45 protein-coding genes and 1 pseudogene (1 of these 46 only partly in view) are annotated in these 57,671 nt (G+C 46.5%); 29 read left to right on the forward strand and 17 right to left on the reverse strand.

The window, feature by feature from the left end; translation table 11 throughout:
* Nucleotides 1-5 precede the first annotated feature (5 nt).
* The 9 genes from QUB10_RS00675 to hppD all read left to right on the forward strand — a co-directional run bounded on the left by QUB10_RS00675 (nt 6) and on the right by hppD (nt 11,115).
* Nucleotides 6-1,178, forward strand: a complete 1,173-nt coding sequence (locus tag QUB10_RS00675) for an NYN domain-containing protein (RefSeq protein ID WP_333198564.1) — start codon at nt 6-8, stop codon at nt 1,176-1,178.
* Nucleotides 1,179-1,425: 247 nt separating this feature from the next.
* Complete coding sequence (pstS, locus tag QUB10_RS00680) at nt 1,426-2,454, forward strand: phosphate ABC transporter substrate-binding protein PstS (protein WP_333198566.1); 1,029 nt, start codon at nt 1,426-1,428, stop codon at nt 2,452-2,454.
* A gap of 253 nt (nt 2,455-2,707) precedes the next feature.
* Nucleotides 2,708-3,658 carry a phosphate ABC transporter permease subunit PstC gene (gene pstC, locus QUB10_RS00685; RefSeq protein WP_333198568.1) on the forward strand — a complete coding sequence of 317 codons (951 nt, stop codon included), beginning with the start codon at nt 2,708-2,710 and terminating at the stop codon, nt 3,656-3,658.
* 82 nt (nt 3,659-3,740) lie between these two features.
* The gene (pstA, locus tag QUB10_RS00690; RefSeq protein ID WP_333198570.1) at nt 3,741-4,721 is read left to right on the forward strand and encodes a phosphate ABC transporter permease PstA; all 981 of its coding nucleotides are present in this window, start codon (nt 3,741-3,743) and stop codon (nt 4,719-4,721) included.
* Nucleotides 4,722-4,777: 56 nt separating this feature from the next.
* Entirely contained in the window at nt 4,778-5,629 is an 852-nt protein-coding gene (gene pstB / locus QUB10_RS00695) for a phosphate ABC transporter ATP-binding protein PstB (protein WP_333198572.1), read from the forward strand.
* Between the two features lie 167 nt (nt 5,630-5,796).
* A complete protein-coding gene (locus QUB10_RS00700; protein ID WP_333198574.1) occupies nt 5,797-7,068 on the forward strand; it encodes an APC family permease in 1,272 nt (423 codons plus the stop codon).
* Between the two features lie 42 nt (nt 7,069-7,110).
* Complete coding sequence (locus QUB10_RS00705; RefSeq protein ID WP_333198576.1) at nt 7,111-8,520, forward strand: NYN domain-containing protein; 1,410 nt, start codon at nt 7,111-7,113, stop codon at nt 8,518-8,520.
* Nucleotides 8,521-8,937: 417 nt separating this feature from the next.
* A complete protein-coding gene (locus QUB10_RS00710) occupies nt 8,938-9,645 on the forward strand; it encodes an SDR family oxidoreductase (RefSeq protein WP_333198578.1) in 708 nt (235 codons plus the stop codon).
* A gap of 408 nt (nt 9,646-10,053) precedes the next feature.
* Nucleotides 10,054-11,115 carry a 4-hydroxyphenylpyruvate dioxygenase gene (gene hppD / locus QUB10_RS00715; RefSeq protein WP_333198580.1) on the forward strand — a complete coding sequence of 354 codons (1,062 nt, stop codon included), beginning with the start codon at nt 10,054-10,056 and terminating at the stop codon, nt 11,113-11,115.
* A 20-nt stretch (nt 11,116-11,135) separates the two neighbouring features.
* Here the strand turns inward: hppD and QUB10_RS00720 are convergent, their stop codons facing one another.
* Both QUB10_RS00720 and QUB10_RS00725 read right to left on the reverse strand, forming a co-directional pair.
* Complete coding sequence (locus QUB10_RS00720; RefSeq protein WP_333198581.1) at nt 11,136-11,669, reverse strand: GNAT family N-acetyltransferase; 534 nt, start codon at nt 11,667-11,669, stop codon at nt 11,136-11,138.
* Complete coding sequence (locus tag QUB10_RS00725; RefSeq protein ID WP_333198584.1) at nt 11,650-13,779, reverse strand: diguanylate cyclase domain-containing protein; 2,130 nt, start codon at nt 13,777-13,779, stop codon at nt 11,650-11,652. The genes QUB10_RS00720 and QUB10_RS00725 overlap by 20 nt, the downstream gene beginning before the upstream one ends.
* 742 nt (nt 13,780-14,521) lie before the next feature.
* Here QUB10_RS00725 and QUB10_RS00730 point away from each other — a divergent pair.
* Complete coding sequence (locus QUB10_RS00730; protein ID WP_333198586.1) at nt 14,522-15,208, forward strand: HAD family hydrolase; 687 nt, start codon at nt 14,522-14,524, stop codon at nt 15,206-15,208.
* 153 nt (nt 15,209-15,361) lie between these two features.
* On the opposite strand, the gene QUB10_RS00735 is transcribed toward QUB10_RS00730, so the two are convergent.
* A complete protein-coding gene (locus QUB10_RS00735; RefSeq protein WP_333156985.1) occupies nt 15,362-15,973 on the reverse strand; it encodes a CPP1-like family protein in 612 nt (203 codons plus the stop codon).
* 244 nt (nt 15,974-16,217) lie between these two features.
* Nucleotides 16,218-17,096, reverse strand: coding sequence for a peptidoglycan editing factor PgeF (gene pgeF / locus QUB10_RS00740; protein ID WP_333198588.1), 879 nt, complete (start codon nt 17,094-17,096; stop codon nt 16,218-16,220).
* A 696-nt stretch (nt 17,097-17,792) separates the two neighbouring features.
* On the opposite strand from pgeF, the gene QUB10_RS00745 reads away from it, so the two are divergent.
* From QUB10_RS00745 to QUB10_RS00755, 3 genes are all read left to right on the forward strand, one after another.
* Nucleotides 17,793-19,565 (forward strand): peptidoglycan DD-metalloendopeptidase family protein, encoded by a 1,773-nt coding sequence (locus tag QUB10_RS00745; protein WP_333198590.1) that lies wholly within the window; start codon nt 17,793-17,795, stop codon nt 19,563-19,565.
* 83 nt (nt 19,566-19,648) lie between these two features.
* The gene (locus tag QUB10_RS00750; RefSeq protein WP_333198592.1) at nt 19,649-22,042 is read left to right on the forward strand and encodes a hypothetical protein; all 2,394 of its coding nucleotides are present in this window, start codon (nt 19,649-19,651) and stop codon (nt 22,040-22,042) included.
* A gap of 15 nt (nt 22,043-22,057) precedes the next feature.
* Nucleotides 22,058-22,948, forward strand: coding sequence for a glycosyltransferase (locus QUB10_RS00755; RefSeq protein ID WP_333198594.1), 891 nt, complete (start codon nt 22,058-22,060; stop codon nt 22,946-22,948).
* Between the two features lie 306 nt (nt 22,949-23,254).
* Here QUB10_RS00755 and QUB10_RS00760 read toward each other — a convergent pair whose 3' ends face one another.
* Nucleotides 23,255-24,079 (reverse strand): DUF4339 domain-containing protein, encoded by an 825-nt coding sequence (locus tag QUB10_RS00760; RefSeq protein ID WP_333198596.1) that lies wholly within the window; start codon nt 24,077-24,079, stop codon nt 23,255-23,257.
* An 85-nt stretch (nt 24,080-24,164) separates the two neighbouring features.
* Nucleotides 24,165-24,878, reverse strand: a complete 714-nt coding sequence (gene ribE, locus QUB10_RS00765; RefSeq protein WP_333198598.1) for a riboflavin synthase — start codon at nt 24,876-24,878, stop codon at nt 24,165-24,167.
* 638 nt (nt 24,879-25,516) lie between these two features.
* Between ribE and QUB10_RS00770 the strand changes: the two genes are divergently transcribed.
* From QUB10_RS00770 to QUB10_RS00790, 5 genes are all read left to right on the forward strand, one after another.
* A complete protein-coding gene (locus QUB10_RS00770; RefSeq protein ID WP_006635481.1) occupies nt 25,517-26,023 on the forward strand; it encodes a bifunctional nuclease family protein in 507 nt (168 codons plus the stop codon).
* Nucleotides 26,024-26,028: 5 nt separating this feature from the next.
* The gene (locus tag QUB10_RS00775) at nt 26,029-27,159 is read left to right on the forward strand and encodes an aldo/keto reductase (RefSeq protein WP_333198600.1); all 1,131 of its coding nucleotides are present in this window, start codon (nt 26,029-26,031) and stop codon (nt 27,157-27,159) included.
* A gap of 755 nt (nt 27,160-27,914) precedes the next feature.
* Entirely contained in the window at nt 27,915-31,199 is a 3,285-nt protein-coding gene (locus QUB10_RS00780; RefSeq protein WP_333198602.1) for a PAS domain-containing protein, read from the forward strand.
* 300 nt (nt 31,200-31,499) lie between these two features.
* Nucleotides 31,500-32,027 (forward strand): hypothetical protein, encoded by a 528-nt coding sequence (locus QUB10_RS00785; RefSeq protein ID WP_333198604.1) that lies wholly within the window; start codon nt 31,500-31,502, stop codon nt 32,025-32,027.
* 104 nt (nt 32,028-32,131) lie between these two features.
* A complete protein-coding gene (locus QUB10_RS00790; RefSeq protein ID WP_333198606.1) occupies nt 32,132-32,968 on the forward strand; it encodes a DUF1963 domain-containing protein in 837 nt (278 codons plus the stop codon).
* Nucleotides 32,969-33,139: 171 nt separating this feature from the next.
* Here QUB10_RS00790 and QUB10_RS00795 read toward each other — a convergent pair whose 3' ends face one another.
* Nucleotides 33,140-34,249 carry an extracellular solute-binding protein gene (locus QUB10_RS00795; RefSeq protein WP_333198608.1) on the reverse strand — a complete coding sequence of 370 codons (1,110 nt, stop codon included), beginning with the start codon at nt 34,247-34,249 and terminating at the stop codon, nt 33,140-33,142.
* Nucleotides 34,246-34,374, reverse strand: a pseudogene (locus QUB10_RS00800) (phycobiliprotein lyase); the annotation flags it as partial. The gene QUB10_RS00795 and the pseudogene QUB10_RS00800, both read right to left, overlap by 4 nt.
* Nucleotides 34,375-34,404: 30 nt before the next feature.
* Between QUB10_RS00800 and QUB10_RS00805 the strand changes: the two are divergent.
* From QUB10_RS00805 to QUB10_RS00815, 3 genes are all read left to right on the forward strand, one after another.
* The gene (locus QUB10_RS00805; RefSeq protein WP_333198610.1) at nt 34,405-34,563 is read left to right on the forward strand and encodes a hypothetical protein; all 159 of its coding nucleotides are present in this window, start codon (nt 34,405-34,407) and stop codon (nt 34,561-34,563) included.
* Between the two features lie 474 nt (nt 34,564-35,037).
* Nucleotides 35,038-35,904: a transposase gene (locus tag QUB10_RS00810; RefSeq protein ID WP_333198612.1), complete on the forward strand. Its 867-nt coding sequence runs from the start codon at nt 35,038-35,040 to the stop codon at nt 35,902-35,904.
* 521 nt (nt 35,905-36,425) lie between these two features.
* A complete protein-coding gene (locus tag QUB10_RS00815) occupies nt 36,426-36,824 on the forward strand; it encodes a hypothetical protein (protein ID WP_333198614.1) in 399 nt (132 codons plus the stop codon).
* Between the two features lie 302 nt (nt 36,825-37,126).
* On the opposite strand, the gene cobT is transcribed toward QUB10_RS00815, so the two are convergent.
* The 4 genes from cobT to QUB10_RS00835 all read right to left on the reverse strand — a co-directional run bounded on the left by cobT (nt 37,127) and on the right by QUB10_RS00835 (nt 40,621).
* Nucleotides 37,127-38,233: a nicotinate mononucleotide-dependent phosphoribosyltransferase CobT gene (gene cobT, locus QUB10_RS00820; RefSeq protein WP_333198617.1), complete on the reverse strand. Its 1,107-nt coding sequence runs from the start codon at nt 38,231-38,233 to the stop codon at nt 37,127-37,129.
* Between the two features lie 73 nt (nt 38,234-38,306).
* Nucleotides 38,307-39,062, reverse strand: coding sequence for a DUF2232 domain-containing protein (locus QUB10_RS00825; protein ID WP_333198619.1), 756 nt, complete (start codon nt 39,060-39,062; stop codon nt 38,307-38,309).
* Nucleotides 39,063-39,319: 257 nt separating this feature from the next.
* Nucleotides 39,320-39,817: a universal stress protein gene (locus tag QUB10_RS00830; RefSeq protein WP_333198621.1), complete on the reverse strand. Its 498-nt coding sequence runs from the start codon at nt 39,815-39,817 to the stop codon at nt 39,320-39,322.
* 90 nt (nt 39,818-39,907) lie between these two features.
* Nucleotides 39,908-40,621 (reverse strand): Crp/Fnr family transcriptional regulator, encoded by a 714-nt coding sequence (locus QUB10_RS00835; RefSeq protein WP_190663937.1) that lies wholly within the window; start codon nt 40,619-40,621, stop codon nt 39,908-39,910.
* Between the two features lie 658 nt (nt 40,622-41,279).
* Here QUB10_RS00835 and QUB10_RS00840 point away from each other — a divergent pair.
* From QUB10_RS00840 to pgsA, 8 genes are all read left to right on the forward strand, one after another.
* Entirely contained in the window at nt 41,280-41,540 is a 261-nt protein-coding gene (locus QUB10_RS00840) for a hypothetical protein (protein ID WP_333198623.1), read from the forward strand.
* A 260-nt stretch (nt 41,541-41,800) separates the two neighbouring features.
* Entirely contained in the window at nt 41,801-46,141 is a 4,341-nt protein-coding gene (locus QUB10_RS00845) for a hypothetical protein (RefSeq protein WP_333198625.1), read from the forward strand.
* A gap of 274 nt (nt 46,142-46,415) precedes the next feature.
* Nucleotides 46,416-47,126: a sugar transferase gene (locus QUB10_RS00850; protein WP_333198627.1), complete on the forward strand. Its 711-nt coding sequence runs from the start codon at nt 46,416-46,418 to the stop codon at nt 47,124-47,126.
* An 81-nt stretch (nt 47,127-47,207) separates the two neighbouring features.
* Nucleotides 47,208-48,053: an ADP-ribosylglycohydrolase family protein gene (locus QUB10_RS00855; protein WP_333198629.1), complete on the forward strand. Its 846-nt coding sequence runs from the start codon at nt 47,208-47,210 to the stop codon at nt 48,051-48,053.
* Between the two features lie 414 nt (nt 48,054-48,467).
* Nucleotides 48,468-48,611, forward strand: a complete 144-nt coding sequence (locus QUB10_RS00860) for a hypothetical protein (protein ID WP_333198631.1) — start codon at nt 48,468-48,470, stop codon at nt 48,609-48,611.
* An 884-nt stretch (nt 48,612-49,495) separates the two neighbouring features.
* Entirely contained in the window at nt 49,496-51,208 is a 1,713-nt protein-coding gene (locus tag QUB10_RS00865; protein WP_333198633.1) for a pentapeptide repeat-containing protein, read from the forward strand.
* 394 nt (nt 51,209-51,602) lie between these two features.
* Nucleotides 51,603-52,964, forward strand: coding sequence for a calcium-binding protein (locus tag QUB10_RS00870; protein ID WP_333198635.1), 1,362 nt, complete (start codon nt 51,603-51,605; stop codon nt 52,962-52,964).
* Nucleotides 52,965-53,449: 485 nt separating this feature from the next.
* Nucleotides 53,450-53,968 (forward strand): CDP-diacylglycerol--glycerol-3-phosphate 3-phosphatidyltransferase, encoded by a 519-nt coding sequence (pgsA, locus tag QUB10_RS00875; RefSeq protein WP_333150896.1) that lies wholly within the window; start codon nt 53,450-53,452, stop codon nt 53,966-53,968.
* 61 nt (nt 53,969-54,029) lie between these two features.
* On the opposite strand, the gene QUB10_RS00880 is transcribed toward pgsA, so the two are convergent.
* The 5 genes from QUB10_RS00880 to QUB10_RS00900 all read right to left on the reverse strand — a co-directional run.
* Complete coding sequence (locus QUB10_RS00880) at nt 54,030-54,239, reverse strand: type II toxin-antitoxin system HicB family antitoxin (RefSeq protein WP_333150893.1); 210 nt, start codon at nt 54,237-54,239, stop codon at nt 54,030-54,032.
* Nucleotides 54,226-54,492 (reverse strand): type II toxin-antitoxin system HicA family toxin, encoded by a 267-nt coding sequence (locus tag QUB10_RS00885; RefSeq protein WP_333198637.1) that lies wholly within the window; start codon nt 54,490-54,492, stop codon nt 54,226-54,228. Before QUB10_RS00885 ends, QUB10_RS00880 begins: the two co-directional genes overlap by 14 nt.
* Before the next feature lie 114 nt (nt 54,493-54,606).
* The gene (locus QUB10_RS00890) at nt 54,607-56,352 is read right to left on the reverse strand and encodes a diflavin flavoprotein (protein WP_333198639.1); all 1,746 of its coding nucleotides are present in this window, start codon (nt 56,350-56,352) and stop codon (nt 54,607-54,609) included.
* Nucleotides 56,345-56,974: a hypothetical protein gene (locus QUB10_RS00895; protein WP_333198641.1), complete on the reverse strand. Its 630-nt coding sequence runs from the start codon at nt 56,972-56,974 to the stop codon at nt 56,345-56,347. Before QUB10_RS00895 ends, QUB10_RS00890 begins: the two co-directional genes overlap by 8 nt.
* 347 nt (nt 56,975-57,321) lie before the next feature.
* A protein-coding gene (locus QUB10_RS00900; protein WP_333198643.1) for a diflavin flavoprotein crosses the window boundary here: on the reverse strand, nt 57,322-57,671 show its final stretch. It continues 1,378 nt past the right edge of the window; only the last 350 of its 1,728 coding nucleotides appear in the window; the start codon falls outside the window, past its right edge; its stop codon occupies nt 57,322-57,324.

The raw sequence follows: 57,671 nt of genomic DNA on the forward strand, positions 1-57,671 counted from the left end.
AGATTGTGAAAAATCCCCGACGATCGCCTGAGCGATTTCGTAAAAACGGTCGTTCTCGCAGCCAACAGTTTTATCCGCGTCAGCCTAACGGTCAACAATTGTTTGAGGCTTTGCTACCGCCGTCTAGCAGCAGGTGCGGGGAAGGTGCGTTAAGCGAAGCTATCCCGAAGGGAATCGCCGACAAAAGCTCAGAGTGCGATCGGGGCCTAGCTATTTTGCTCCTAGACGCAGAAAACTTGAAACTGGACGTTAATGCTGAAAAATTTTTAGCCAGTTTGTATGGCTCTCCCCTACAAGTTAAAATTGCTTTTGCTAACTGGAAAAAGCCGACTACTGGCAAGTTGGATGCTGAACTTTACGATCGCGGTTACGAACTGATTCACGTTCCGGGTGGTGCTAATAGTGCTGACGGTAAAATGATTGCTTTTGGCGCTGCTATTTTATACCGTTATAGGGATGTAAAACAAGTTTTTGTCTGTTCTTCTGACGGTTTGTTAAATCACCTTTGCAATCAGTTGCAAAATCAGGGATTGACTGTGTTTCGGGTGCGACGACAAAATGCTGTGTTGTCTGTAGAAAATCTTCGGACTGGTGATACTAATCACTATTCTTGCAAAAGGGAACAGGAAGTCCCTAGTTTTGAAGAATTGGCTAATCAAATTGGTGAGTTTTTGAAGGCTGAACACAAATCTATTGATGAGCGGATAGCTAGATTTTCTAGTGTGGCTGAGTTTTTTCAAGATCGTCGTACTATTGTTTTCCCTTCTACAACTTCCCCTGCCACAGCAGTGTCGGAATCAGGAGAAAACGAAGTGACACCGGTGGCTGAAGTATCTTTGGCTTCTGTTGTTGTCAATCAAAATTTGCCAGAAATAATTCCCGATCTCAATTCAAATCCTATTGAGTCGCTGGATGTTTTAAAATATATACTTGTGCAAATAATTGAAACTGCAAAAGTTGAGTTAAAAGAGGATTATATTCCTGTGGCAATAATTAAGAAAAAATTTTTTGCCAAATATCAGTTTCATGCTGATTTAATTGTCAAACAATTGTTGGGGAATAATTCCAGTCTAATCAAATTATTCCAGTCTGAATCGGCGGATTTTAAAGTAATATTAATCGGTAGCGAACATCACGTGGCAATCATGCCAAAGATGGACAGTTCAGAAGAAGGATAAGAATTATCAATTGGCGATCGCACAGTCAGCTCCCTGATGTATTTAAGAAATCAGGTCTCCGAGTCTTCCGTCTGAAAATTTAATCTGTTATTAACCAAAATTTAAGACAAGCTTATTCTTTTATTATTTAATCTGTTATTAACCAAAATTTAAAACAAGCTTATTCTTTTATATCCCTTTCTTTGGAGGTTTCAGTCTATCCTAGGTCGTAGATTTGCAAAGTCGGCTATTAAGGGAGAGGAGGAATATGAATTTTTTCACAGGACGTTGGCGACGTAGTTTTATAGTGACACTAGCAGCCGCAGCATTTTCGCTAACTTTGATTAGTTCCGCTGTAGCTGCTGTAACACTAAATGGTTCGGGAGCAACTTTCCCCAAACCTCTTTACGATCGCTACTTCTCTCAAATGAGAAGTGCAAATCAAATTACTGTAAACTACCAAGGAACTGGTAGCGGTGCTGGCATCAAAGCATTAATTACAGGGACTGTTGATTTCGCAGGCAGCGACGCGCTGATGACTGCTGCACAAATAGCCGAAGTAAAGCGGGGTGTAATAGCTGTTCCCACGGCTGGCGGCGCTGTTGCAGTTGTTTACAACTTGCCCGGAGTGACCAATCTGAGGCTAAATAAGGATGCCATGAACGGCATCTTTGAAGGCAAGATTACTCGCTGGAACGATGCGAAAATAGCCGGAATTTCTGGACAAGCTAAAAACTTGCCAAATACTGCGATTCGAGTAGCTGTACGGGCAGACAGCAGCGGTACTAGTTTTATTTTTGCTAATCATTTGCAGGCAACTGGTAGCACCATCAAAGCTGCCGCTCAGCCGAAGTGGCCAGACACCGCTGTCAGGGGTCAAGGAAACCCCGGCGTAGCTGCTTTGGTGAAGAATACAGCGGGTGCGATCGGCTATGTTCAAGATACTTTTGCTCGGCAAAACAATCTTCAAACAGCATTTATTCAAAATAAAGCTGGCAGGTTTGTAGACCCTAGCTTGGCTGAAGCAGAGAAAGCTTTAGCAGGGGAAACATTCCCCGCAGACTTCCGCTTAGTAGAAGGCAATCCCAACGACGGTTATCCGATTGTTGGTTTGACTTGGCTGTTAATCTACAAACAGTATCCTGCTGCGAAAGCAGAGGCTATTAAAAAGATGGTTAATTGGGTGATGACTACAGGTCAAGGTATCAACAAACAGCTAGAGTTTACTCGGATTCCTTCAGCTACAGCTCAAAAGGTGGTTCAAGCAGTTAATCAGACTGTGATTGCCAGAGGTTAATTCCGGCGATCGCACGGGGTTATGAGTTGACGAGTTAAATCGATGACTCAAAATTCATAAATGATCAGGTTAGTGTGCACTAAATTTACTGTGTAAGGTACGCACTGCGTACCTTACAAACTAGGTTCCCAGCGCGCAACCAGCCCATTATAATTCCTCGTCCTTTAAGCAAGTATTTTACTTTGTACGCACTAATTTTGGTATGACCAATATTTCAAAAAAGCGGGATAGATTGACTCGGAAACCGACAGAAATGAACACAGAAGTAGATTTGACAGATACTGCTGGTGAAGGTCTATGGATGGAGTCAGGATTTACACTATTTGTATGGGGTTTTGCCCTAGCAACAGCGGGTACGTTGTTTTTGATGAGTGCGGTAATTTTTAAAGATGCTTGGCCTGCTATTAGCCAATTTGGACTCTCTTTCTTGTGGAATCCCAAGTGGGATATCGGTGAGTTGCAGTTTGGGGCTTTGCCGTTTATTTACGGTACTGTAATTAGTTCTGCGATCGGCATAATCATCGCACTTCCTTTAGGGCTGTCAGTAGCTATAGTTACTAGCGAGAACTTCTTACCCGTTTGGGTGCGATCGCCCTTGGGATTCATGGTTGAATTAATCTCGGCTATTCCCAGCGTAATAGTTGGCCTTTGGGGAATATTTGTTTTGATTCCCTTCTTGTTGCCATTGCAGCAGTCATTGTTTGATAATTTCAGTTGGTTTCCCTTGTTCAGCAGCGAACCTTTAGGCCCCGGAATGCTGCCCGCTGGAATCCTTTTATCGATTATGATTTTGCCAACAGTAGCCGCCATCAGCCGCGATGTATTGATGTCGGTTCCAGTAGATGTGCGAAGCGCTTCCATGTCCCTTGGTGCCACCCGCTGGGAAACAATATTTAAGCTGTTATTACCAGCAGCTAGTTCGGGGATTATCGGCGCCACCATATTAGCATTGGGACGCGCTTTAGGCGAAACAATGGCAGTCACAATGGTGATTGGCAACTCGATTCAAATTAACAAATCCCTGCTGGCTCCCAGCTACTCAATTCCTGCTGTTTTGGCAAGTCAATTTCGGGAAGCTGTAGAACCGCTGCACACCGGCGCTTTGATGTATTTAGCCTTAATTTTATTTGTGATCACTCTGTTCGTAAATGCGATCGCAGTATTGTTGGTTCAGCTAATTGGGGCCAAAAAAGCTAAAACTTAACATCATCGAAAGCAATTTGGTCACAAGCCGCGCCGCCAGATTTATCCCCTGGTTCAATCTAAAATCTCAAATCTAAAATCCCATGGCTCAAGCACAAAAATTAGATAGTATTCTGGATGCAGAAATCACCAACCCCCTGTCGCTAAGCCGAACTTTTTTCAGCCGGGGAATGACAGTTATCGCTTTCGCTCTGACAGCTCTAGCCCTGCTCCCTTTGTTTGCTATTTTATACAAAATTCTGGGGGAAGGACTTACACATTTGAGCTGGGAAGTGCTAGTATCTCTGCCCGCACCCGTCGGAGTTGAAGACCAGCCCAACGGCTTTGCTAATGCGATTCTCGGCACTGCTTTAATGGTGGGAATTGCGACATTAATTAGCGTACCTATCGGCGTAATGACGGGAATATTTTTGTCTGAGTTTGGTAGAGAAAACAAAGCGATAGCCAATAGTATTCGCTTTATCACCGTCATTCTCAGCAGCGTTCCCTCGATCGTAGTTGGCGTCTTTTCCTACGCCCTAATCGTCGTTACCACCAAAGCATTTTCATCCTTAGCAGGCGGTTTTGCCCTCGGCGTCATCATGCTTCCAGTGGTTGCTCTGACAACAGAACAAGCATTAAAATTAGTGCCTACTTCTTACCGCCTCGCTTCTGCTGGTTTGGGAGGCGGACGCTTTCAAACTATGTTTCGCATTATCATACCCTCAGCACTTCCAACTATTACCACAGGTATTTTACTCGCTGCTTCCCGCGCCGCCGGCGAAACCGCACCGTTGATTGTAACGGCGTTATCGAGTCAATTTTGGCCTCCTTTAGTTGATAAATTGGGCGAGATAATGCAGTCCCCTATAGGTGCAGAAACCATTGCAAAACTCAAAGAAATTCCCGAAACACTGCTGACCCCGACTCCTTCCATGTCAGTATTAATATACAGCTACGCCAGCTCTCCTTACAAAGAGCAGAACGAATTGGCGTGGACTGCTGCCTCTGTCCTTTTGGGTATGGTTTTGATTGCTAGCGTCGCATCCCGTACAGTAACTCGGAAACGCTTGCAAAATCGATAAATCAATAACTAAAGTGCATCTCTCAGTCAAATATTAACAAGATAACCAGCTAAATAATGAAACCTAAAGCTAACTTGAAATCCGAAAACTATACAGATCAATTCCTAGAAGATGCCGCCCCGGAAATAGACCCCAATGCAATGCCAGCACTGCGGGTTCAGGACTTGAGTTTTTATTACGGAACTCACAAAGTCTTAGAAAATTTATCGATGAATATCCCTCACCCGCAAGTGACGGCTATTATTGGTCCTTCAGGTTGCGGCAAATCTACGTTTCTCAAAGCTCTCAACCGGATTGGTGAATTGGAGGGAAAAGTTAAAATTAAAGGAAGAGTAGAGTTTTTTGGACAGGATATTTACAGCCCAAAAGTAAACATTAATAGTTTGCGTCGGCAAATTGGGATGGTGTTTCAAAGACCGAATCCTTTTCCACTGAGCATCTACGATAATATTGCTTACGGGGTGAGGATTTTTGGTCGCAAAAGCAAAGCAGAATTAGATGAAATTGTGGAATCGGCACTCAAAAGTGCGGCGCTTTGGGATGAAGTCAAAGACGATTTGAATAAATCGGCTCAGGGGATTTCGGGGGGACAGCAGCAGCGGCTTTGTATTGCTCGCGCTTTGGCTGTGAAGCCGAAAATTTTGTTGATGGATGAACCTTGTTCTGCTCTAGATCCGATTTCTACGATGAAGATTGAGGAGTTGTTTCAGACTCTGCGGCAGCAGTTAACAGTTGTAATTGTGACGCATAATATGCAGCAGGCGGCTCGCGTTTCTGATTACACGGCTTTCTTTAATACTGATGAAAGTCGCATCGGCCGCATGGTGGAATTTGGGCCGACAAGTAAGATTTTTACTTCTGCGGGCAATTCGAGTACGAGAGATTACATTCAAGGCCGTTTCGGTTAATACTTACATCTTGAACCTCTTTCAGAACAGGCAAGATGTCTATTCCACAACAGACAAATATTTTTGTGCAGGCATCTTGCCTGCTATAGTTATGTTTTCAGAACAGGCAAGATGCCTGTTCCACAACAGACAAATATTTTTGTGCAGGCATCTTGCCTAGTATATTTATGTCTTCACCACTGCTGAAGCGAGAGTTAGGTATTTTCGGCGCAACTCTCATGGGCCTGGGCTCAATCCTCGGTACCGGAGTATTTGTGAGTATCGGCATTGCTGCGGAAGTTGCGGGGCCGGGAGTGATTTTGGCTGTAGGTATTGCGGCTTTAGTTGCTGTTTGCAATGGCCTTAGCAGCGCTCAATTAGCGGCAAATCATCCTGTTAGCGGCGGTACTTATGAATATGGCTACAAATATCTCAATCCTTGGCTGGGTTTCACTGCCGGCTGGATGTTTCTGTTGGCGAAAACGGCTTCTGCGGCTACTGCTGCTTTAGGTTTTGCGGGGTATTTTTTAAATGCAGTTGGTGTAGCCGATCGCACTTACCTGATCCTAACAGCTTTATTCGCCCTCGCCACCCTCACTTTAATTGTATTGACGGGAATTAGGCGATCGAATATTGCCAATACTGCCATAGTCTCAGTTACACTTCTATCCTTAGCGGTGTTTGTTGCTGTAGGTTTGCCAGAGGTAAAGTGGGAAATGGCCACCTTACAGAATAATAGCTCGATCGGCTCCATCCTGCAGGCCACCGCCCTGATGTTTGTCGCTTATAGCGGTTACGCCCGCATCACCACAATGAGCGAGGAAGTGCGGGAACCGAGAGAAACCATTCCCAAAGCCATAATTTTCACTTTGGTGCTGACAATGCTGCTTTACGTGGGGGTAGCAATAGTTGTCGCCGGCGCGGGGGGAGCCGATAAATTGTCTTTACAACCAGGCGGCACGACTGCACCCTTGGAAGTCATCGCCCGCAGTTTCCCAATTCCGGGAGTTTCTCAACTGCTAGCCGTCGGCGCAATTACCGCTATGTTGGGAGTTTTGCTGAACTTAATTTTAGGGCTGTCGCGCATCTGGCTGGCGATGGGGCGGCGCTTGGATATGCCGAGAGTCTTGGCGCGGCTAAATCCTTCGGGAACAACTCCCTACGTGGCTGTGGTGGTTGTGGAAGTTTCGATCGCACTTTTAATCCTCGTCGGCGATGTCAAAACCACTTGGTCATTTAGCGCTTTTAGCGTTTTAATTTACTACGCTATCACCAACCTCGCCGCGCTGCAACTTTCCCCCGCCGAAAGGCTTTATCCGCAGTGGTTGGCTTGGGTGGGTTTGGGGAATTGTCTGTTTCTGGCTTTCTGGGTGGAGAGGGAAATTTGGCTGACAGGATTGGCATTAATTGCCGCCGGTTTAATTTGGCGCGCGATCGTCCGACTCCCGGCGAGAAACTAGAAGTGTGATAAATTGAAACAGCATCCCGCATTGTAGAGGGCCATGCCCGATCGAACTCCCGAGCTTGCGACTCAAGAATCTCCCGCATTCACCGCCATCAGTCGCTATATAGCTCAAACCCTAATTACCATTCAGGAACGGCATCCCGAATGGATAGCTGAAAAATACAGGAAAACCCCCTGGGCCAAACCTGATTTTCAGTCAGTTTTGATTGGAAAATTGACAAAAAGTTTCACAGTAGCCAGCGATACAGATTCCCTGCTGCTGACTGCGAAAAAATACCTACAAATTCTGCTGATTCCAGAATTCGTTAATTCACCTCAATTCAGCAAATTATCTGCCAAAATTCAGCAGCTAGCCCAATCTCAAACACTACCAGCTAAATCAGAAAACTCAGTTTCCTCAGAACCTCCAACTCCAACAGCCAATCAACCAGCCCCGCTTCCTCTCGGCATTGCTATCTTGCTGCTAGATGTCGAAAACTTGCAACTCAACATCGAAACCGAAAAATTCCTAGAGGGAATTTGCCACTATCCCATCCAAATCAAAGTTGCCTTTGCCAATTGGCGCAGCATGGGCAAGAAAGATGCCGAATTTCACCAGCGCGGCTATCAACTAATTCACGTCCCCCCCGGCAAAGACAGCGCCGACTTAAAAATGGCTACAGTCGGCGCATCGATTTTCGTACATTATCCCACAGCCAAAGAGATTTTTGTCTGTTCGTCCGATCGCGCCCTCACTCACCTCAGCAACACACTGCAAGCCCACGGACTAACCGTATTTCAAGTCCGCAAACAAATAGATAAAATCCTAGTTTTAAACAGCAAAACCGGACAAATGGAAACCCATTCCCTTGTAACCATACCGGAAATTACACCCCTAGAACAATTAGTTATTCAGCTCAAAGAATTAATCAAAAAAGAGCAAAAACGCACCTCAACTCAGTGGATCAAAGTTTCTACTGTTTCAGCTTTATTTAGGGAAAATTACGGATTAGTCCTCAATCAAGTTGTTTCTCATCATTTGCTCGGTACTAAAACCCGCGATATCTTTCTGAAATATCCCACCGAGTTTGTCCTCCACAAACCCTCAGAAACTTCTCAAACTTATGTCACTCTTTTTGAAGTGAGATTATCGCCTCCACCGCCAATACTTAACCAAGAAAATCTGAATAACCACCAGGCAGCACCTGCCACCTTGACAGATATTAATTCTCTGGAAGACTTGGAAAGAGCTCTTGTCAAAATCGTTGGCGACTTAACCGGCAACTCTCCTGAAAATTCTGTATTTCTCTCAAATGTTGGCAGTGAATTTCACCGACAATACGGCAAACAAATTACCCAAATAATTAAAGATTTTAATCTCGGTAGGAAATTTACTAAATTTTTGCAATCCTGCGCTTCTCTCCAGCTAAAAAAAGCCGAAAAAGGCTGGCAAGTTTCCCTCAATTAATTAAAAATTAAAATATATAGCCTTTCTCAGTAACATGAGGTGTTCTTGGGCATTGACCAAACAGGGGATTGGCCAAACAGGAAGAGTACCTTACTTTCCTGAGAACCCCTATGTAAACGTCCAATTACAACTCACATCTTGCACCATTCTCAGGAACAGGCTTTTCGGCCTGTTCCACAAAGAGTGAATTTTCTTGTGGAACAGGCCGAAAAGCCTGTTCATATCGTTTCCGGTTGCATCGGAATGATTTAACCGCAGAGGGCGCAGAGAACGCAGAGGGAGAGAATACAGAGATGAATACAGGACGATGCTACCGGATTTGATATCATACAAAGCTTATTGAGAATGGTGCAACATCTCCCATTACTAGCAACTTGAGTTATCATACAATCTGGACGTAAAGAAATGTAAAGGGATATGCACGACAAAGTTGTGGTTGTGGTGGGTGCGACTGGCGGCATCGGTTCAGCCGTGGCCCGGAAACTCGCTGATGCGGGTGCGAGGCTAGTGCTCGCCGCCAGAGACAGCAGTAAATTAGACGCTTTAGCTAGCGAACTTTCGGCAACAGAGGTACTGTGCGTACCGACAGATATCACTGATTTGCCGCAAGTCGAGACACTGATGCACAAAGCTGCGGCGCATTTCGGACAAATTGATGCCCTCATAAACGCCGCTGGTGCCGGAATTCTCAAGCAGTGGAACAAGTTAGAACCTGCTGATTTAGATGCCATGCTTGACTTGAACTTAAAAGGCAGTTTTTACACGTCTCAAGCAGCGGCGAATGTGATGAAAGAGCGTAAATCCGGCCACATTTGCAATGTCATCGGGATTTTGGGCAAGCATTCGATGGCGATGGGAACCGCTTATTGCGCTTCAAAGTTTGGGGTAGTTGGTTTCAGCAAGTGCATGGCAGATGAACTGCGACGCTACGGCATTAAGTTTACGCTATTCTATTTTGGCGGGGTGGATTCTCCGTTTTGGGATAATGTGAGTTTGAAGGTAGACCGGTCAAAAATGCTGAGTACCGAAACTGCTGCAAATGCGATTATGTTTGCTCTTTCGGCTGACCCGCAAGCTGTGCCGATGGAGATTAATATTCAGCCGGAAAGTCATTTGTTCTTTTAGCTATTGAGGAGTGATTTGAAGGCAGAACGCAGCGGAAGCTGAAGGCAAGAAAAATTATGATAGTTTTAGGTTTGAGAACTTGTACAGCACTTAATTATGTAGGGTGCACGGGCTGGCGCACCTTACCCCTATAATTCGCGCGTAAAACTATTTGTTTTTTGCGTAAGTCCTTTTGGCGAAGGCGTCGCGGCAAACCCAAGTTATCCCAGACACCGGGTGTCTTTTCTTTTAAGTGCTGACTTATTTCTGCCTTCAGAGGGAGCTAGGATATTCAATCTTTAGGTTATTATTAAGTGGGCGCGCAATAAAAAATATGAAAAATATCCATTACTCACTCCCTTCCTTGCAATTTCCCCTTGAAAATCAGCAGATTTTCCATTTTTCACTTTCCATTTTCAATTATTGATTATGGAGTTCGATCGCATTCAATTTTACGTTGAAAACGCTCAAGTATCCCGCGACTGGTTTGTCGGCAAGTTAGGCTTTCAATCAATAGCAGGTTATGCCAATAGCCACACTCACACTGAAGCTGTCAGCAGCGGCAATGTATGTTTTATTTTATCTTCGCCCCTGACACCCGCTAGTCCCGCTGCTAGTTGGTTGAAGTTTCATCCTCCAGGGATTGCCGATGTGGGTTTTCGGGTAAAAAATGTTGAATTAGCGGTAGCTAGAGCGGCTGCAAAAGGCGCTAAAATCCTGGAACCGATTCAAGAAGACCTAAACGCAGGAGGTTATTTTAAGCGGGCAAAAATCGCGGGCTGGGGGGATTTAAGCCATACCCTCGTGGAGCGAATTGGCAGCCATTCACTGCTATCGGCTTCGGATAAGCTGCCGTTGTTTACCCGGATTGACCACGTAGTGTTAAATGTTGAATCTGGGGATTTGTCAAGTGCTGTTAGTTGGTATCAAAAAATATTAGGTTTTCAACCGCAGCAAAATTTTGATATTCAGACTGAGAAATCGGCTTTGCGGAGCCAAGTTATGGTGCACGCTGAAGGTGGGGTGCAATTCCCGATTAATGAACCGGCATCAGCTAATTCTCAAATTCAAGAGTTTTTGAGTGCAAATCGAGGGCCGGGAATTCAGCACATGGCTTTGCAAACTAATAATATTGTGGGGGTTGTTGCCGATTTGCGATCGCGCGGTTTGCCTTTTCTGCCTGTTCCTCCAACATACTACTCCGAATTACAGCAGCGACAAAACTATTTGCCCGCAGATTGGCAAGCAATTGCAGCTTGTCAGGTTTTGGCAGATTGGCAAGAAGATACTCCCGCAGCGATGCTGCTGCAAATATTTACCCAGCCAATTTTTGCAGAACCGACTTTCTTTTTCGAGATTATTGAGCGCCGAGTTAGTTTAGTTAACGGCAAACAGGTGCAAGCTGGAGGTTTTGGGGCGGGGAATTTTCGAGCTTTGTTTGAGGCAATTGAACGGGAACAAATGAAAAGAGGCAGTTTGATAGATGATTGACAAAAATTCCACTTTTTCGGTCATACCGGCGGGTTAATCAGCACTGCGATATCTTTCCAACCGTAGGCAATTTCTTTGAGTGCAACTCCTGCTCTACTTGTTTGCTGTTCGTCTACTTTTTCACCTCCTAATAATTCATAAAACCTATAGGCTGAATTGTCTCCTAGTACCCAAACTAGCATCGAGTTCAAACTTAATTCTGCCAATTTTGTGGCAACGGTTCTCACGAGTTGCCGTCCGATTCCTTGACGCTGATATTCCTCCAAAATATAGATGGCAAATAATTCTCCTTTATATATATATTTGCCCGTGCGCTCGCAACCACCCGCAGCAAAACCCACAATTTCTCCCGATTCATTCTCCGCAACGCACACAAAATTTTTACTTTTTTCTGCGTTTAGGAGGATTTCTTGCCAATTGCTTTCTCGCTTTTCATAGGATAACTGTGCGAGGTAATCTGCTGGTACAATTTCCCGGTAAGCTGTCCGCCAAGTATCTAGATTAACTCGTGCGATTGCAGGTGCGTCACCGATTTTAGCTTCTCTCACAATCATCAGAAAATACTCCTTTGGGGCCCTGAAATTCTCTTTTCAAGTCGAGGGCAACTATACGATCGCGCCCTTCTAGTTTAGCTCGATACAGCGATCGATCGGCCTGTCCAATTAACCCCTCAATCGATAAACCAGCAGCAGGCACAGTAGTAGCCATCCCCATACTTAGAGTTATAAACTTACTTACCTTGGAAGCTGCATGAAAAATTGCCGCCGCTTTCAAATCGCTGCGAATTGCTTCAGCTACCCGCATTGCTCCCTGCACATCAGTTTGCGGCAAAATTACCGCAAATTCTTCGCCGCCGTAGCGGGCGGCTAAATCTCCTGCCCGCTGAGCGTTGTTAGCTAAAATCTCGGCCACTTTTTTTAAACATTCGTCGCCTCCTTGATGGCCGTAATGATCGTTGTAAAGTTTGAAAAAATCGATATCGCACAAAATTAAAGACAGCGACTCTTTTTCTCGCTCCATCAACTGCCATTCTAACTCCAATTTTTTGTCAAAACAGCGGCGGTTGGGAATTTGAGTCAATCCATCCACCGAAGCGAGCCGCTGCAATTCCATGTTAGCTGCTTGTAATTCTACTTTGGCTTGTTCTAAAGCTAAATTTTGCCGAGCTAATTCTTCACTTTGCCGTTTTTCTTGTTCGTACAAAAATCGGATTGAAGCTTCAGCTTCGTACAATTCTTGCTCTGCATATTTGCGCTTGACAAATTCTCCTAATTGAGAACTTACCACAGCTATTATTTGAAGTAAATCTTGATCCGGCTGCAGTTCTTCCCGGCAAAAAAAAGTCATTACTCCTACAACTTGGCCCCTAGCGTGAATGGGGAAACCGAATCCCGATCGCAGTCCCGCTTCCTCGGCCAAGCGCGATCGCACGAAATTGCGATCGCCCACCAGATCAGTAATCCACTGCGGAGAACCGCTTCTGGAAACTGCTCCGGGCAAACCCTCACCCGCCCCCAAAGTAATCTGCTGGTCGTTTTCGGCAAACTCCCTAACTTCCTCCGCTGCCTGCCAAACTGCCACCCGTCGCAAACCCGCAGTTGCCTCGATCGGACAGCAAAGTGGCAGGCACCAAAGTGACTCTTTTTCAGATTTTATTTCCCCACCCAATCTAGTTTCTTCCTCCGCCTCTGCAGGCGTCCAAAGTTCGCCAAGATCCCACCCAAAACTTTGGCAAATAGCTTGCAAAATTCTCGGAGTTGCGCTATCTAGAGAACTTGATTCTGACAGGATATGAGTAACAGCATACTGTGCTTCTTGACACTTTTTTATGCGTTGTTGTTTGGTAATGTCTTTGCCGATATAAACAAAATCTTGTATAACCTCGCTATCTGCATCCGGGCTTCCTGTGCTTGTCTCGAAAGTAGAGCATGAAAACGCAACCATCAGCTTTAAACCTATTTTCGTTTGGCAAGCTACTTTTACTTGAGGCCAATATTCGCTTTTAAGTGCAGGAGGTAGCTGGCTGACTTTGCGTAACAATTCCTCCTCAGCCGTAATCATGGATATGGATTGGCCGATTAATTCCGATTCGGTATATCCAAATAATTGCTGTGCAGCTTGATTCACTTTTTTGATTTGGCCCGATGTTCCTGTTACGAACAAAACATCCCCTAGGGAATTAATAATTTTGTCAATATAATCGCCAGCCGCAGCTAAGTTATCGCCTTTAATACTTTTTTTCTTGGCAGCCTGAACGATGGTTGGCGGAGATCCAATGCTATCTGTCACATCTTCGCATAAAATAATCAATCTGTCAGCAGTGGCTTGTCCCTTACAACCAAAAATGTACAAATTTAGATAGAAATAAGAGCCGTCTTTGAGAACTCTGCTAATTGATTTTAACTGAAAGTCTTGCTGTCGTTCTTCAATAATATCTTCAAGGATTCCTTCAATTCCGATCAGTTCGGGAAAACTATCGCGCACGTCTTTTCCTTCGCCTACTTCCTCATGAATGTAGGCAAAATCTTGCACTTTCAAAGATATTTCTTGAATCTTAAGTTCGCGATCGACTGTGAGGTATTCAATCCTGCGTAAGGATAACAGCTTATAAAGAAGAATATTAATACTTCGGGCGCTGCTCTCTACAGTTAATGTGGGAAGCATCTCGTTATTGTAGAGCATCTCTCTCAAAGGTTAGCCGGTAAAGTTAGTTGTTGTTTGGCGGCGATTTCTCATGGGAATTTTTATACTGGCAAATGTCATCACCTGTTACCGCTGGCTAATTTATGCAAACAGTACACTTTGGATTCTCCAAGCAGTTTTTTGCTTATTTTAAAAATGGTGCCAAATATTAATTTGACCCACTTTTTGAGAGAAAGCGCAATCAAAAGCATCCTCGATTGAGGTGGAGATTTATAAATAATATGTAGCGGTTTACACTATTTGTGCGACACATTTTAATTTTAAATTCCCCGCTATGGGTTACAAACGCTAAAGTTGAGGAACAGCACAGTTTAATTCAAATGTTTGCTTTAATTAGCACCATTCCTATAGACCTTACCTCCCCTGGGTATTTGTGTCAATTTTTGTAAAGAAAGTGTTACCTTTAAATGATATATAGCCTTTCTCAGTAACATGAGGTGCACGCTTGATAAGCGGGCATAGGCCTCCGTGGGGGAGCATCTCATATTTGTAAAAACACTTCTTCTGGCTCCTTCCTTCTTCCTTCTTCCTTCTTCCTCTTTTCTCCTGGCTCCTGACTCCTGACTCCTAACTCGAATTTCTAGCGGAGGGCGGCTTTCATTGAGATGCTCTCCTCCGTGGCCTCCGTGGGCGTACCTCACCAAGATTGAGAACTGCTATAGTATCGAAGGATTTGTATAAAAGCTTAAAAATACTCTGCTAAATGCTGAGACTTATTACCGACTTTGACGGCCCGATCATGGACGTGTCCGATCGCTACTACCGAGTTTACCAGGAGTGTCTCGCCGAGACTAAGCGTTCGGGCCAAGCAGTGCGCGAACTCCCCAAAGCCGAGTTTTGGGACTTGAAGCGCGCGCGGGTTCCCGAAACCGAAATCGCCATCCTCTCAGGATTAGATGCAGATCAAGCCCGCGATTTTGCCCAGAAACGCCGTCAAACCGTCCACACCCTACCCTACATGATTTACGATCAACCAGTTCCCACCGCTGTGGAAACCCTCGAAAAGGTGCAGCGCGCTGGAGTAGACTTAGCGGTGATGACCATGCGCCGCGTCAGGGAACTAGACGAAGCCTTCAACCGCTGCAATTTAGGGCAATTTTTCCCAGAAAACCGCCGCTATTGCCTCCCCAACGATTACGTTAAAACCGGGGATGTCAAAGATAAGCCGCTGTTGATGGCAAGAGCTCTCGCCCAACTGCCGCCGGCTTCTGACACTTGGATGGTTGGCGATACAGAGGCGGACATTATAGCAGCAAAAACGCACGGTGTCAAGGTAATTGGTGTTTTGTGCGGAATTCGCGATCGCACCCAACTAGAAATGCACCAACCGAATTTAATTGCCAACAATTTGAGCGAAGCAGTTGAGATTATTTTAGGTGGCAAAAATTAGTCATTAGTCATTAGTCATTAGTCATTAGTCATTAGTCATTAGTTATTAATTGTTAGCTGATGTTATTTTTCAGAGGTCTTGATTTCACAGTTATTAGTTGTTGGTTGCTGACTAATAACTGCTGACTAATGACTGCTGACTAATGACTGCTGACTATCGCAGAAAACCGCTGACCAGCCACAGAATTAAAAACGTAAACAAAGCGATAAATTTCTCTGTTGTTATAAATGCCGGACTGACCAAAGAACCCAAAAATCCTCCTAGCAACAAGCCTATAACCAAGCCAGCCACAGTCAGCAGCACGGCGCGACCAAATTTTTGTTCCTTGCGATTAACAAAATAAAGACAACAGCCGACCCCAAGAGCCAGAGTCAACTGTAGTAAACCATCATTAGCCGCCGGATAAATACTCAGTCCGCCTAACCCCACATACACCCCAGCCGGCCACAAAATGTCCGATCGACTAGGAGTATCGATTAACCGCTGCAACCAAGCTGGGCTGCCACTAGGAGGAGACGGAGTAAAGCTTGGGGGTGGGGGAGTCAGCCGTTCGGGAAAGCGGATGCGTTCGGGTACTTTAATTTTCCCTTCCTGTCGCTGCCGCAGGCGATCCATGAGGATCGCATCGTAAGCGGCTTCGATCAATTCCAAACGTTTCTTGTCACCGCTGTACTGCTCACCTAGGCGCGTGCGGGCCTCTTGCACTTCATCAAAGGAAGCATCTTCATCGACTTCAAGCAGTTGATAGGGAGTTGGCTCACTCATTGTAATAACCCGCTGAAGACTCTCGTTATAGAGTAATCTTAACAAGAGAGGAAAGCGGGGCGGGGGCGATCGCCGCTTTCCCAAAAGTTTTGCTGCTAGTTTTTGGTGGTTTAAAACAGGAACCAGCAAACCTTACGAAAATAGAAACTAGAAGGCATTTGGCATTCGTAAATAAAAAATAATGAATCCAAAGATTTTTATTTTTATCTTGGCCGTCTAAAATTTTACCTTCTGCCAAATGCCCTCAGAAGGGACTTGTCCCGCAGGCACTCACAATTCCCGACCACTGGACTTTTTTAAGTCGATCGCGGCGGTAGGAAAAAAAGTGAGCCGAGTCAGAATAAGTACAGAAAGGAGCGATCGCCACTTGAGAAACATCGATTCCCAACTGCTGCAATTGCAGAGCATTGCAGAGGCGAACATCCAAGCGTACTTTTCCCGGTTCTGGATCGGCTAAGACAGGCGTTTCTGGCAGTTGGTGCAAAAACTCGCAGATGCCGTCGGCTGTCGCACTAACGCCACTCTTAGGAGCAATAGTGGCTCCCAGTTCCGCTGCTACTTCCACAGATACCTGGTAAACCTTTCCAGCGATCGCCGGCCCCATAGCAATCTTCAGATTTTCTAGTTGACTGCCTTGTGCCACAAGTTGAGCGATCGCCTCTGGTAATATCTTAGCAGCAGTCCCGCGCCAACCCGCGTGAACTGCCGCAACCAGTCCCGTGCGATCGTCAGCAATCAGCACCGGCACACAGTCAGCCGAGCACACCCACAGCGCCTCCAATTCTCGCTCGGCCACCAAGCCATCAGCCTCAGCATAGCTTGGGACATCGGTTTCCGGGCCCGGAGCCACAACCGGGGACAACTCACTCGTTTTGAGTACCGCATTGCCGTGTACCTGTTGGAGTCGGTAAACCTTAGCTCCAGGTGCGAGAACTGCCGTCAGATCGATCGGCCCCTGGGGCGAGAAATCGCGAGTAAAAAAGCCGTGAGACCAGCGAGAAAGCAAGCTGCAAGTCAGATAAGGCAAGCCTTGCCAGCTCTGCCAGTCCCAACTGATACCGTCAGGTTGTCCGGTGCATTCAGAGTCAGGAAAATTTGTCAAGCGATCGCCAGCTAAAGTCATGAAAACCCATCCCTCCCCAAGCGAATCATTTAGCTTGTATTCTAAACAATCAAAAATTTTGTCCGCGAAGTTTAAAGGCAGGGCCAGGTTTCAGGAAAAAATCACGATGAGTCGGCGGTTTTAGGACGACTCACATCTTGCACCATTCTCGCTTAAAAGGCTGGACGGCCTGTTCCACAAAGAGTAGATTTGGGAGCATCTCATATTTGTAAAAACACTTATTCTGGCTTCTTCCTCCTTCCTTCTTCCTCTTTCCTCCTGACTCCTGACTCCAATTTTGGGCTTGGCTGCTTTCATTGAGATCCTCCCGTAGATTTTCTTTTGGGGAGTAGGGGTTGGGCAGGAGAGCCCGCCCTGAAAAGATTATTGAGAATGGTGCAATATTTCAGGACGACCGACTGCGCCGAAATTTTGCATAACCCGAGAAATCTAGGCAACTAATTAACATAGACGAACGCCAAAGCGCTATCATCAGTGTGGCCCTAAGACACTTTTACGCAAGTGCCATCGGGATCAAAAAAACCGGATATCGATCGCGACTGAATGTGCAAGGCATTCGAGCTTGTTCTAGGGGCAAAAAAAATTGCCTCAAGCCCGGTAAAATCAGTTAGGCCTGTATATAAAGACAAGGATTGCCATACATTCGATCCTGACTTCGAGATCCTTGTGCCCCCTGTTGAGTTGGGAAAAAAAATCGTGAAACCAGTTCCAGACAAGCAAATAACAGCCCACTTGAACACCAAACAGCAAAAAAAGAACCCTACAGGCGCCCGGACTCGATCGCGCCTTTTGTCCGATCGCTCACTGCTGGTGGGACTGGGTTGCCTTGCCAGTCTGGGACTGCTCAGCAAAGGCCTAGTTTGGGCCCAAGCCGAAACTCCGCCCGCAGAACAAGCCGTCCCCGGCGCAGCAGACCTCCAGCCATTATTTGAAGCTCCTCTCCCGCCCCCGGAACCCGAATTCAGCCAAGGGTCGCCAGAACCCTACCCTGAACCGCAGGCAGAAGTTCCGCCGTCAGAGCCTTTCGATGCCCAACCGCCGTCAGAGCCGGAGTACGCCAGCGAACCACCTCCCACCCAATATTATCTGCCAGAGCCAGCGCTGATTCCTTTGCCAGAAGCGACGGCCCAGGAGCCGCCTTTTGAAGCGCCAGTTAACCCAGCCCACGCTGAAATCGACCAAACAGACTACAGTGTTGGCGCTACCACCCAGTACGAAGAGTACGAAGCGCCAACCAGAATAGAGTTTGCAGAACGATCGACCGGCTGCGAAGGAGAAGGCGGTTTGTGCGCGCCTCCTCCTGTTTCCGAGCCAGTGACGGCAGATGCCGGAGAACCAAACTACAGCCCGGAAACTCCGATCGCAGACGACGGCTATATTGCAGCCCCTCCTCCTCGAAATCTGCCAGAAAGCCTTCCGGGCGAGGTTCGGGGAACTGTTGCCGGAAATAGTAGCGGAAATCCTGTGAGTAAACTCGGTCAAGCCGTTCAACAAATAGGCACCCAGGTTTGGGGGAGTTCAAACCCGCCGGAATCTGCTTACGCACCCCCACGCTACTCGGCTAACGCTGGATACTCCGCAGACACCGGCTACTCGGCTAACATCGGATACTCCGCAGACACTGGATACTCCGCAGACACTGGGTATTATGCCGGATCTGCATCTTACGGCGGCGGCGCTCCAGCGCCCAGCATGGGACTTGGGCCGGTTCAAGTCGGTGCCGTTAGTGTCAGCAGCGGCAGCAATACCGGTTTTGCTTACTACAATCTCACGCCGCGTCCCCCAGGCCTGCCCGGAAATGGCAACACCAGCTTGCTGTTTCCGCTATCTATTGCTTCGGCAATTACTTCGCCCTTTGGGTGGCGGACTCATCCAGTTCTGGGCTACGGCAGGTTTCACACCGGAACTGACTTGGGAGCCCCGATGGGAACGCCCGTACTGGCGGCCTATGCGGGTCAAGTGGCGATCGCAGATTGGTTGGGCGGCTACGGTTTGACGGTGGTTCTCAACCACAGCAAAAATTCTCAGGAAACTCTCTACGCCCACCTTTCGGAACTTTTTGTGAAACCGGGAGAGTTCGTGAAACAGGGAGATACGATCGGCCGCGTCGGCAGTACGGGAATGTCTACAGGGCCTCACCTTCACTTTGAGGTTCGGCAAATGACTGACCAGGGTTGGGTGGCGATCGACCCAGGTTCTCAGCTAGAATTCGCTCTGGCAAAAATGATCGGCAGTTTGGAAACCGCCAAAGTACCGCAAATGCCGAAAATGGTGGAAATACAAACCGCTAGCGGACTCAAGGATTTGGAAAACGATCTCCCCCAGCTTCCACCTCTGCCGCTGGGAATGGACATCGAAGTTCACAACCTCCAGCCGCCATTCCCCGAACTGTTAAAAGCTGACATTTCTAAGCCCAAAGATCCCGAAGCAGTCAAACAACCCAAAACTCAGAAGCAAGCTAACAGGTAAAAATTGGGGATTGCGTAGATAAATTTTCTTGTGGAACGGTCGAAAAGCCCAACCCCTACTCCCCACAAGAAAATTTATGTTTTGTGCAACGAGCTCGCGTGTCCGTTACTTTTCCTCGTTACCAGGCTCTTTCGGGTAACGAGGAAAAACTGATAAAAAATGGTAACTTGCAGCTTATGCTAATAGCGCAGCATTTGTGGGAATTAATTTTATTTCTAATTATTCTAGTTGGCCCGATTCCCTTAAGCTTGTCTCTTGCCTTCGAGAATCAGAAAGAAAACAATAACTATTCATTTCCCCATTTTCTCCTCGTACTCCTGACGGGATGGAGTATTGCCCAAGTTTGTATCGGCTTGATTTTAGGAAGTGCCGATCGACTAAATATTGCTGCGGTGATTATAGCAGAAATTCTGATTTGTGCGATCGGCTTCATCCTGATTTATACCAAAAACCACAAAACTTTTACCTTCTCGCAGTGGCCGATTCCCCAACTCAAGCAACCTCTGGGATTATCCGAATCCCTAATTATTGTTGCCACGGCTGTTGCAGGATTTGTGCTGTTAGAAACTCTCGCAAGCAAACCCACAACCAATTATGATTCATTGTGGTTTCACCTGCCTGCGATCGCCCGATGGTATCAAACCCATTCATTTACCTTATTAGATGCCGCCGGAAATTGGATTTTCGATCACGAGCAAGCACGAGTATATCCCTACAATTGGCACGTTTTGTCTGCTTTGTGTTTGCTGCCCTTCCGAGAAGATTTTCTCACAGCTTTTCCCCTGCTAATTGCGTGGGTACTTGAGGGAATTGCCGTTTATCTGTTGAGCGTAAAATTTGGAGCCACCCGAATTCACGGTATGGCAGCAGCATCTTTAGTCTTGACAGTACCGATGGTGCTCAACCAAGTTAACACCATTCACCCAGACTTACCGCTAGCTGCAATATTTACAGTGGGTTTGTATCTAGGTTTATCCTATCATAGCAGCCGATCGCAATCCGAACTTTCCCTATTTTTGGCAGCCACAGGAATGCTAGCCGGAATAAAAATTACGGGGATAGTCTATGCAGCCTCACTTTTAGGAGGATTAGCAATATTAGAAATTAAAAGATTCGCGGTTAATAAAAATTCCACACCAGATAAATTTAGAATTCGCCACTTTCTCAAACCAGTGTTACTGTGCGGCATAGCTTGTTGCTTGCTTTTAGGATGTTTTTGGTATGCGAGAAACTTGCTGCACATCAATTATCCTGTCGCCGATGCCAGCGATATTAAAGTTCCCTTACAGCCTGTTCCCTTACCGTCTCCAGTACCTGCGCCCACACCTCCCATACAGCAGCCCACACCTATCCTACCTGCGCCGCCCGCTTCGCCGTCTTTCAATGCTTGGCAAAGCACTTTACTAGCTCAATTTAATCCCAGCAATATTTCCCACTGGCAAACTGTCGGCTTACAAATTATCATTAGGTTGCAACTGCCCTTTCTGGCGATCGCACTTCAGGTATTGGCAGCACCTCTGGCTTTTATCCAGGGTAAAACCAGAATAATTAATCAAAATAATATTATTTTAATTATACTTCTCGCCAGCACAGGAATTCTGTATCTAATTACACCTTACACGTCCGGTACTGCCGGAGAGTCGATCGGTCAACTCAGCCCTATACTCGGTTTTAACCTCAGATACGGATTTACCTTTTTAAGCGTACTCGCCATCGCCGCAGCCGCTACAGCCACTCTCTTGAAAACTCCAAATCTAGTTGTTATGACAGTGGTTTTGGTTAGTGGTTTGTTGGGAATTACTAGCAACACAATTTTTGATTATATTAAAAATGCTTCTTTCACCGGAGATAGTATTGTTTGGGGGAGTTTGTTGATTGACAATTTGAAGTCTAACCCAAGACAAGCTATTAATACTATCGGAAAAATATTAGGCCCCAGTTGGCCATATATATTACCATATCCGATCTTTTATCTTGTGTCAGTGACGCTGGCTGCAATATGGTTGAAAATCAATCCTGGCTATAGATGGCTGAATCATCTATTTCCCACCCGAAAAAAATCGATTTACCTAGTGATAATTGGTGTCTGTATAGGATTAATAGTAATTGGTCATTGGAGGGAAAAGCGAGATGTTGCACGTACAGAACTCTATCGCGGTATTTACGAATATATTGATAAAAATACAGTACCAGATGAAAGAATAGGATTCTGTTTAAGTTCGCGCAGCTACCTGTTTTACGGGAGAAATTTGGACAGACAAGTTTTATATGTACCATTTAGAGCCGATCGACTTTCGGCATGGATTGACAACCTGCGGCAAAATAAAATTAGGACTGTGGGATTCGGGCCCCTGACTGAGACAGACTCAGCTACCAGAAAAGCTTTATCTTGGCTGACAAGTGCCCAGGGCCCGCTGCAACCAGTTTTCGGTAAAGATGTTAATACTGAGTCGGTGCTATATCGCTTGAAAAATTAAAAGTTATTAGTTATCATGAACCAAGCTAAAACTCTATTTTCAATTATTGTTCCGACCTACAATCGCCCCGATAAATTAGCGGCCTGTATTCAGTCTTTTGTTGAAATTGAATATCCGCGCGATAAATTTCAAGTTATCGTCGTCAACGATAGCACCGAAATCTCTGTCGAAAATACAATTTCCCCTTTTCAAAATCAGCTAAATATCACACTGCTGACACAACCCAACTCCGGCCCTGCAACGGCGCGAAATACTGGATATTTTGCCGCAGAAGGCAAATTTTTAGTGTTTACAGACGATGACTGTACTGTGGGGGTAGATTGGCTGCAAAATCTGGAAAAGCGATTTGTGGAAACACCAGATTGCTTAATCGGAGGTCGCACTGTAAACGCGCTGCCGGATAACATTTATTCTACTGCCAGCCAGCAACTGATCGATTACCTTTACAGTTACTATAATGCTATTGGCGATCGCGCACAATTTTTCACTTCTAACAATTTTGCCCTTCCCGCTGAGGCTTTCCAAAAAATCGGCGGCTTTGACACGACTTTTTCTCTAGCGGCTGGAGAAGACCGGGAATTTTGCGATCGGTGGTTGCATTCGGGCCATGCCGCCATTTACGCTCCCGAAGTTATAGTTTATCACTCACACGCACTAACTCTTCGCAAATTTTGGAAACAGCAATTCAATTATGGTAGAGGTGCTTTTTTGTTTCAGCAAATGATCTCGAAACGCGGGGCTAATGGGAAATTACAACATCCGTCATTTTATTTGAATTTGCTAACTTATCCATTTTTCCACGCACCGGGCTTTCACAAGCTATTAATTGCTGCCTTGTTTTTGGTTTCTCAGGTGGGAATTGCGGCGGGATTGTTTTGGGAGAAAAACAATTTTGTTGAGGAATAGAGTGGGATTATTGAACCGCAGAGAACGCAGAGAACGCAGAGAGAGAAGTAAGAGTTAGTAGGGTGCGTCTGCTTTTAGTCGTCAATTATGGATAAAATAATTCGCGGATTACGCACCCTACAACTACAAGTTTATTCTTTAGACCTCTTGCAAAAAAAAATATGTGTTATCCTTAAAAGTCGGCTCAAGTTGAAGTCAAACTTTGAATTATTGGGTTGATTGGCATCTCCTTAAACTTGCCGGGCCTGCTAGATTATAAAATTGGCTAAACTTTCGATAATAGCACAAAATTATTGTGCAAGAGGTCTATTGTTGTGTAAGATATTTGGTCAGTTCTGAAACTTCACCAGCGCGTTGCCAGTCACCCTCTCCTCGCCTAACTTTTGTGCGAGCCGTAATTTTCTGAACTTCCCAGAGTTGCAATTTGCTGTAGGGTCCCTCTGCTTTACCCGATCGGAACACGTACCAGTCAGCAACTTCGGGAGTCGCTTGTCTCACAGGTCGCATCCGAGTTGCTCCAGCGTCAGCCCTGAGTTGATTGAGGTCTTGTTCTATTGGATTTGCAGCAGGTGCGGTGGAATTCTGCGATCGTCTTTCTTGCTTAGCCGCCCGTCGCTGACGCGCCCAAAGATCATATTGATAGAGGTAAGCGGAAGTTATTGTCATTCCGATGGGGATTAGAGCAAATCTCACCTGAATCATGGCCTGCCTCAGTTCGTAGGAATTATTGTTGTAGGCATCAAGCCTGCTAGGTGCGGGGATTACCGAAAATACAACAAAGCTTACGAGGATAGAAGTCACAAAACTAATAATGAAAGCATTTAACCCTTCTTTCCAATGTGGCTTCTTTGAACTAGACCAAGTAGTTAGATGCTGGCGCAAATTATCAAATGAAGGTTTTTGAGGCAAATGCGTCAGCAGTAAATTTGCACCGGACGTAAAAACCCAGTGGAAGAAGCTAAATAAAAGCGCTACCCAGATCCAAGCTCCAATCAAAATGGGAACAAGACTGTCACCAGTTTGTAAAGGAAATTGAGCCTTGACCGTGGAAGTGAAAGCGTAGCTGAGGACAAAACCCTTTAAACATGAGATAGGATAAGGCAACCACGCGGGCCATGATGGAATTTTCATGAGCTTGCAATTAGGAGTTCGTTTGTGTAGTAGCTTTCAACCCCCGAGTTTTATCTTAGCAAGGTGCGCCGCGCGCACCCGAAGATTAAATAAATCCGTGTTCTGCTAAGAATTCTGGTGTAATTGTTCCCAAACTGTTGATTGCCGGGGTTTCTTCCCACGGTTCGGGATGGGATTTTGAGCCGCTGCGGAGAAATTTGGCGACATATTTGCCCAGAATATCTGCTTCTAAGTTTACTAAACTTCCTGGTTGTAAATAGCTGAGGTTTGTCTCACCAAAACTGTGGGGAATGACAGCAACTTCAAACCAATTGCCGTCAGCATCGCAATCTGCCACGGTTAAGCTGATGCCGTTGACGGCGATGCTGCCCTTGGAAACGATGTAAGGTGCGATTTGACGTTGCCATCCCGAATTTGCTACAGGTGGGGCAGTAAACCGCATATCCCAAGCGTTGGCGGTTTGGGTGGATGTTGCTAAAGTGCCGATCGCATCTACGTGCCCCGTCACAAAATGTCCCCCCAATTTGCTACCGGCGCGCAGGGAGGTTTCTAGATTCACCAAAGCATCGGGGAATGATCCCAGAGTAGTGCGGCGGAGGGTTTCTGGGGAAGCGACGGCGACAAAACCTTGCGGCAGAACTTCCACTACCGTCAAACAGACTCCATCCACGGCTACGCTGTCCCCAATGGCTAAATCTTGTAAAATCTGGTAGGAGTTGTTTGATGTGCAGGAAATTTGGAAATAATCGTTGCCTAGCGACTTCAGCTTTCCGAGAGATTGAATTAGTCCTGTAAACATAAGTATTTTTCCGTAGTCGATCGCTTATTTACATCAAACCATAGGGACAAACCAGACGCAGGAGGTTTTGCCGTCCCCCTGTCCCCCGGAGTCAATCGAAAATCTAAAATCTCAAATCTAAAATCGATAGTCCCAGATCAGTTGCAGATTCAGGCGAAGATCGAGTCATACTGGATTTAGGTCATCTTTATGTCCGAGTTTTCTACCGCCTTGCAGTTTCTTAATTCTGTCAGTAACCCAGCCCTAAAACCAGGGACTGAGCTTGTAAGAGCAATCGAAGCAAGCTGTGCTGACGGGCCTCAGCCTTAACTGGCTACGTTATTTGAGTCACGACACTCCTTGAATGCGACGCTAGTTTTCCGCTCTGTCATTTGCAATTAAACAGTCTTAAGGTCACTGAGACAGTGTTGCAAGTCTAACAAGCTCTCATAACATTGACCGACAAGCGAACATTACCCCGAAAGGGAGCCGGAGACAACCATATCTCCAAAGAGGGGCAACCATACCCCTCTACCCCCGAAAGGGGAAAGGGGATTCAAGGTGGTGCTCACTGAGCGTAGTCGAATGTGTTGAAACCGCCCATGTTGTTTCCCTCTCAGGACTAAAGTCTCTGAGTTTCCCACTTACCGAGCATTTTTATGATTGAAATGAAAGTCGCTGGAATTGCCTTAGATGCAGCCACGCGCAGTCCTATTGTCCTATTGAGAGACGCTACTGAGCGACGGGCTTTGCCTATTTATATCGGTCAGGAGCAAGCAAAGGCTATTATTAGCGCGATCGAAGGCCACAAGCCTCCTCGGCCCTTAACTCACGATCTGATGGTCAATTTTTTAGAGGCATGGAGTCTTACCTTGGAGCGCATAGTTATTCACTCGCTGCAAGATAACACGTTCTATGCCGTGCTGATCGTCCGTCAGGGAGAAGTTAAAAAAGAGATCGATGCCCGACCTAGCGACGCGATCGCCCTAGCCCTGCGAACGAACTGCCCCATCTGGGTGATGGAAGAAGTCGTCGCCGATGCTTCGATACCGGTCGATCGAGATGCTGATGAGGCCGAACGCCGGGCCTTCCGGGAATTTATCTCAAACCTCCGTCCAGAGGATTTGATTAAGAGAAGCGGCTTTAGCCCGGGCGAAACTTCCTAACATTTATGCGCTATCGACGGTTTGGCAAAACGGAGTTGCACCTGTCTGTATTTTCCTTGGGAACCATGCGCTATTTGGCTTCTGAGGAAACTGCCTGTCAGACTGTAAAACAGGCGGTGTCTCTGGGAATCAATCACCTGGAAACTGCGGCTGGTTACGGTTGCAGCGAGGAATATCTTGGCGCGGCCCTTTCGGCTGGTTTGTCTGTCGATCGATCGCGCCTTCACGTCACTACAAAAATTTCCCCAACCGAGGATGCAGCTGCAATGGAACGCTGCATCGACGCATCCCTCAAACGTCTGAATTTAGACTATATCGATTGTCTGGCAATTCACGGTTTGAATACTTGGGAACATTTGGCGATTGTGCGATCGGCCACAGGCTGTATGCAAGCGGTACGCAAAGCCCTCGCCGATGGTCGCATTCGGCACGTCGGCTTTTCGACTCACGGGCCTCTGGATCTGATTTTGACCGCAATCAATACAGATTTGTTTGAATTTGTCAATCTGCATTATTACTATTTTTTTCAGCGCAACGCCCCGGCAATTGAACTCGCCAAAGACAAAGATATGGGCGTTTTCATCATTTCCCCGGCAGATAAAGGAGGGCAACTCTACACGCCCCCGGAAACTCTCGCAAAATTGTGCTCGCCTTTCTCGCCCTTAGAGTTGAACTATCGATTTTTACTCAGCGATACGAGGATTGGGACTTTGAGTGTGGGGCCTGCAAATGCGACAGAATTAGAGCAACCCCTGAAATATTGCGATTGCGACTTTCCCCTCACCAATGCCGAAATCGCTGCGTTCGATCGGCTAGAATCGGTTATGGCAGCCACTTTGAAAACCGACAAATGCAGCCAGTGCTATGCCTGTTTGCCTTGCCCGGAAAACATCAACATTCCCGAAGTATTGCGACTCCGCAATCTCGCCGTCGGGTGCGACATGACTGACTTTGGCAAATACCGCTACGCCATGTTTGAAAATGCCGGACACTGGTTTCCCGGTAGCAAAGGCAACCGCTGCACCGATTGTGGCGAATGTTTGCCCCGGTGTCCCGAAGAGTTAGACATCCCAACTTTGCTCAAAGATACTCACCAGCGACTGGGCGGCAAAGCAGGCAGGCGGTTGTGGGATTGAAACAAAGGTGAAGCAGGGAAAAGGTCGATCGAGCGTATCTAAAGTTTTGCAATAATTACGCTAAACTTTGGTTTAACCTTACATCTTGCACCATTCTCCAGAACAGGCAAGATGCCTGTTCCACAAAGAATTAATTTCTTGTGGGGAGTAGGGGTTGGGCAGGATGCCCACCCATAAAAACCTGATTGAGAATGGTGCAACATCTCTGTTTAACTGAATTTACGATACAGTCGATCGATAAACTACTTCGTTTTACGACAGTATGTGAGAGCATCCCGATTTTGCAAAAAGCGTTTTTGAGGAATGGGAGTATCTTGCACAGCCAAGCCTACATCTAACTGCGAGCACTCCTGTGAAAGCACTCGTTTGGATGCTCCGAACCAACTGTAAATAGGAGCCGATAGTATATGTAAAAACAGCTAAATAAGATAATCTGATTAATACCTAGAAACTGATTTATTTGAGAATGTCCCAGTCATTTTATTGCTTGGTTGGCGGCGAGAGGCAACAATTTTATGATGATATCATGTCCGCTCGATTAACCATAATATCCCAGTAGGGGCGGGTTTTTGAGATTGTCAATTATTGGCAAGGCAGGTATTGTTGGTGAGGGGAACCCCTACAAAAATCGCTGTCGCTCGACCGGATAGGATATGAGTGATTAACCGAACTCGATATAAAATCTAAAATCGTTCAACTGAGCGCTCACGCCGAAGTCTAAAATCTAAAATCTAAAATCTAAAATCTAAACTTGATTGCCTTCCCGATTAATTGATCGCCTGTCATCTATAACCGATCCCGCATCTACTACTATGGCTCATACTCAGTTAAACGACAGCCAGCCAAATTGTCTGCAGCAAACTAAAGTTGCGACTTCCGAAAGAAGATTGAAAGCAGCTTTCAAGCCGTGTACCTACAACTTATCTGTTACCAGAAAACAGCTAATCGGACTGCTGACTTTACAAACAATCTTGCCCGTCGGACTAACGGCTGCAGCACTTTGGCTAACATCGGCAGTTGGAAGCAATCAACTGCAAAATCAAGCTAAATCAGAACTGAGCCTTAGTGAAATTAACTACAATCTCCAACTCGATCGCGCCGCCGACCGTTTGCAAAACTCCTCTGACAGCAAAACGATCGCCCAAATAGCCTTATCTTACAACAGCGGTAAAAAAGTATCAGATTTGCAAAAATCTGTCAAGCAAATTCTAGAAAATCAAGTCAAAACAGGGGAAATAGACAGCGCGGCCTTAGTTGGAAAAAACAGGCAGATAGTGGTTAGCGTCAACTCTAACCAGAAGGGAAAAAGTTTTAACCTGCAAAAAATAGTCGATCGAGTATTCGCTACAAAAAACCCAATTACAGCTACCGAAATCATTGCCAAATCGGAAGATCAGGAACAATTGGGATCTTTGTCGCCCGGAAAGGGATCTCGACCTGTTCTCCTGCACTACGCAGCAATTCCCATAAAAGATCCCAAAAATCAGACAGTGATTGCGGCCTTAGTTTTAGGAAAAATTATCAGCAAAACTTCGGCAGTTGCTAGCACCGAAACCCTCAATTTACAGGGCGGAGGATATCAGGCTATCTACGCACCGCTGGCTGACGGCAAATTTGTCTTGGCAAGTTGGCCAGCAGTTACAAAAAACCAACAGTTACCAGACTTGCTGGCAGAGAAATCGCTGCTGAAATCTGCACTCGCCGCCGGCGGCAAACCAGTCGCCGGAAACGTACAAACAGGCAGTCAAACTCATGCAGTAGCTGCCAAATCCCTCGGCAATTTAGCCGGGAAACCCGCAGCAATTTTAGTGCGATTTATCCCCAAAACCTCGATCGCAACTTGGTGGGAAAACAACTGGCTGCTGGCCATGTCTGCGACTGCCATTGTTCCCTTCGCCTTGGGAGTTGCCGTCACTCGCCGGATTGCCAAACCCGCTAACTCGGATTTATCAACAGCAGAGGGGAATTGGGCATTTAACTCCACCGCCGAACCGCAGCGATCGCGGACATTTGATATAATTTATGACAATTTAAATTTCGGCGAATTCCCCGATTTATTTCCCAAAAAATCGAGTTTAGATGGTCAATTAGCCGTAGATTTTCGATATAATAAAAAATTGGCGGGCGCTCGCCCGATCGCAAATCCCCACATCCCGCTCGCTTTCCAACCCCTAGAATTGCCCGAAAACTCCGTCTCAAACCAGTCGCGGCAGGTAAATACAGAAAATACAGAATTAGAAAAAAGCGCGATCGCCTTAAATCTAGTCCAGGAAGCTTGGCAAGACTTAAATCGCCTCAACTTGGAATTGCAGCCAGAAATACTCGATCGCCAAAACACTCAAAAAGCCCTGCGAAAGAGCGAAGCACTGCTGCAAGCGATTTTAGACAACTCAACAGCAGTAATTTACATCAAAGACCTTGACGGAAAATACCTGCTCACCAACCGCCATTTTGACAATTTGTTCGACATCACCAAAGAGCAAATAACAGGTAAAACTGATGGCGATATTTTTCCCCTAGACTCTTCAGCAGCCTTGCGAGAAAACGACCTGAAAGTTCTCGAATCCTCCTCGCCTCTAACCATCGAAGAAATCATCCCTCAAGACGACGGCCCGCACACTTATATTTCTCTGAAATTTCCCCTCTGCAACTCCAAAGGTAAAGCTTATGCAGTCGGTACAATTTCTACAGATGTGAGCGATCGCAAACTGGCCGAACTCACCCTAGAAAAAGCCAAAGCAGAACTAGAAATAGAAGTCGAACAGCGCACCCTATTCCTCAAACAAGCCAACGAACTCTTGCGGTTTGAACTCGCCGCCAGAGTCCGCGGCGCCATCACAGTCAGACAAATGACGGCTCAAGTAGCCCGACACGCCAGAACAGTTGACGGCATTCTCGGCGCTTCTCTTGACCTAATTTTTCTAGTAGATCGATCGGGAAAATACACCTATGTCAGCCGCACCGCCGCTCAAGCTGCCGGCATGAACCCCAGAGAAATGATTGGCAAAACCTGGCAGGAATTAGGCTGGTCGCCAACAATTATGCAGCGGGTTCACCAAGAATGCGACGGCCTATTTGCCACAGCCGAGCCCGTGAAAGGCGAAGTAATTGTCCCCACGGCAAGCTGGGGAACCCGCGACTACGAGTACATTCTCAGCCCGCTTTGTGCGACAGACGGCAGCGTCGAAGCGGTGGTGGCGACACTGCGGGATATCACCGAACGCAAAGACGCTGAGGAAGCATGGCAGTTGGCCAAAGAAGCCGCAGAACTCGCCAACCGCGCCAAGAGTGCTTTTCTGGCAAACATGAGCCACGAGTTACGCACTCCCCTCAACGCGATTATCGGCTACAGCGATATGCTAGCGGAAGATGCCGAAGAGTTAGGCAACTTACAGGTAGTCTCGGATTTAGACAAAATTCGCACTGCTGGCAAACACTTGCTGCGCCTAATTGACGACATTCTAGACATTTCCAAAATTGAAGCTGACAAGATGGAGATTTACCTCGAAAGCTTCGATGTTGGAGGCTTAATCGAGGAGGTGGTAACAACTATCAAACCGCTAATGGATAAAAACGGCAATACTTTGGAAGTATTGAGTTCTGACAATATCGGCGCCATGCACGGCGATTTGATGAAAGTGCGACAGGTAATGCTGAATTTGCTCAGCAATGCTGCTAAATTTTCTGCTAATGGGAGGATCGTGCTTACTGTCGAAAGAATTACCAGTGAAGAATTAAAAAATAAATATCAACCGAGAGTTGCTCAAATGTTAATTTTGGATGCAGATTTTTTAATTTTCCGAGTGACGGACACGGGTATCGGCATGACATTAGAGCAGCAAGAGCGCCTGTTCCAACCTTTCACTCAAGCGGACAATTCAACTACTCGCAAGTACGGCGGTACGGGTTTGGGGTTGGCTATCAGTCAGCGTTTTTGTCAGATGATGGGCGGCGATATTGAAGTTACTAGCGAGTTAGATTGCGGTTCTACTTTTACTGCTTGTCTGCCTGCTTCATTGTTTAGGCGATCGGAATTTTAACAATGAAAGCAGCAGCAATAAGAGTCGGGGGTTGAAACCGCTACTATACAAACAATGTCCGCCTCCGCGGACTGAATAATAATAAAATTAACTTGTTCCCAGGCTCTAGCCTGGGAACCTAAATCTAGAGGCTCTGCCTCGCTTGGAAACATGGAGGCAGAGCCTCCGGATCTGCGTTACTAGGCTCCAGCCTAGTAACGAGTAATTTAAAAAATTATCTGCGTTTATCCGTGTTTATCTGCCTTACATCTGCGGTTTCTGTATCAATGAATGATTTATGCAATCTTGTCTAATAATATGATGAATTACCACAATTTTAGCCACAGAAATCAAGTTTACCGCCGCAGGCACGGCATTTTGACAAAAAGTTTATTTTTGTTCCCGATCGCCTGTGCTGCGTGCCTCGGAGCCTTCCTGTGGGAGCAATCTGCGGCTTTTTCCCAGGAGCCTGTCTGCCCGACTGGCAGCGCTGTTAATTTCCCGTCGCCCCCGCTTTCGCAAACGGAAAAAAGCGTGCCGAGTCTGTGGTTAGCTCAAAAACAGTTTGGCGGAAAATTGCTCGATCGCTGGTTTGTCGATCCCGGTAATACTTGGGTAATTATCATAGTCAACCGCCAACTTTGGAGTTTGCTCGATTATATGGAACGCTATCAGTTTGTTAACCGCTTTGGCACTGTCGCCAACGATTATGGTTACAATGTGCGAGTTTGCAACCGTCAAGGCACTGCTTTGGCAGTTTATTCGTGCAAGGGCGATCGGCTTGACTGTCGGATTGAGTTAGAATCTCTCTCAAATCCAGGTCTTCGAGGAAGGGTGAAAGGCTTTTAGTAGGGTGCGTCAGCCGCGAGTAATTTTCTGGATAATCGATAAATCAAGAGCTGACGCACAGTGCATTTGAGTTGACAAATGCAGTTTATAATACGTAGTAAAAAATGAAAACAAACCTTGATCTTCCTGCTGAATTAGAACCGTTTCGCCAAGAAATTGAAAGTTCAGAAAAGCCTGTTATCAAAATCACTTACGAACGAAAGGGGACTGATTTCTGGTCAAGCAAATTTGGCGGAGTGCCTTACTTGCCGAAAGGTTACGATTTTCCCAAAGATAGTGATGGAAAATATATGCACCTTTTGGCACAACTCAATTTTGAGGAAATCTTTGCCCAAGTGCCATATTTAGCGCCTTTCCCCAAAAAAGGAATTTTGCAGTTTTATATCGGTGACACAGATTTGTATGGCATGGATTTAGACAATTTGGAGAACCAAAAAGATTTTAAAATATTGTATTTTCCCGAAACTGACACAAATAATTGTCAAACACATTTTGCTTTTTTGTTGGATCAAGAACTTAAGGAATTTTCACCTCTAAACTATAAATACGTGAATAATCCGCAAGAATGTTTGGCTTTACAGTTTAGTCCTGACTATGAGTGGGTTTGCCCAGAAGACTATCAAATTACTAAGATTTTGGAAGCACCAAAAATTAAACAATTCTTTGATATAATTGAGGTAGATGATTACAAATTAAATGATTGGTATTATGATAATTTATACGAGATTCACCATAAAATAGGGGGATACGGCTACTTTACGCAAACTGACCCTCGTGAGTATAGCCCGCAATACCAAGACCATAAAATTGTAGTCTTACACATGATTAGTGATGATGAAATTTGTTGGGGTGATGATGGAGTAGGCAACTTTTTGATTCGTGCTGAGGACTTAGAAAAATTAGATTTTTCTCAGGTGATTTATAATTACGATTGTTATTGAAATTAAAATACTAACACTTTCCGCTCCTGCGGTTTTGTTTGTTATTTCACTGCCGTTTGTTGCTTTGCTACACACACAAGGCTGGTGACTGCCGAACCCTACGGTTTAAGGTGCGTCAGTTTTGATAATTTTCTCGGCGCTTTTGGACTGGTGACTGACGCACCCTACATTTTAACTTCTCACTACTTGCCTAGTTTCTTGCCAGAGCGATCGATATTGCTGAATACCCGCATCCCCAAAAGGCAGCAGAAAGTCGCTAGCAGCAAGAATCTTAGCATCCGGCAACAACACAGAATTAGTACGAACAGCTTCCGGCAAATCTTCGGGTTTCATGCCGACAATTATCGGCGAACTAGCCTTAGCCAGCAAAGATAATTGAGGAGCAACCCGAGGTTGTAAGCAAAAATCAATCCATTTCTCCACTAAAGAAACTGGATTCCCTGATGCTGGTTGTACCCACAAATCTGTCCAAAGTGCAGTTCCCGAAACCGGAACTACTAAAGCAATATCCTTTTGAGTTTGCAGCAGCGGCAGCAAGTCCCCAGAGGAACCTACTGCCAACCAAGTATCGCCTAAAATTAATGGTTGCAGGTAAGCGTCCGAACTATAAAATTTAACTTGTTGGTGCAAATTTGCGAGTTCTTTTTTGAGATTTGGGACTTGATCTAATTGCTGCGTATTGTAAGATTTCCCTAGTTTTTTTAATGTTAAACCGATAACTTCTCTGGCACTGTCTGGCAAAGAAATTCGATCGCGCAATTCGACTCGCCACAAGTCTTTCCAATCTGTCGGAGTCCACCCCAAAGACTTGAATTTATCTGTTCGATAGGCAATTACTGTACTTCCCCAGCGGTAAGGTGCAGCCCACACTTTACCTTGAGGATCTAATTTACCCTCATCGTTGCGCCGGACGAGTTTTTGCCATCTTTCGGGCAATTGTGGCCAATTAACAAACTTAGCAGGATCGATCGGCTTAATCAATTTTTGCCGAATTGCCAAAGTCAGCCAGTAATCTCCCAACATCACCAAGTTAGCTTGATTTTTTGATTCGGGAACCCGTTTCCACTCCTGCAACAGGGCGAATAATTCTTTTAATTGTGCTTCTTGCGTTACCTGCAAAAGCGGAGACGGTTGTACATCGCGGCTAAATTTGCTTACCAGTTGGGCCGGAATACCGTTTTTGAGCGATCGAATTTTGAGAATGGGCTTCGAGTCGCACCCTGCCGCCAATTGGCTTAAAGTTAGGGTGGCGGCCCCCAATAGCAAAGACCTTCGTTTCACCTGTCAATCCGCTTTTCTAAATATTGACCAATCGTTTTGTGTTCTACAGCCCCGGAAATAATTGTTTGTCGAGTCCGGTAGTTGGCGCCGATTTGTTTTATTTCTTTTTCAAACACAGAGCCATTGTACTCGGTTCTGCTGCGCTGTGAGTCTGTTTGAGTCTTGCCCTGATTTTACCTTCTACCTGGTCGATCGAGCTTTCCGATGCCGAAAACTCCCTCAACTTAACGCCTAATTTCTGTGCGAAAAGTTCCTTTGAGCCAGTTTTGCTCGCCAGCCGGGTCGATCGACTGCATCTGTGTTACATTTTTTAACTATTCGAGGGGGTCTGGGGGAGCAATAAGTCCCACACCATAATCTTTGATTTGGTGTTGCGATACATGGACGCCCCCAGACCGATTTTATCCGGTCAATCAGGCGTGAAATCGGTAGCATATGTAGGTTTATAGACCCGTAGTTCTGTGTTAGAGTTGACTGTATGACTCTTATCATGAACTACTGCTACCGAATTTATCCCGACGCCAACCAAGAAGAAACGATGCTTCATTGGTTGGAAATTTATCGCAAGGTTTATAACTACGCTTTGCGAGAAATCAAAGATTGGGTCAATTCGCGTAAATGTAGTTTGGATTATTGTTCGCTGGAGAGAGAATACATCATTCCAGCCGACAAGCCATTCCCTACCTATTACGCTCAACAGAACGAACTTCCCAAAGCGAAGAAAAAGTTCCCGTTGTTGGGCGAAGCCCCTTCTCAAGTTCTGCAAACTACCATTCGCAGATTGCATGATGCTTGGAATTATTTTCAGTCGCGGGGGCGCAGGCTTTCCTCGCTTCAAGAAGTTTGGACAAATCAAGTCCATGCTGTTTCCTCAATTCAAAATCAACCCCATTACGGGATGGCAGATAAGCTTGCCCAAAGTTGGGAAGATGCCTATCAACTTGCATCGACCTATCCCAGAGGGGTTTGTGGTTAAGCAAGCACGGGTTTTGAGGAAAGCTGATAGGTGGTTCGTTGTAGTGACAATTGAGTCTGATATGTCGATACCTGACGCTCAACCGCAGGTCGATGCGCTGGGTATCGATTTGGGACTGTCCAAGTTTTTGACAACCTCGGATAAAGAGTTTATTGCTAGACCCCGATTCTTGACATCTTTGTACCGCAAGCTGGAATTGCTGCAACGTAAGTATGCCAGAACGAAAAAGGGTTCTAAGAACCGTGAGAAAGCTCGAATCAAGGTTGCCAGATTCCACAACCACATCGCTAGAGTTCGGAAGGATTGGCAATTCAAACTGGCTAACCATTTGTGTACCAAGGAAGGTATTGGGATGGTCTTTGTTGAGGACTTGAACTTGAAAGCGATGTCCAGGGGGATGTTGAGAAAACATACCTTGGATGCTGCTTTTGGTCAATTTCTCAATCTGTTGGAGTGGGTGGCTAAAAAGCATCAAATCTACTTCCTCCGGGTCAATCCAGATGGAACATCTCAAACTTGCCCGTCGAGTGCAACACGCATACGGGTAAAAAAGAGCTTTCCGAACGAGTTCATAGATGTGGTGAGTGCGGATACGAAACAGATAGAGATCATGCAGCATCAGAAGTCATTAGGTTGCGTGGTTTGGAACTCATCAGTACGCAAGGACTTTGCGGAATAGAAAACGCCTATGCAGTCGGTCTGCCGGGGATTGATGAAAGTCAGTCGGCGTCAGAGGCGAAATCCCGCAAGGGGAAAACTAGGAAAACCCAGCAGTGATGTTGGGAAGCCCACACCATAATCTTTGATTTGGTGTGGGAGGATGTCACTAACTAAAAAAACTAAAAATCCACTCATCTGAATCCTGAAAGCACGGGCGAGAGCGAAGTCAATCTAATAGGACGCTCTGCGATCCCACTCTCAGAAACCAGACGTTTTAACTCTGATTGAAGGTTTGAACCAAGAATGGGGGTTAACCCACCCGGTTGCTCTGTCCAAGACTATGTAAAACCTAAAATCTAAAATCTACAATCGACTCACCAATGGCGAGCGATTATCTTCAAGCTGGCTCCCTAAATCTACCGTCAGGATTAGGAACACAACAATTACGTCAAAAATTAAATAATTTAGTGATAAATCCAAGTTATGTAAAGATTTACCTAAAATGTAAAGATATTAAGTTACGAGCCAAAGGATGATTGTATGGAAGCGCTCCGCCAGCAAGTTACAGTATTGAGCCAACAAGTCGAGGCCCTCTACAAACTCATAGAAAACCTCAATGAAAAGCTCTTGGAGTCTGCCAAGGAGACGAAGCTGACCCAGCAACAGAGAAACGATCGCTCTGGAACGGTAGGAAATGACAAAACCTCGCCCTATAAAAGCTACAGCAGTCTCGACGGCCTCCTCGAACACAAAGACATACTGTTAGATGACAGCTACTTCGACAAAAATTCTCAAAGCTTGGAAAAAGAGCTGAGCGCAGAGATTCAAATCCAGCGCTTAACAGCTCAGCTAACAGCAGCTTACAATCGAATTGCCGCCTTGGAAGAACAGTTGCTCTCCAAAAGAATGCACTCGCAACATCTAGGCGGGCCTAATTAAATATTGCTACCGGGTATCGGGTATTAATTTCAGAAAAAATACAATTTTCGTCGATTTATGCTCGTCTACTTATAGAGTGATTGTAGGGAGTTTTTGGTCTCGCACAAGTAGGATGGAAATAGCATATTAAGGCGAGATTTGGTATAGAAATAGCAATCCTCTTTGTTTGGTGAACAAGATTTTTTTTGATGAACCGCAGAGGGCACAGAGGGCGCAGAGAGAGAGCAGAAAGAGCAGAAAGAGCAGAAAGAGCAGAAAGAGAGAAGTTCGCAAATCCGGGATCGATTGCTATAACTACGTACTTAATTTTTAACTTCACACCGCGAGGCTAAAGCTTCAACAGCGTGGAGGAGTTGAGTTGGAGTCCAATTTGCAGTCAAGCCACTGGCGATCGCACACGCTCCCGCACCGACACCTTCCTTAACATAGCCGCGATCGTAAGCTTGCAGTTGCCCGTAGCGAGATCCAGCAAAACTTAGCTGCGCCGCCAACAGAGGCACACCGCCGATATCATTCGCAAGTCCTACAGTGTCTCCTGTAGGGTCTTGGGCCACCCAGCGCGTAGTCCCCACCGCAACTTGTTCGGGACGCCATAGCAGAGCATATTCACGGGCTAAGGCTTGCATCAAAGCGTACACTGCCAGCATTTGCGTACCCCCAGCCAGAAGCACCCCGCAAGTCCGACTCGCGGCGATCGCCATTCCCGCCACCGCTATTTGCATCGGATCGCCTACCGCCGCTACCAATTCCAAGGGAGTGCTGTTTTGTCCGCCCATTTCCCACTCGGCATTATTGAGTCCCGCTGTCACTGCAGCCAATTTTTGAGCGTGATTGCAGCGAGGATGAGAACTATTAACTTTGCCCGCCGCTGCAATACCCAAACCCATTAACACGCCCAAAGCAGTAGTCGTTCCCCCAACTACGCACTCCCCTAAAATTAAATAGCTACCATTAGTTTGAGCAGCCAATTTAGCTCCCCAAATTAATCCTTGTTCGAGCAAATGTTTGACTGTTTCGAGTTCTAAAGCATTCCCAGAAATCAGACACTTTGCCGGAGTGCCGCCCAAATCAATTGCAGGTACGGGAGGTGGGAGGGGCAAACCAGCATTAAATAGGTAAAGCGGAAGTTCCAAAGCTTCGACTACAGCGCGAGATATTAGTACGGGCGAGGCACCCGCTTCTAGGGGCGGCAAAGGATATTGGGGCGACGGTTGGGGGCCGTTATACAAAAATTCTGCATCGGCTAAACAAGTAAATTGTCGATCGTGCGGGGTTGCTCCTGCTGCTGAAATCCCCGGAATTAAGCCAGTAGCGGTAAATCCTAACACGCAGGCAAATATCGGTTTTCGTCCCCGATAGCGATCGAGCCATCGCTGCCCCTGTTCTATTTCTGTATAAATACCAATCATAAATTAGTCATTAGTCATTAGTTATTAGTTATTAGTCAACAGTCAACAGTCAACAGTCAACAACTCCCAATAACTACTCTTCATAATCGATCAAAAGTTGCACCCAGCTTGGCGGCCGCGGAATTGGATTTCCCAAACGATCTAATAGCAGCAAAGCTACTAAATGCACTACAAATAAATAGACAATATTGTTAACTAAAATCATCCCGGCTGCGATCGCCCCAATTGTGTTCAAACTCGGTACATTAAGCCAGCCCAGCTTCACAAACACCCATTCCACCATCTCTGTTACCTGGGCCGTTACGTAAACCCATAGATCTTGACCCACCAACGCCGACAGCAGCCAAAACCGAAAAAAGAAGCCTACAGTACCAATGAGAGCGCCCACACTAATAGAGAGTGACCAACTCGCTTTACGCCTCCAAAGTCCTCCCAGCGCAACTCCCATAATTCCAAAAGGCATCACGTATAAAATGCTCCGTGTCGGGCCCATCAGTACCGACAGCAGCAAGCCCGATACCAAAGCTGCCATCCAAGCTGCTCGGTTGCCCCAGCGCAAGTAAACTAGGGCGATGGGTATCGGGAAAAACACCCGCAGCAAAGGCCCCAGCGGAAAGTAATAATTTACCAGCCAAATTAAGCTAGCGGTACTTGCCAAAAAAGCCGTTTCTACCAGCCTTAAAGGCGCTTCCCCAGAGATGTGCTTCCCCGGATCGGGATTTGGGCGCTCGCCAGCCATTGCTGAAATATCGGCGGTTTGCGGGTCGTTATTTGTACTGGGTGAACTGCCGGAATTAGACGCAGCATCTGCTGACAAAAAATCACTCATCCGATTTTAGATTTTAGATTTTAGATTTTAGATTTTACGGGACTTGCGCCCCATACGGCTGATTCCCGATTTTCCGATTTTAGATTTTAGATTTTAGATTTTAGATTTTACGGGACTTGCGCCCGATACGGCTGATTCCCGGTTTCAGTGTTTGGATGCCTCGCCGCCACATTTAATATTGCTCGCAGAAACCGGGTTTCGGTAGGAACGCAAGTCTTATTTTAGATGGATTTTCTCAGCAAAAATTTTCAGCAGCATTATTTTTCGATTTTGGCTTCCTGGATTACCAAAACCGAACAAGATGCGTGGTGAACGACATAATTACTGACGCTGCCGAGGAAAGCTTCTGCGAACCCCGTGCGGCCACGCCTCCCCAACACTATTAAATCTGCGCCCCAATTTTCGGCGGATTCACAGATACAATGCCCCGGATCGCCGTCCTTTTTGCAGTCAAATTCTACCTGCAATCCTTTTTTTGCGGCAGCGTCGCAGTAATTTTTCAGCAAACCCGAAGCGTGTTTTACGTCGCTTTCCAGCCGCAAACGTTGAGCTTGATAAGCTTGATCCATTAACTCGACATTCATGCCCAAATCTACCGGAATTGGCACTGCCGTCTCCCCCATGGTGCTGACAGTAACGCAGTTAAATAGCATCACCTGGGCGCGATCGTTCAGAGCTAATTCTAAAGCTTGAGTGAAGACGCGGTGACCGAGTTCAGAATCATCTAAGGCGGCGAAAATTTTCTTAAAACTCACAGCTTTACCTCCTGCGGGAAATCATTAATATCAGTTAGTTAACAGAGAGTGCTTTTGAATGAGATTCAATAAAAGCAAACTCTGATACTTCTACACTAACAGACGCTCTAAGGCGTGCAGGTCGGGAATGCACAAAACGTCACGTTCGCGCTGAATAGTTCCTTTTTTTTCCAGCTTGCTCAGCACTCGCGTTACTGTTTCGCGAGCCAGCCCGCTGAGGCTGCTCAGTTCTCTGTGTGGCAGGTTCGGTATTTCTGTACCTCCTGTTTCCAGGATTTTTTTGCCTTGTCCCTCGGCCAAAAATAATAGAATATCTGCTACTCGCGAGGTACTGTCCGACTCTCGCAAACGCAGGCGGCGGTTGACTTGTCGCAGGCGACGCGCCATCAGTTGAGCTAGCCGAATGCCTGCTAGCGGCTCGGTATGAATGAGCTGCACAAAATCCTGAGATGGCATATTGCCGATCAGTGTCGGGGCTAGGGTGATCACATCTGTCGATCGCGGTGCTTCTTCGATCGCGGCCATTTCCCCGAATAATTCTCCTTTCCCTAAAATATTCAGTGTTACTTCTTTTCCGTCTAGGTTGTAGGTGCGAATTTTCACCCAACCATCCAATATAAAATACACTGATGTTCCCCAGTCATTTTCTAGTAAAATCACTTGATTCGACGGATGACTGCGGGTAACGATGTGGACAGTTGCTCTCTCGATTACAGGATCGGGTAATCCTGCAAAAAACGGAGTAGAAACTATCAATTGATTTATATTTGAATTCGGATCTCGGGTGTTAAAGCGGTCTTCCATGAGGCCATCATTTTAATTTACGCGCTTGATCTGCGCTGGGCAGTTAGAAATAGCTTGCAGCCGAGTCATTCGATTTGAGAAACAAGATTTGAGAAACAAGGATCTAAAATCGGCAATTTTACCTCTAAAGTTTTGCGGTCAAAGGCCCAATATGGGAATTAATGGCCTCAAGCTCTGATTGGGAGCTAGAAACCAAAGAATATACCATAATTTTTTAGATATATACCACTGAGCAAATTTTATTAACAAAATTTTAGCAATGTGGCAAACGACTGAGCCGATCGAATTACCGAAGACAAGCACTTCGCGAAGACAAGCTTAACACTGCTGAGAGATTTGTTGTCACTCTCGCCCTGCAGTCGATCGGCACAATGCACCAGCACAAGCCGGAAAGCACGGTAGACAGATCCCAAATCCGAGCAACTGCCTAGAACCTGGCAAATGTCAGCACGAGCGGCAAAATCCACAGCCATTGCGAGCCTAAAGACTGGCGCACTTGGCGAGCGAAACCCACCCACTTCCAGCAAACTTTTCTGCTACCCCAAGATTATTGTACCATTAGTATCTAGCCATCAATACAGAGAAAAGGCTATGATAAAAGGTTACTCAAACCGACTCAACGGGGACAATCCCGAATCTCGGCATCCCAAATCGCAAATTGTTTGAGGTTTTTTCCAAGTCGGTGAAAGCTCAAGAGACAGTGGCGCGCCACCATGCTAACGAAACTCGCGGTGACAGTGTGCGGCCCGCCGTTTCAGCCGGTGAAGGCAAAAGTTCGTCGGGATCGCAGCTATTCCGAGCAGGAATCAGCCTCCGGGCAGGGAAACTCGCCCCTGAGTCGCAGAATTTGAAAGCACTTGGAATTGATAGAAGCGGGCATTTGGTGCGGAAGTACCGGCTAACCTATGATAGGCAATAGAAGTTATCCGAAGACAAAACGTTAATTAACAGTTGTCAGAAAATATTAGTGAATTATTGAGCGAAAGCATCCAGGATACCCGCCACGTGATTCATCGGTCCAGAAATAAAAAACCTGTATCCGAGAAACTTGCCCCCCGAAATTATCTCGCGCAAGTCAATGCTTCAATCTAAAATCTAAAATCTAAAATCTAAAATCGATTGACTTCAGTCTTTTTTTGGTAAAGTTTCTCCCTAGCCGCATTCCCAGAGGTTCCGCCCTTGAATTCTCAGAAGTACAAAATTCAAGCACTGATTGCTGAGATAGACGAGGTACTCAGCAAGCCCGCACCCCGCTTGCCTTGGACGGGTTCTCTTGATACTGTCCATCAGCGCCAACTTTTAGAGCGAGTTCGCGCTTATCTGCTTTCCTCGGACTCAAAGCTAACGGCCCCAAAGGCCCCCGCCCGCCCAAATGTCCGCCCCGAACCAGTTCCAGTGCCCAAAGTGCCTCTGCCCCCCCCTCGCCCCTCAGCAGCAGAGCAAATCATGCTTGCCGTAACCGGAGAAATCAGCCACCTGCGTTCAAGCCTGACAGGGCCGCTCCAAGAAGACATAGAAGCTCTGCGGCAAGAGCAGCAAGCTCTAATTCAAGAAATCAAACAGCTAGAAGCAAAACGGCAGCAGCAACAATCCCTCGCTCAGCAACAAGCCAACCAACAGCAAATCATTGGTGAATTCTTGCAGGTACTGACTGCCCGCTTGGAAGAAACCTTGACTAGCGATTTCTCCCAAATTCTAAGTTCGCTAGAAAATCAGTTATTGCAAAGCAGCGCAGCACCATACTCTTTGGGCACGGCGCCTGATCAACAATCGGCTATTGACGTAACACTTAACCCACAAACCTCGGAAGAACACCCGCTGCTGACGCCAGCTCAGAGGTTCGAGCAAATGCAACTTTTCCAATCTCATGCTGACAGTCTGCTGATGAGTCTCGATTCTAGGATGGCTATCGTGTTCGAGGCTTTGCAAGCAAATCTGCAAAGCTATCAAGCTTCCTTGAGACAAGAACTCGAAAATATGTACGGTTTGAGCCAGCAGAGCGAGGCGATGTTCGCGGCTTTGGTCAACCACTTGGCCTCACAGTTGGGGCGAGAAGCTTCTTCCTACGTTCAACAGCCGATCGATTTAGCAAATAATCTCGAAACCGTCACCCCAACGGCAGCGGATGAATCTCCTGTCGCTCCCGCCCTTTCAAATACTGCAGAGACTCAGACGGGAGACTCGGTGCAGGAAATTCGCACCGGCGAATTCGGAGAACAAGACAGATTTCCCTACGCCGGTACAGAAATTTCTCCGCAATTCACACAGTTGAGGCGCGACCGCGACCGCATTCAAGCCCCAATTTTGCTCCCGGAGTCGGAAGATAATTTGTTGGGTTCTACCCCCGAAATATCTCGAAATGCAGCTCGGTTTACTGGCGGTGACTCGGAGAATAGGTTAACAGAAACCGAAGAAGAGATTGAGGATTTGTATGCAAGTTTGTTCGCGGGAGAAGCGGTTCCTGAAGTAGAATTACAAGTCGAAAATTTCCCGGTAGAAAATACTGTAATTGAGACAAAAAGTGAAGGTGTAGAATATCAAACGGCGACGGAGAAGGAAACTGCCGAAGCGCTAAAAATGACCGAAGATTTGTTTGTAAATCTGCTGGATGAAGGCGAATCTCAGGAAGAGATTTTAGTAGATGAAGATTCAGACTTTGTAAGGGGTAATTCTCTAGAGTCTCTAACTTTAGATAGTGCCGATTTATTTGAACCGCAAGTGGCAACAGTACCTCAAGTTTCAGAAGCACCAGCCTCAACCGCCGAGGTGCAACTTGACGCGGACGATCGAGAAAATCTAGAAACGGCTCAAAACCTCAGCGAGCAGTTCGGCGCTACTGTGCCTCAATCAGCAGCTTTGCCGTTGAGAACGCCTGCAGAAATTAGCCCAAACCCCCCCAGTGCCGGGCCCCGTGTGCCGAGTGCCGGTGACGTTCAAACTGGCGAGTTCGACTCATCCTCCCAGGGGCTCGATGATGGGTACATCCAAGCTTCGCCGGACGAGGATTTGCTGCCCGTCGAGGCATTAGAAGATGACCTCGATCGAGCTCTAAATTTGGACAACAATACTCTGGAACTTTTGGAGGCAGACCTCTACAATCTGGAGGGATTGGAAAATACTAGCTTCGGGCGATCGAATTTCTCAGCCGCTAACAGCTTGGATTTATCGGCGAGTTCCCCCGAAGGCATTGCAAACAATCCCTTTGCGGAGGCGGCAGAGGAAGAACTCGGCACGCTGGAGGATTTGTTCTCCGATGTGTTGGAACTCTCCTCTGATGATGAACCCTTTGTTTTGGAAAACGAACTTGAGGATGATTTGTTTGCGGAGGAAGAGGACTCGAATTTGACGCTAGACGAGATTTTGGCTAGTTTAACCGAGACCGATCGACCTTTGACTGATTCTCCCCCTCCAGAAACTGCAGAAACTAACGAACTGCGATCGAGTGCTCCAGAAAGTCAAAAAAAAAACCTAATTTCGACAGAGAGTAAAGCAGGAGTTGTTGAGGGGAAAACCGATTTTAGCGAGTTTGCCGAAACACAGCAGCAAGACTCGGCTGGGCATTCTGCCGCAGGTGCGATCGCCCCATCCCCAGAACGCCGGAATTCTAGCTGGTATTTGGGGATTGATTTTGGTTCCAGCGGCCTGTCTGCGGCTTTGCTCGATCGCACCAGCGGCCAGTTGCACCCGATTTACTGGGAAACATCGCAGGCTGAGGCTTGGGCAGCAGACGCCAGTTGTCGGATTCCCTCGGCTGCGGTGCTGGCCCAAACAGCCCCAGGGATCCCAGGGTCAGAGGTGACAGTCAAGTCGGTGGGATTCCGACCCCAGGCTTTGCCTGTCGGAGAATTTTTACTGGAAAATTTTAAATTGCCTTTAAAGGTGGGCATTCCTTATCAGCGGGAGGCTGCTGGGATGTACGAACCGCTGTTGCAGTGGTCGCCCTTGCAGGCTTTCTCGATCGCCTTGCCACTGCAATGTGTGCGGGCGCTGCTGGCTACTTTGAATCCGAGTTTGCGGGGACAAAAATTTGCCGAATCGGGGGAAATTTTGGATTCTGCACCAAGGGCGAATTTTGCAGGATTGCCAGTTTCTAATTTAATTTGTAGGGCTTCGGGACTGACGCCAGAAACTCTCGATGCGGCGCTTTTAGACTTGCAGGGTGTAATTTTGGGGACTCCGGCCGGCTGGTCGGATGTTTATATGTTTAATCTGCGGGAGGCGGTTTTGGGCGCGTCTCTGGTGGCTTCTAGTTCGCAAATTTTTGTGGTGGAAGATGCGATCGCCACTTTGCTTGCTGCTGTAACTCCTGTGAAAAATGACATGGAAGTCGAGTCGTCAGCCGTGGATTCTGCTAAGGACGGTGAAGAAGCTGCACCGCTGAGTGTGAATGCTTCGTCTTTTAGCGGGGGAACTTTGATTTTGAATGCGGGGGCGGCGACGGTGGAATTAGCTTTAGTTGAGTTGCCGTCTAATCTTCAAGATTTAACTCGTGCTGATTTTACTTGCCACAGTTTTGATGCGGCTGGCGATGCTTTCGATCAGGATATTATCTGTCAGTTGTTGGCTAAAAATGAAACTTGGGGAATGTCGATCGATTTGCCACGTCCTGGCCATCCAGATTTGCCGAGTCGTTATCAATTGCAGCAGCGGTTACAAGGTTCTGCTTTTGGCCTGCAATTGTTAGAGGCGGCAAGGCAAATAAAAGTTATTTTGCAACATCAAAAAAGTTTTGCTTTGGATATTGGTCAGCAGCATTGGGATGTGAGGCGCAAAGATTTGGAAAGTCTGGTTTTAGTGCCTTTTGTGCAGCAGTTGAATCGTGAATTGAATGCTTTGCTCAGCCGCGCGGGAATGTCGCCGGCGGGGATTAATCAGGCGATTTGTGCGGGGGGTATGGGTGCTTGGCCTGCGATCGCCCGCTGGTTGCGGCAGAAGCTGCCGAATGCGATCGTGGTTCAAGACCATGAATTGCAGGGCGATCGAGATATTTTTGAGATTGACAATTCTGCATTAAATTCTGTATCTCAAAGTACAAATTTCCCCCAAAAAATTGGTCGAGTTGCCTGCGGGTTGGCGAGTTTGGCTCTCTATCCTCACATTTTGGATGTGTCGCAGCAGCAGTACAGCGACTTTTTTCTGCTGTGGGAATTAATGCAGGTTTTGGGCCAGGAAACTTTGAGCTTTCAGGAAATTTTGCAGTTGTTGGAACGCCAAGGCGTGAATACCCGCACCTGCGAGCCCCGGATTTTGCGGATTTTGGAAGGAAATTTGCCGGCGGGACTTGTGCCTGCGGAGGAAGATTTCATGCTGCTGGCCGAGGAGTCGAGGCAAAATCCTGATTGGGAAGCAATTTTGGCTGAGCCACTTTTCTTTGAAGATGTCTCACGGGGTTATCGTTTGAATCTGGAACACGCCTCTGTTGTTCGCGAATATTTAGGCAAACTCGCCTCTAGCAGCCAGCAAAAATTGTTAGAGCCGCTAACACTTGCTTGGGATGTTCGCACCGATATTTATCGCTAAACGGCAGAAAACCCGGTTTCTCAGTAGAATCCTCCCTGTCTTCCGGGAAGAGTCCTAGTCGAAACCAGGTTTTTTTGCGTCCAGGACTAACTTTTTTTTGTAAATGTACGTAAGTTTACATAAAATTTATACGTTTTCATAGAAAATACATAGAAACTTTATAAAAGTGTGATTGATTTTTAAAGATTGTGCAAAGCTCAGCATTTCAGGTTCTGCAGATTTGGGATGGCTAATAAGATGGACGTAAGAGATCGTTAAAGTTGAGACCAATCATATGAAATTTCCGATGGGTGCCTCGTCGAAATCATCATTATCAGAAATGCTGTCCTTATTTTTTCAAGAATCTACTTACAAAGTCTGTGTATCAAAACAACAGCATCACCGATCCGTAACGAGCAAGGTAAAACGGTCGATCGATATTTTGGGTGCGCTGCTGGGACTGGCAATTGCTGCTGTGGTGGCGGTGCCGGTGGCAGTGGCGATGCTGTTGGACGATCGGGGCCCGCTGCTGTACAGTCAAGTCCGCTGCAGCTTCCAAGGGCGACATTTCAGAATGTGGAAATTTCGATCGATGGTTGTCGATGCAGAAAAGCTCAAACATTTAGTTAGCAACCAAGCCAAGGGTCACATTTTTAAGAATGAAAATGACCCGCGAATTACCCGCGTCGGCCGCTTCTTGCGGAGCACGAGTTTGGATGAGTTGCCTCAATTCTGGAATGTGTTAGTCGGCGACATGAGTTTGGTGGGAACTCGACCGCCAACTCCCGATGAGGTTGCTGCCTATGAGGAGAACCACTGGCAGCGTTTAAATGTCAAACCCGGGCTGACTGGGGAGTGGCAAGTCCACGGACGGTCTGGAGTTAAAGACTTTAACGATATTGTGCAGATGGATCTCGACTATCAGGGCAAGTGGTCTGTTGTCTACGACATCACTCTGATTTGCAAAACAATTTGGGTGGTCTTCAGCAAAAACGGTGCGTGTTAGATAGGTAAGTTGTTTTGGGTTGTTTTTTTTATTATTTTAGGAAAAAACTGGGGATGAAATAGTTGGAAACGGATTAAATATATGTTAATAGAATTAGCGATTGGTGACGCTTATGGTGCGGGTTTTGAGTTTGTTGACCAGCAGACGATCGAATTGTACAACAATCTCAACGGTTACATCAAGCATCCCCGTCACGATATCCCGCCTGGATGTTACACAGACGATACGCAGATGAGTTTAGCCGTTGCAGAAGCTATCGTCAGCCGAGAACCTTGGACGCCGGAACTTTTAGCCAGCAAATTTGTTGCAGCTTTTCACCGCGATCGGCGATTTGGTTATGCTGGGAAATTTTACAATTTTTTGCTACAAGTTCAAGACGGAAAAGAATTCTTAGAAAAAATTAACTCCGCTAGCGATAAAAGCGGATCGGCGATGCGAGCCGGCCCCATTGGCTTTTTTCCTACTATTGAAAAAGTCATCGAAAATGCTACCATTCAAGCTGCAATTACCCACAATAGTCCCGATGGCATTAATGCAGCTATAGCGGCCGCTTTGATGTCCCATTACTTTATTTATCAGCTAGGTTTAAAGAAGAATTTGGGAAATTTTCTAGAAAGACACGTCCCTGGGGAGTGGTCGATACCTTGGCAAGGAGAAGTCAGCACTAAAGGTTTGGTCTGTGTTAGAGCAGCTATTACTGCTGTCATGCTCCATGATAGTATGAGCAAACTGCTCCAAGATTGCATTGCCTTTTCGGGAGATGTCGATACAGTAGCAACTATTGCTTTAGCTGCTGGTTCCTGTAGCAGTGAAATTGCCCAAGACCTGCCAGAAAATCTGGTACAAGGATTAGAAAATCTATCTTACGGCAGAGATTATATCATAGAACTGGATCGACAGTTAATGAATTGCAGGAGCGACTTCTGAGCGAAAACATCCAGGATATAAGCCCCCGGATTCATTCCGAAAGCAGACTCAGGATCCAGAAATAAAAAACCTGTATCCGATGAAACTTGCCGAACGTATTTATTCGTGGGGTCAATTCTAAAATCTAAAATCTAAAATCTAAAATCTAAAATCTAAAATCTAAAATCTAAAATCTAAAATCTAAAATCTAAAATCGATTGACTTCTTCCTGATATCTGTTACATCCGTTAAATCCCCATTCACTGCGCGTTGCCGAACTTCTTTCTATTATGAATTTGCCTAATTTAATTACTTTTTCTCGCTTGCTGGGAGTGCCTTTTGTGCAGTAGTTTAACTGTGAATTGAATACTTTGGTCAGCCCCGCGGGAATGTCGCCGGTGGGGATTAATCAGGCGATTTGTGCGGGGGTTATGGGTGCTTAGTCTGCGCCGCTGGTTGCGGCAGAAGCAGCCGAATGCGATCGTGGTTAAAGACCAGGAATTGCAGGTCGATCGAGATATTTTTAAAATCCACAATTCTCCATTAAATTCTGTATTTCCAATTACCAAATTATCATAAAAAAAATAGTCTATTTGCCTGCGGGTTGGCGAGTTTTGCTCTCTATCCTCTAGCAGCAGCAATGCCAAAAATTGTTAGAGCCACTCACAATTCTTGGGATGTTCGCACCGATAGTTATCGGTAAGTATATAAACTTATGATCGCCCTTAGATAAAGATCATAGTCCTGGACGCAACTGTCACACTTAAGTCAACTTGTATGGTGCGTCAGACCTCGTTGTTATTGGTCGATTATCAAGGGTTTCAGGTTGCGGGCAACCCTAGCAATTGTGCCAGTTGCGTAAGTTTTGCATAAAAAACAGCATACCCAGAACCCGCAGCACTTACAGCAGAATTCAGGAGTCAAGAGCATTGCTGTGACGAAGGCCATAACAGCGAATAGCCAGAATCAGTTTGTGCTTTTTCAGTAAAAATACTGGATTTTATTATCATGAATTATGCTTTTTTAGAAAAAATTTACACAATCTTTATAAAAGTGTGCTTTTTTTTAAAGCTTGTGTAAAGAAACTGTTAACTTCAAGAATCTTTACCAATTCTTTACCGGTGCTATTTAGTCTTCCAATATGCAGGCAAGGGCAAAAAAACACTGTCTCTGGTGGGGGCGGGTTTAGCTAAAAATCTATGATACAAGCCAGTTATAAGCCAATACGCTTGGTTTAACACTGTTTGTTACTCGGAGATCCGCCTCGCATCTCCCTCCCAGGACGGGAGAGAACACTCTTGTCCCGCCCTTTTTTTAGGAGCGATCGGGCTTATCTGAACCGTATGGGCTCATAGGATGTAGCCAGATTCAGCTATTAAAAATATTTGAGTCTAAAGTCTCAAGTCCAGACCAATTCCTTCATGCTCTTCAAAACAGATGTTTTCACTTTTTGGTAACTACAAATGGTAGCACAAGACTTTAGCAATCAAAATTTGGTCGGCAATAACTTTAGTGGGCAAAACCTGAATGGTTCCACATTCTTTAAAGCGAGACTGGAAAATGTCTTGTTCAGGCGCAACGCTCAAGGTACCCGCACTCAACTCAGAGGTACCAACTTTGAAGAAGCCTTTCTGCTGAATGTAGATGCAACGGATGCGATTTTTGCTGCCAATGCCAGCTTTGGACCAGCAAATTTTTCTCAAGCGAACTTAGAGAACGTCAATTTCAGTGGCGCCAACCTAACTGGGGCAAATCTGTCGCTGATCAGCACAAACTTCATCAACCTGTCCAACGCCAACCTGACCAATGCCATTCTGCATGAGGCAAATCTCAGCGGCGAACAGTCGAACCGACCGAACCTAACGGGAGCAAACTTTACGGGTGCTGATTTCTATCAGGCGAATCTGAAAGCGGCTGACTTTACGGGTGCCAATTTGACGAATGCCAAATTCCAGGGTGCTAGTCTCGAAGGAACCTTGTTGATCGATGCGAACTTTACCGGCGCTCAATTCGACGTATCGACTAATTTCACAGACATTATCCTCAGCAACGCCATCTTTGACCTTGCCAACCTGAGTGGGGTTAATCTGACCGATACCAACCCCCCCGAGGGAATGACACTGACAACTTCTCGCTTTCGCGGAGCCAATTTGACTGACTTTAGTGCCGAAGATGTCAATCTCTCAGGTGCTGACTTCAGCCCTCATCCAAATGGTACGCGCACTCAAATGGGCGGTGCTAGTTTCGCAGATTCTGAGTTGAACAACGCCAACCTGAGTCAGGTGATTGCAGAAGGCATATTCCTGGACGGTGCTGATTTGAGCAATGCAATCATGGTTGCTGCTGATCTCAGCAATGGCAACCTGGCTGGAGCAATTCTCCTTGGCGCTAACCTGACGGGTGGAGTCCAGTTAGACAACGCTCTTATTGAGAAGAGCAATCTGGCGGGAGCCAACTTTACAGGGGCAAACCTGGCAGGGGCAAACCTGAAGGAGGCGGTTGGAGATCACCTGACCAAGTTTAGAAACGTCAATCTGTCAGGTGCCAGCCTGGAAGTGGGGAGTTTTATCGGTACCGACTTCACCAATGCCAACTTCACTAATGCCAACCTGGCCAAAGCCAATTTCACCGGTGCCGTTATGGTCGGGGCGAACATGACCGGGGTCAATGCAGTCGATGTGGTGGGTCTGACGATGGGGACTGGCGGCACCGATACCGTGACTGGAACCGGAGGCGACGATAATATCTTCGGGCTTGACGGCAATGACTCCCTCAACGGCGGTGATGGGGATGATTACCTCGATGGCGGTAGCGGTGCTGATATCCTGACCGGTGGTCCTGGCCATGATGGGTTGTTTGGTGCTGCGGGAAATGACACCCTGACGGGTGGGGGTGGCAGAGATACCATTCACTACCGCAGTGGTCATGGTTCCGATCGCGTGAATGGTTTCACCCTCGGCTCCAGCGGAGACATCCTATCCTTCAGTGGCATTGCGGCGATCGATGTGGTGCCATCTGGCGCCAACACTCAATTGCGATTGGGCAATGGCATTGCTGGCGATGCCGGTTTTGGCACAGGCGCGCTGTTGATCACCCTAGCTAACACTTCATTTACGGCAGCTCATATCAGCACCAATACCAACTCGGCCAACAGGCCCACCTTCGAGTTCTCGTAACCTCAAGTCGGAGTCTGTGTAATGGGTGCTCAGAGTTTATTTTTTCTATCGAGGCCTCGCTCCCCCCCTTTTTCAAGGTTGGAAGAGGGAGTTGTGAGGATTGCCAGCGGTAACGAAGCACCGACTTCTAGGGTGCACTAAAAACTTTGGGGCTATGTGCCAAGTTCACTTGATATACCTCACCGTCTCTTCATGAGCAGTGATTCTTTGACGCGACCTTGAGATGTGGTACCGAGGTAGTTTTACCTTCTATCCACGTTTGTTTAGAGTCTCTCAATGCCCTGCCTGTGGCGACTTGTCTACATTATAGCATCAAGCCGTCAAGCGAAGGATGGGGTTTAAGACCCAAATTTTCGATAACCACGAGAAATTTACATAACACTAGGAGAAAATTATGGCTATCAGAAATGGAACTCCAGAATCCGATACCCTGACCGGAACCAATAACGCCGATGTGATTCGCGGCTTTGGCAAGGAAGATCTGCTGTATGGCTTAGGCGCTAACGACAGCATCTACGGTGGAGACGACAAAGACACTATGTATGGTGGTGCTGGAGCCGATCGACTCTTTGGAGAAAACGGCGAAGACGATCTATATGGTGAGGATGGTAACGACTTCCTCTACGGTGGGCTGGATAAGGACAACCTGTATGGTGGAATGGGAGCCGATCGACTTTTTGGCGATTCCGGCGAAGACTCATTGTATGGCGAAGATGGCAATGACATTCTGTACGGAGGCTCAAATGCCAACGATGCCAACGATGGTAAAGATTTCCTCGATGGTGGGGCTGGAAAAGACCAACTCTTTGTAGGTTTCGAGGATACGGGGTTTGGTGGTGCTGGCGATGACACCGTGATTGGCGGCTTTACCGATGACGTGATCTACGGCGATGACTCAGAAGGTTTAGTGTTTGGGGGAGCGGATTCCCTGGTTGGCGGCGACGGTAACGACACCCTCTACGGAGAAGGTGACAGCTTAGCGGGCGGCGGCAACGATACCCTCGATGGCGGCACAGGTAATGATACTCTGCTCGGCTATGCCGGAGATGACTTCCTCAATGGTGGCGATGGCATTGACTTCCTCGATGGTGGCGATGGCAATGACATCCTTGATGGTGGCGCTGGCTCTAGCACCCTGTTAGGTGGCACTGGCTTAGAAACCATCAGGGGTGGCGCTGAAGGCGACTTCATTGATGGCGGAGAGGGCAATGACAACCTCAATGGTCTGGGTGGCAATGACACTATCTATGGCGACTACGGAGTTGCTGAAACACTGGCTGGCGATGACATCCTCAATGGTGGTGCAGGGGATGACTTCCTGGATGCTGGTGCAGGAGTCGATCGCGTCATCGGTGGCGCTGGCGTTGACCTACTCTTTGGCGGCGAAGATGCGGAAACTCAAACCGCCCGCGACACGCTAACCGGCGGGGCTGACACCGACTACTTCCAGTTGCTGTTCACCGATTTTGTGCCCGAACCAATCGATCCCGGTGAGCCAGTTATTACTCCTCCTGCTGGTGACTACATCGTTGACTTCGTGAAGGGGACTGACTACTTCTTACTGGAGGGGATTACCTTTGAGCAGCTATCGTTCCAGAACATCTCGCTGACAGTTAACGGGGTTGCTACTCCGAGTACCCGGATCTACGTCACGCCTGAAGCCGGAATTCCGATTTCTCAAGCGGAAACGCTAGCTGTGGTTCAAGGAGTGCGTCAATTTAACGCCTCGCATTTCGTTGAGGAACCACTCATTTAATTAACGGGACTTAAACAAATTTTAAGCCCAAACCAAGCGCAAACTGGCTTGAGACGCGGTAAATAAGTTCATGTTTTCTTGCCACCACCGCACAAATCTATATTCTGTCCCTTGACAGTTTTTATCTCCTGCTGTCTCTTTAAAGGCAGCAGGAGTTTAGTCTTTGACCAGGAATCAGCAGATCCTTTTTCTTCATGCCAATTTCCCTGCCCAGTTTCGCCTTCTCGGTAGCCGCGATCGCCAAAGATTGCCCTGAGCTAGTGAAATCTATTTCAGAATGTTTCTAGCCAGTTACGATCGCCAATCGGCAGTAAAAATCGAATTCGAGCGCGTGAGGCGACACAACAAATTGATCCGATAAATTATCCAATCTTGTGACAAGTATAGTCAGAATGTTTTTAAATTAAGTAAATCCACCTGATTATCAGTCGTGTAAATGTTAAATTAAGGAAAGCCTTCGTAGAGTAGCCCTTAATTTTTGATTTATGAATTTGCCTAATTTGATTACTTTTTCTCGCTTACTGGGAGTGCCTTTTCTGCTCTACGGTTTGTACGACCCAAGCGCTCAAAGCCGCTGGATTTGCACCGCAATTTTTGTGGTAGCTGCGGCTACTGATTGGCTGGACGGCTATTTGGCTAGGAAGTTGAATCAAATTACCGATTTGGGTAAGTTTCTCGATCCTTTGGTGGATAAATTGTTGGTGCTCGCGCCGCTTTTAGTGTTGATTGAGTTGGGGAAAATCCCGGCTTGGGGAGTGTTTTTGATTTTTGGTCGGGAGTTGACAATTGCGGGGTGGCGTGTTAATAAAACTACGATTTCTGGAGCTAATATTTGGGGGAAGTTGAAGACGGTAAGTCAGATTGTGGCGATCGCACTTTTAATTGCTCCTTTGTCTGAAGCGTGGAATTTTCCCGCATTAATTGCTTTTTGGGTTTCTGTGGCTTTAACTTTGATTTCGGGCGCTATTTATCTGTGGCCGGAAAAGACTGGTGAGGAAAAGTAAGCTACCTTCTTGATTACTCGTTCCCAAGCTATTCCTGGTAACGAGTTAAATTCCTATTAAACTAAGCCGAAATCAAGCGACCTTTCGGTTGAGGAATAGAACGCCCCAATTCCTGAGCCGTCTCAATCCACTCCTGCATAACAATCTCTATATTTTGTAGTGCTTCTTGATAAGTTTCGCCATCCGCAGCGCATCCTGGTAATTCCGGCACTTCGGCAATAAATGCTTGGTCTTCTTGACTCCAGTAGAGGATAATTTCATAGCGAAGCATCGTTTGCACCTCCTAGTTGGTGTTTGAGAATTACCTCACGAATTTGCCTGACTTGATAGGCTTTGGCTTGCGAGCCTTTGGGTTGAAGATTTAGGATTTCTTCAACACCATCTTTAGCAAATATGTGGTGACTGCCGCGAATCCGTTCCTCAAAGCCGAGTCTGCGTAAAAGTTGGCAAAGTTGAGCAAAGGGTATATTGGCGTCGGAATTACCGAGTAAGATTTTAGCTAGCAGTTTGTCTGGTTGACTCACGCTCTGTCCAAGTGATCAGTTATTTTATGATGACATATTTCTGAGTTGGCGATCGAAAGTCATTCGTCAGAAATCAGAAGCCCGAATCTAAAATTCTGACGAATGACAAATTCCTTAATAATGACTCCCAGATTTCCGATAATGCACCGCTGTCACTCCGTCATTTTTCAGCAAATGACCGTTTTCAACCGCCGCATAAACTACCCAGTGATCGCCGCATTCCATCCGACTTATCACTTCGCATTCCAGATAAGCTAGAGCCTCAGTCAAAACCGGACAGCCGTTGCTAGCTTCCATTGTTTCGACTCCGGCAAATCTGTCTTCTCCGGGAGCAAAGTTTTTCATGAAATACTTCCGCAACTGTCGCCCTTCGGCTAAGATATTCAGCACAAACTTATCTCCGGCGTACATCAAAGCTTCGATCGATCGATCTTTGGCAACAGCAATCGTCACACCGGGCGGATTAAACGTTGCTTGCGACACCCACGAAGCTAGCATCGCACTGGCGACTTCCCCCCGCTTCGCCGAGAGTACGCACAGCGAACCAACCAATCTCCCTACGGCTTGTTCAGTGCGATCGCTACCCGCTGCTAACTGCGGTTTCGGTGCCCGCAATTTTTGCGATCGAATCAAAGCTTGAGCAAAATCCGTTCCTGCTTCTTTGCACTCGTGAATCGTCGCCGCCGTCGGCTTAAATTTGGCTCGAATCGGCTCAAATCCAATTCGATAGCCAGCATCTTTCAGCTTATTTTCCACTAAGTCGATCGCCTCTCCACTCCAGCCAAAAGAACCGAAAACCCCCGCTAATTTGCTCTTAGTTGCGGTTGATAGAACAATTCCCAAAGCAGTTTGAATTTGCGTCGGAGCGTGTCCTGCTAGCGTGGGAGTTCCGATGATAAATCCCGCGCATTTTTCGATCGCCTCTTGAATTTCTCCCGGTTCGGCAAATTCGCAGTTGATACTTTCCACCGCAACGCCGGCTTTCGTAATTCCTTTGGCGATCGCCTGCGCTAAAGTAGCCGTATTTCCGTAAGCCGAAGCATAAATCAAAGCAACTGTCAAGTCTTTTGAATTTTGTTGCTGGCTCCATTCCCGATACAAATTGCTCAGTTCATTAAGGCCGTAACGGACGATCGGGCCGTGACCGGGAGCATAAAATGCTGCTGGTAAATCGGCGAATTTATCCATTGCAGTCAGCACTTGTTTTGCCTGAGATGCGTGCAGGGAATCGTAATAATAGCGCCGATCTTCGCTGTAAACGCTCCACCCTTCATCGAATACTTGGTCGCCGCAAACGTGAGCTCCAAATAGTTTGTCAGTGAACACGATTCGAGTGTGCGGATCGTAGGTGCAAAGTTGATCGGGCCAACGGGGAGTTGGAGTCGCGATGAATTTTAAGGCGTGACCTTTTCCTAAGTTGAGAGTTTCTTCTCCCCGAACGACCATAATGTTTAATTCTTGGTCTGGAAAAGCGGCTCGCAAACTAATTGCCGCAGGATTCGTGCAAACCAAAGCTACTTCAGGAGCTAATTCTAACAGAGCTTTAATTGTTACTGACCTGTTAGCATTGAAATGCCCCAAAATTATGTAATCCAGCTTGGTCAAGTCCACCCGTTGCTGTAAAAAATCGATGTAATTTTGAGTAAAAGATTCCCCCGGCGGATCGAACAAAGCAGTTTTGTCAGCTTGAATAATATAGCTATTGGCTGTCGTACCCTTTTGCAGCGAATACTCGACTTCAAATTTTAGTCTATCCCAAGTGCGCGATCGCAGAATAAATGTATCAAGTGCGATCGGGATAAACTGCACATCGCGGGGTTTGGCATCCGATGCGAGTCTAGGAGTCAAAGTGTTAGTCATTAATTGCACCTATGAGAAACTGAACTACAGAACTTCTTTTGATTTCGTGCCAAAACTTGGTATCTACAATGTCAAACTTTGCACCTCTACCCTGTAAATTGGTATCCAGGTCAGTCAGAAATTTCCTGGTTTTCAAATCATCCCCAATTTGGATAAAGCTCACTCCAATTTCTTCATCTTTATCTATTTTATTGGCCGCACTTACAATTATTTCGGCAACAGCAGCGGTATTTTCTGGTTTTTGATCGAGAACTGCAACAATTATTGCTCCGTTCTTCCCTTTGGGATTTGGTTTGCTTGCGAAATAATCGCTAAAAGTTGCTTTCAGAGCTTCTTCCAAATTAATTTCAGTGGGTTTTGCTGAAGCCGGTTCCGTATTTTGTCGTTGCAAAATTTCAGCTAACCGGGCAACATTGGAATTTTTATACTCCCACATCGGAGTAGAAGCTTCATAAAGGGTGATGCCGTCGCTGTCAAATTCCTGACATTTTTTTGCTAAGTCAATCAGAGATGCCTGTGCTTCTACCCACTCCTCGTACCAAGGATGGTGAGGGTCTCTGCTGGCATCGCTTCTGGCAATAATAATTGTGTAATCTCGGTCTTCTAAAAGATTGGCAGGCATTGGCAATTCCCCTCGTTAAAATGGAGTCTAAATGACAACGGTTTGCCCGGTTTGCTGCTGGTGGCGCACCCAACACCCAGAAACCCCGTAAGGTGCGCCACAAGCACCCAACGTTGAGAGTTTGTGCGTAGCCAATTGCGTCCTGGACTCTAATTGTAGGGTGCGTCAGTAGATAATCGATGATGAAGTCGAATAAAACATCGGCTGACGCACCTTACTAATACGTTTGGGGTGTGTTGATTCAGACAGTCAATCAATATGTCGTTGAATTTCCCTCTTGCTTCTGACAACTGCCAACTGCCAACAGTCAACTGACAACAGTCAACTGTCAACCGTCAACTGACATCCTAATAGTGATTTCCCACTTTGCGGTGGTGAACTGCCGGCAGTGCATCGGGATTGGATACGCGGCCGCTATCGATGATCGCATATACGATATGATGATCCGAAAGTTCCATCCGGCTGACTACTTCGCACTCCATGTACGCCAAAGCATCTGTCAGAATGGGAGAACCGTTGGTAGCTGGTTGAGTTTTAACTCCCGCAAATCGATCAGCACCAGGAGCAAAACGCTTTAAAAAGTGCCTCATCAAAGTTTGATAATTGCCTTCTTCCAGCACGTTGAGAACAAATTTATCTCCCGCGTGCATCATCGATTCAATCGCCCGATCCTTCGCAACTGCTATTGTTAAACCCA

Source organism: Microcoleus sp. B5-D4 (assembly GCF_036705145.1).
Classification (GTDB): domain Bacteria; phylum Cyanobacteriota; class Cyanobacteriia; order Cyanobacteriales; family Microcoleaceae; genus Microcoleus.

What these genes read in the sequence shown, in the direction of transcription:
- QUB10_RS00810 (WP_333198612.1), top strand. Translation starts at nt 35,038, where the DNA reads ATGCTTGGAATTATTTTCAGTCGCGGGGGCGCAGGCTTTCCTCGCTTC.
- ribE (WP_333198598.1), bottom strand. Translation starts at nt 24,878, where the DNA reads ATGTTTACAGGACTAATTCAATCTCTCGGAAAGCTGAAGTCGCTAGGC.
- QUB10_RS00890 (WP_333198639.1), bottom strand. Translation starts at nt 56,352, where the DNA reads ATGACTAACACTTTGACTCCTAGACTCGCATCGGATGCCAAACCCCGC.
- QUB10_RS00755 (WP_333198594.1), top strand. Translation starts at nt 22,058, where the DNA reads ATGAACCAAGCTAAAACTCTATTTTCAATTATTGTTCCGACCTACAAT.
- QUB10_RS00710 (WP_333198578.1), top strand. Translation starts at nt 8,938, where the DNA reads ATGCACGACAAAGTTGTGGTTGTGGTGGGTGCGACTGGCGGCATCGGT.
- QUB10_RS00705 (WP_333198576.1), top strand. Translation starts at nt 7,111, where the DNA reads ATGCCCGATCGAACTCCCGAGCTTGCGACTCAAGAATCTCCCGCATTC.
- pstS (WP_333198566.1), top strand. Translation starts at nt 1,426, where the DNA reads ATGAATTTTTTCACAGGACGTTGGCGACGTAGTTTTATAGTGACACTA.
- QUB10_RS00790 (WP_333198606.1), top strand. Translation starts at nt 32,132, where the DNA reads ATGAAAACAAACCTTGATCTTCCTGCTGAATTAGAACCGTTTCGCCAA.
- hppD (WP_333198580.1), top strand. Translation starts at nt 10,054, where the DNA reads ATGGAGTTCGATCGCATTCAATTTTACGTTGAAAACGCTCAAGTATCC.
- QUB10_RS00850 (WP_333198627.1), top strand. Translation starts at nt 46,416, where the DNA reads ATGAAATTTCCGATGGGTGCCTCGTCGAAATCATCATTATCAGAAATG.
- pstB (WP_333198572.1), top strand. Translation starts at nt 4,778, where the DNA reads ATGAAACCTAAAGCTAACTTGAAATCCGAAAACTATACAGATCAATTC.
- pstA (WP_333198570.1), top strand. Translation starts at nt 3,741, where the DNA reads ATGGCTCAAGCACAAAAATTAGATAGTATTCTGGATGCAGAAATCACC.
- QUB10_RS00815 (WP_333198614.1), top strand. Translation starts at nt 36,426, where the DNA reads ATGGAAGCGCTCCGCCAGCAAGTTACAGTATTGAGCCAACAAGTCGAG.
- pgsA (WP_333150896.1), top strand. Translation starts at nt 53,450, where the DNA reads ATGAATTTGCCTAATTTGATTACTTTTTCTCGCTTACTGGGAGTGCCT.
- pstC (WP_333198568.1), top strand. Translation starts at nt 2,708, where the DNA reads ATGAACACAGAAGTAGATTTGACAGATACTGCTGGTGAAGGTCTATGG.
- QUB10_RS00870 (WP_333198635.1), top strand. Translation starts at nt 51,603, where the DNA reads ATGGCTATCAGAAATGGAACTCCAGAATCCGATACCCTGACCGGAACC.
- pgeF (WP_333198588.1), bottom strand. Translation starts at nt 17,096, where the DNA reads ATGACTTTAGCTGGCGATCGCTTGACAAATTTTCCTGACTCTGAATGC.
- QUB10_RS00730 (WP_333198586.1), top strand. Translation starts at nt 14,522, where the DNA reads ATGCTGAGACTTATTACCGACTTTGACGGCCCGATCATGGACGTGTCC.
- QUB10_RS00720 (WP_333198581.1), bottom strand. Translation starts at nt 11,669, where the DNA reads ATGATTGTGAGAGAAGCTAAAATCGGTGACGCACCTGCAATCGCACGA.
- QUB10_RS00775 (WP_333198600.1), top strand. Translation starts at nt 26,029, where the DNA reads ATGCGCTATCGACGGTTTGGCAAAACGGAGTTGCACCTGTCTGTATTT.
- QUB10_RS00770 (WP_006635481.1), top strand. Translation starts at nt 25,517, where the DNA reads ATGATTGAAATGAAAGTCGCTGGAATTGCCTTAGATGCAGCCACGCGC.
- QUB10_RS00880 (WP_333150893.1), bottom strand. Translation starts at nt 54,239, where the DNA reads ATGCTTCGCTATGAAATTATCCTCTACTGGAGTCAAGAAGACCAAGCA.
- QUB10_RS00760 (WP_333198596.1), bottom strand. Translation starts at nt 24,079, where the DNA reads ATGAAAATTCCATCATGGCCCGCGTGGTTGCCTTATCCTATCTCATGT.
- QUB10_RS00895 (WP_333198641.1), bottom strand. Translation starts at nt 56,974, where the DNA reads ATGCCTGCCAATCTTTTAGAAGACCGAGATTACACAATTATTATTGCC.
- QUB10_RS00835 (WP_190663937.1), bottom strand. Translation starts at nt 40,621, where the DNA reads ATGGAAGACCGCTTTAACACCCGAGATCCGAATTCAAATATAAATCAA.
- QUB10_RS00725 (WP_333198584.1), bottom strand. Translation starts at nt 13,779, where the DNA reads ATGCTTCCCACATTAACTGTAGAGAGCAGCGCCCGAAGTATTAATATT.
- QUB10_RS00785 (WP_333198604.1), top strand. Translation starts at nt 31,500, where the DNA reads ATGAATTACCACAATTTTAGCCACAGAAATCAAGTTTACCGCCGCAGG.
- QUB10_RS00700 (WP_333198574.1), top strand. Translation starts at nt 5,797, where the DNA reads ATGTCTTCACCACTGCTGAAGCGAGAGTTAGGTATTTTCGGCGCAACT.
- QUB10_RS00735 (WP_333156985.1), bottom strand. Translation starts at nt 15,973, where the DNA reads ATGAGTGAGCCAACTCCCTATCAACTGCTTGAAGTCGATGAAGATGCT.
- cobT (WP_333198617.1), bottom strand. Translation starts at nt 38,233, where the DNA reads ATGATTGGTATTTATACAGAAATAGAACAGGGGCAGCGATGGCTCGAT.
- QUB10_RS00855 (WP_333198629.1), top strand. Translation starts at nt 47,208, where the DNA reads ATGTTAATAGAATTAGCGATTGGTGACGCTTATGGTGCGGGTTTTGAG.
- QUB10_RS00825 (WP_333198619.1), bottom strand. Translation starts at nt 39,062, where the DNA reads ATGAGTGATTTTTTGTCAGCAGATGCTGCGTCTAATTCCGGCAGTTCA.
- QUB10_RS00865 (WP_333198633.1), top strand. Translation starts at nt 49,496, where the DNA reads ATGGTAGCACAAGACTTTAGCAATCAAAATTTGGTCGGCAATAACTTT.